Below are 49,474 nucleotides of genomic sequence, written 5' to 3' on the forward strand. Positions count from 1 at the left end.
GCGGCCGTTGCGCGCCACCCGCTCGTCGCCGGTGCCCGGCACCAGGCCGACCTTGGTGGCCAACACCGCCCGCTCCCGGTACGGCCCGGCCAGCGCCTTGCCGACCAACTCCTCGTTGTCGTAGGGCCCGTAGATGTCCGCGGTGTCGATCAGGGTGACCCCGAGGTCGAGCGCGGCGCGGATCACCTCGACCGAGGTGGCGTCGTCCCGCCCGGCGGGGTCGTAGGCCCAGGTCATCCCCATGCAGCCGAGGCCGACCACGCCGGTCGCGGGGCCGTTGCTGCCGAGTGTGGTGGTGCGCATCGCCGGTTCTCCTTCGGACGGTCGGACTGACGCGCCCAGCCTGCCCCTTGGAGTGCACTCCAGGTCAAGCGCGGCCCGGGGACGGGCCGTCCGCGTCGGACCGCCCGGCGCGGGCCACCGCCCGGCCGTGGTCGAGGGCGCGGGTCCTGACCCTGGCGGTGAGCCCGCCGTCCGGGAGCCGCACCAGCCCGTGCCAGATCCCGACCAGGTCCCGCTCGAACAGCGCACGCAGGGTGGACCGGGCACCGCGCGGGCTCCAGCCGTCGGCCCGCAGGCCGTCCATGACCTGGACCGGGCCGCCCGGCGCGGGCGGCCGGTCGAGGGAGAACAGCACCCAGCCCTCGGGGTCCTGCCCGCCGTCGGCGTCGACGATCGCGCGCAGGAACGCCCGCTGGCGGTCGTTCAGCCCGGTCCAGACCGCGGCCGCTTCCCGGTGCCCGTTCGCCGACCCACCCATCCCGCTCCCCTTCCCGGACGACGGGGGAAACCTAACAGCCCGGTCCGACAGGCCCGCGGGCCCGCCCGGGCCGTCGACCTTAAGGCGGCCGTAAGTCCGCCCCCGGATGCTTGACGTGCACACTTGGTCTAGTCCACTTTTACTCAGGACAGCACGACCCGCACCGGCACCGCACACCCCCTCCGGGCCCCACCGCGAGGGCAGTTCAGGCTCACCCCAGCTGCCGCGCCGCCGGCCCGCGTGCCGCCCCACCGGCCCGCGGGCGCCCTGGCACCGTCCACGAAAGGCACCCCCATGCCCCGTGCCGCAGTCCCCCGCCACGCCGCCCGCCGGCGCTCCCGGCTCGTCCCGCTGCTGTGCGCGGCCGCCCTGGCGGGCGGCGGCACCGCCGTCCTGGCGGGCGGCGCCGACGCCGCCGACGCCAACCTGCTCGCCAACCCCGGGCTGGAGACCGGCGCCCTGGGGCCCTGGACCTGTACGGCCGGCACCGGATCGGTCGTCACCTCCCCCGTCCACGGCGGCTCCTACGCGCTGCGCGGCGCGCCCACCAACAGCGACACCGCGCAGTGCAGCCAGAGCGTCGCCGTGAAGCCCAACACCAAGTACGCGCTGAGCGCCTGGGTCCAGGGCCAGTACGTCTACCTCGGCGCGACCGGCAGCGGGGTCACCGACCCCGCCGTCTGGACCCCCGGCGGCAGCAGTTGGCAGCAGCTCTCCACCAGCTTCACCACCGGCGCCGCCACCACCAGCGTCACCGTCTACCTGCACGGCTGGTACGGGCTGGGCGCCTACCTGGCCGACGACGTGGCACTCACCGGCCCCGGCGGGGGCAACCCGAGCCCCAGCCCCACCCCGACGGCCACCCCCACCACCACCCCGACCGCGACGCCCACCGCGACACCGACGGGCACCCCCACCCAGACCACCCCGCCGCCGAACGTCGCACTGCCGGTGGCGCCGTACGTCGACCTCGGGGCCTGGCCGACGCCGGTGCTGCGGGACATGGCGGCCGCCGGCAACCTCAAATCCTTCACCCTCGCCTTCGTCACCTCGGTGGGCTGCAAGGCCAGCTGGTTCAACGCCTACGACCCGAAGGCCGGCTGGGGCAAGGACCAGATCGACGCCGTCCGGGCCGCCGGCGGTGACGTGAAGGTCTCCTTCGGCGGCGCCTCCGGCACCGAACTGGCCCAGGCCTGCACCACGGTGGACGCGCTGTTCAACGAGTACGACGCGGTGGTCAACGCGTACGGCCTGAAGTACGTCGACTTCGACATCGAAGGCGCCGCCGTCGTCGACACCGCCGCCAACGACCGCCGCTCCGCCGCGCTGGCCAGGCTGCAGAAGGCCCACCCCGGCCTGAAGGTCTCGCTCACGCTGCCCGTCCTGCCCGAGGGGCTGACGGCCGACGGCGTGGCCGTGGTGCGCTCCGCGCGGGACGCCGGGGTGGCCCTCGACCTTGTCAACGTGATGGCGATGGACTACAACCGCCCGTCCACCGACTACGGGGACGACGCCGTCCAGGCCGCCCAGAGCACCCACGACCAGCTCAAGGCGCTCTACCCCGCGAAGACCGACGCCCAGCTGTGGGCGATGACCGCCGTCACCCCGATGCTCGGCGAGAACGACGACCACGGGGTCTTCAACCAGGGCGACGCCCAGCAGCTGGTCGCCTTCGCCAAGCAGCACCACCTGGGCATGCTCGGCTTCTGGGAGATGACCCGGGACGCCGCGGCCTGCACCGGCCCGCTCTACAAGTGCACCAACATCAGCCAGTCGCCCTACGAGTTCTCGAAGATCTTCGCCGGCTACACCGGCTGACGCAGCGCCGCCGACGGCCCCCGCCCGGTGGATCCCCCACACTCCACCGGGCGGCCCGGCACCCGGCCGCCCGGGCGGCCGCGGTCAGCCCACGGCCCCGGCGGGCGCGTAGTGCCGCAGGTAGGCCCGCATCTCCGGGGCCAGCCGGGCCGGGGCCCCGCCGTCGGCGAGGTTGAGCAGGTGCCACAGCCGGTTCTCGATCCAGAACCGGTGGGCGAACTGCTCGAACGACGGCGCGCACCAGCTGATCGCGGCCCGCAGCGCGGCCGGGTCCCCGAGACCGTGCCCGGCCGCCTCCGCGTCCTGCCGGGCCTCGTACGCGTCCTGGAAGTCGATGGGCGAGTGCACCACGAAGGTCTCGCCGGACGGCCGGAGGTACAGGTACCAGATCACGCAGTCCTGCTGGTCCCGCAGGAAGCGGACCAGGAAGGCGCCCGGCTCGACCGGGCTGGGCAGCGGCTTCGACAGGTCGCTCCAGCAGCACGTCACCGAGACCTCGTCGAGTGCCCGGTGGCTCCACTCGCCGGTCCCGAACGCCCGGAAGTCCGCGGGCAGTTCCAGCCCGACGGCGGCGAGCTCCGCCGCCAGCGCGCCGAGCTCCGCGACCCGCTCCGGGACGGGGTCCCCCGTCCCGCCGAGCCAGTCGAACCCTCCGGTGAACCGGTCGGGCTCCAGCGGCGGCAGGCTGTCGTAGGGGTAGTACTCGTAGGTCCCGCGGCACGGCCGGTACGCGCCGAGGTCGCAGGCGCACCACCTGGCCTCGAAACCGGCCGTGCCCAGGACCGCGTCCGACTGTTCACCCAGCACCGAGAGCCCCCGTTGATCAGGTCGAGCGGAATCGTCGGCGTCAGCATCGCACCGGCCACCGACACTCCCGCCGCGGGCGCCCGGACGGAGCGGGACAAATCCGGTACCGGCGCCGACGGCCGCGGCGCTAGCATCCGTTCAGCCGTCCGGGAGGAGCGCAGGAGGACACGATCCGGCCCCTGGGCGGCCCTCATGGGCCCGTCGGCCGCCGCTCGCCGGTGCGCCGCCCACGCGGGCGGGCGACCGGTCCGGGTGCGGCGCCGCGGCCCGTCCGACGCTAGGAGGGGCAGTGCAGCAGGACACCGCAGTGGACGACGCCGAGTTCGACGCCTACGCGAGGACGGTGGGCCGGCTCGGCCGGCTGCCCGCCGACCACCCGGTGCGGCTGCGCGCGGAACGGATGGCCCGCACCCTGGTCCGGGACGGCCGCCGCAGCCGGCGCCAGGCCGAGCGGGACGTCCGGCGGCTGGCCGACGCCCGGCTGCTCGCGGCCACCGCGACCGGCGCCGCCGACCGCCGGGAGGACGCCCCGCTGGTGCCGCCGGCCCGCCGCGAGCCGGCCGGCCAGCTGGCCGCGCCGCGCCGCTGCTACGTCTGCAAGGGGCACTACCGCCAGGTCGACGGCTTCTACCACATGCTCTGCCCCGGCTGCGCGGCCGACAACACCGCCCGCCGCGGCCTCTCCACCGACCTGCGGGGCCGGCGGGCGCTGCTCACCGGCGGCCGGGTCAAGATCGGCTTCCAGCTGGCGCTGATGATGCTCCGGGACGGCGCCGAACTGACCGTCACCAGCCGCTTCCCGCACGACACGGTGCGCCGGTTCCGGGCCGCCGAGGGCAGCGAGCAGTGGCTGGAGCGGCTCACCGTCGTCGGCATCGACCTGCGGGACCCGCGCCAGGTGCTCGGCCTGTGCGAGCGGCTGCGCGCCGACGGGCGGCCGCTGGACATTCTGGTCAACAACGCCGCGCAGACCCTGCGCCGCCCGCCCGAGTCGTACGCGCTGCTGGCCGCCGGCGAGCAGGGGGCGCTGCCGCCCGGCGCCGCGGTCGTCCACGCGCCGGGGTTCCGCCCGATGCCCGCGCTGGAGGCCGCCTGGCCGGTGACCGGGCTGACGCCCGCGCTGCCGTCCGGCGAGGTGCTGGAGCTGGCCGACGAGGCCGGGCTGCTGCCCGACACGGCGGCCGGCAACTCGTGGTCGGCGCGGCTCGGCGGGCTGGACCCGGCCGAGGTGCTGGAGACCCAGCTGGTCAACGCGCTCGCCCCGGCGCTGCTGTGCGACCGGTTGCTGCCGCTGCTGCTGGCCTCGCCGCACACCGCCCGCTACATCGTCAACGTGACGGCGGTGGAGGGCCGGTTCGCGGTCCGCAACAAGACGCCCGGGCATCCGCACACCAACATGGCGAAGGCCGCCCTGAACATGCTCACCCGCACCAGCGCGGCCGAACTCGCCGGGCGCGGCGTGCACATGTGCGCCGTCGACACCGGCTGGATCACGGACGAGAACCCGGCGCCGAAGAAGTCCCGGATCGCCGCCGCGGGTTTCCGCACCCCGCTGGACATCGTCGACGGCGCGGCCCGGGTCTACGACCCCATCGTCCGCGGCGAGGCGGGAGCCCCGGTGTCGGGCGTCTTCCTCAAGGACTACCGGGAGGCGGCCTGGTAACGGCGGTTCACCGGAACGGGCGGGCGTCGCGGGGCCCTTTTCCACCGTCGCCCGACCACCGGAGGATTACGATCGGTCAATGACGGACACAACCGACAGAGCAGGGGAACTCGCGGACCTCGCGGCCCGGTTCCCGAACCTGCACGCGCCGCAGCGCTGGGCGTGGGGCGGGATCGACGCCCAGTTCTCCGCGGAGCTGCCACCCGACCGGCTGATCACCAACATCCATCTGGTGGGCTTCGCCGACGGCGGCGTGGTGCTGTGCCGGGACGTCCGGGGCCACTGGTTCCTGCCGGGCGGTACCCGGGAGGCCGCCGAGACCATCGAGTCGTGCCTGGTCCGCGAGTTGCGCGAGGAGGCCGGCGCGCGGCTGACCGGCCCGCCGGTGTGGATCGGCGCGCACCTGGCGGTGACGGACACCCCGGAGCCGTACCGGCCGTGGCAGCCGCACCCGGAGAAGGCCTGGCTGTGGGGCTGGGCCGAGGTCGAGGTGGACTCCGCGCCGACCAATCCGGACGACGGCGAGCAGGTGGTCGAGGTCCGCGCGGTGCCGCCCGCCGAGGCTGCCCGGATGCTGGTGCGCGGCCGGGAGGCCTGGTGGGGCGAGCTGGTCGACCTCGCGGTCGAGTCCCGCAGCCGCCCCCACTGACCCGGCCGGGGCCGCACGGCCCCGGCCCGGGCACCGGCGACCGGCGGTCCGGGGGGCGGTCAGGTCAGGTAGCGGATCAGGCCGGGTAGCGGATCAGGTCGGCGGTGGACAGCGCGAAGGCGAAGGGTTCCGGAATCGGCACCGGGTCGCCGAACACGCCGCTCCACCGCCGGTGGTAGACGCCTGCGGCCGGGTCGGAGAGGAGCGTGACCGTGCCCTCCCTCGGATCGACCAGCAGGTACAGCGGGATGTCCATCAGCGGGTAGTCACGGACCTTGCCGACCAGGTCGTTCTCCGGGTTCGACGGAGAGACGATCTCCACCGCGATCGCCGCCAGCTCCGCCGGGACGTCGTTGCCGCCGCGCTCGACCACCGTGACCGGGATGTACGTCAGATCCGGGTTCCGGAGCTTGCCGACGTTCGGGGACGCCAGATCGGTGTTCTCGCTCGGCATCAGGTCGGCCGGCCGGTGGGCGTCGAACTGTTCCCGGACGATGAGCAGGTTGCGTTGGTGCACGACGGACGGGCCCGCCATCATGATGATCTCGTCGCCGGAGACCTCGACCTTCCAGCCGGACGGCGGGGTCAGGCTCTGTGCATACGCCAGCAACTGGGCGTGACGGTCGGGGATCCGGGGCTCGGCCATGACTCCATCCTTCCATTCGGGAGGCACCGGCGGCGTCCGGGCCGGCATGAACGGCGTTCACTACAATGCGGGCCATGAGTTCACCGTCCACCCCGGCCCGGGGCCGGCCGGCCCGGCTGGACCAGGCCCGTACCGTGGCGACCGCGCTCGAGCTGCTCGACGAGGCCGGTCTCGACGCCCTCACCATGCGCCGGCTGGCCACCGCGCTGGACGTGCAGGCCGGCGCGCTGTACCGGTACTTCGCCACCAAGCAGGACCTGCTGACCGCGATGGCCGAACGGATGCTGGCCGGGGTCGCCGCCGGGCCGGCGGCCGCGCCGGGCGCCGACTGGGGTGAGCAGCTGACCGGGCTGGCCGGGGCGCTGCGCCGGGCGCTGCTCTCGCACCGCGACGGCGCCCGGGTGTTCGCCGGTACCTACGCGACCGGCGCGAGCGTCCTCGGCTTCGCCGACACGGTGGTGGGGGTGCTGCGCGGGGCGGGGTTCGGCGATGAGGAGGCGGCGCGGGCGCTGCTGGCGGTGGCCAACTTCACGGTCGGCCACACGCTGGAGGAGCAGGCCGCCCGGCAGCCCGCGGACGGGCCGGGCGCGCCCGAGCGGTCCGCGGATCCGGAGCGGCTGCGCCGGGCGGTGGCCGAGGGGGAGTTCGAGCAGCTGGCGGCCGTCCTGCCCACCCTGACCGAGGCGGACTTCACCGCGCACTTCGCGTTCGGCCTGCGCCTGCTGGTGGAGGGCCTGCGCGCGGTGCTTGCCGCCGCCGCCGGCCGGTCCGGACGCTGAACCGCGGCGGGCGGGGCACCGTGCCCCGTCCGCCGCGGTCGTGTCCGCTACTTGGTCAGGCCGGCCCGCCGCAGGGCGTCCGCCATCGCGCTGTTGACGGCGGGGGGCTGGCTGCCGCCGGCCCGGCGGTCCTGGCGCGGGGGCCGCGGACCGCGGTCGCCGCCGCGCTCACCGCCCCGCTCGCCGCGCTCGCCCCGGTCCCGCCGGTTGCCGCCGCCCTCGCCGCCGCCCGCGCCGGGCCGGGCGACCTCGTCGTCGAGCCGCAGGGTCAGCCCGATCCGCTTGCGCGGCACGTCGACCGAGGTGACCCGGACCCGGACGATGTCGCCGGGCTTGACCACCTCGCGCGGGTCCTTGACGAAGTTCTTCGACAGCGCCGAGACGTGCACCAGGCCGTCCTGGTGGACGCCGATGTCGACGAAGGCGCCGAACGCGGCGACGTTGGTGACCACGCCCTCCAGCACCATGCCGGTCTCCAGGTCGCCGATCTTGTCGACGCCCTCCTTGAAGGTGGCGGTCCGGAAGGCCGGCCGCGGGTCGCGCCCGGGCTTGTCGAGCTCGCCGAGGATGTCGGTCACGGTCGGCACGCCGAAGGTGTCGTCGGCGAAGTCGGCCGGGCGCAGCGCCCGCAGGGCGGCGCCGTTGCCGATCAGGGCGCGCAGGTCGCCGCCGGTGGCGGTGAGGATCCGGCGGACCACCGGGTACGCCTCGGGGTGGACGGCGGAGGCGTCCAGCGGGTCGTCGCCGTCGGGGATCCGCAGGAAGCCGGCGCACTGCTCGAACGCCTTCGGGCCGAGCCGGGCGACGTCCTTGAGCGCCTTGCGGGTGCGGAACGGCCCGTTGGCGTCGCGGTGCGCGACGATGTTGTCGGCGAGCGTGCCGGTGATGCCGGAGACCCGGGTCAGCAGCGGCGCGGAGGCGGTGTTGACGTCCACGCCGACGGCGTTGACGCAGTCCTCGACCACGGCGTCCAGCGAGCGGGACAGTTTCAGTTCGCTGAGGTCGTGCTGGTACTGGCCGACGCCGATCGACTTGGGGTCGATCTTCACCAGTTCGGCCAGCGGGTCCTGGAGGCGGCGGGCGATGGAGACCGCGCCGCGGATGGAGACGTCCAGGCCGGGGAGTTCCTGGGAGGCGAAGGCGGAGGCCGAGTACACGGACGCGCCCGCCTCGGAGACCATCACCTTGGTGAGCTTCAGCTCGGGGTGGCGCTTGATCAGGTCCTCGGCGAGCTTGTCGGTCTCCCGGGAGGCGGTGCCGTTGCCGATCGCGACCAGGTCCACGGCGTGCTTCTTCGCCAGCGCGGCCAGGGTCGCGATCGAGGCGTCCCACTTGTTGGCCGGCTGGTGCGGGTAGATCGTCTCGTAGGCGACCACCTTGCCGGTGGCGTCGACGATCGCGACCTTGACGCCGGTGCGGAAGCCCGGGTCCAGGCCCATGGTGGCGCGGGTGCCGGCCGGGGCGGCGAGCAGCAGGTCGCGCAGGTTGGCGGCGAACACCCGGACCGCCTCGTCCTCGGCCTCCTGGCGCAGCCGGGTGCGCAGGTCGATGCCGAGCCGGACCAGGATCCGGGTGCGCCAGGCCCAGCGCACCGTGTCGGTCAGCCACTTGTCGGCCGGGCGGCCGCGGTCGGCGACGCCGAAGCGGGCGGCGATCCGCTGCTCGTAGTCGCTCTCGCCGGGCAGGTCGCCGTCCTGGGCGTCGAACGGCGACAGTTCGAGGTCGAGGACCTCCTCCTTCTCGCCGCGCAGCATCGCGAGGATGCGGTGCGAGGGGAGGCGGGTGTAGGGCTCGGCGAAGTCGAAGTAGTCGGCGAACTTGGCGCCGTCCTGCTCCTTGCCCGCGCGGACCGTGGCGACCAGCCGGCCGCGGCTCCACATCCGTTCGCGCAGCGAGCCGACCAGGTCGGCGTCCTCGCCGAAGCGCTCGACCAGGATGGACCGGGCGCCCTCGAGCGCGGCGGCGGCGTCGGCCACCGACTCGTTCAGGTACCCGGCGGCGAGCGCCTGCGGGTCCTGGGCGGGGTCGGCCAGCAGGGTGTCGGCGAGCGGTTCGAGGCCGGCCTCGCGGGCGATCTGGGCCTTGGTGCGCCGCTTGGGCTTGAACGGGAGGTAGATGTCCTCCAGCCGGGCCTTGGAGTCGGCGGCCAGGATCTGCGCGCGCAGGGTGTCGTCGAGCCTGCCCTGGGCCTCGATGGACTCGAGGACGGCGGTGCGGCGCTCCTCCAGCTCGCGCAGGTAGCGCAGCCGCTCCTCGAGGGTGCGCAGCTGGGCGTCGTCCAGTGCCCCGGTCGCCTCCTTGCGGTAGCGGGCGATGAAGGGGACGGTGGAGCCGCCGTCGAGCAGGTCGACGGCCGCCTTCACCTGCCCCTCGCGGACGCCCAGCTCTTCGGCGATCTTGCGTTCGACTGGCATGGTCACGAAGCCGGTCACCTTCTCCTGAGTTCCCTACGCGGGTCGGCGCCGTGTGCTGCGGCGCTCCGTCCGTCCGTCCCTGCGTTCCGTTCCGCCCTGCATTCTGGCAGGTGCCCGCCCTGATCCGGGCCCGGACCGGCCGGGCCGCCGGGTGTGGCGCCCGGGGCTGCGGTGGACCTCCGGGAAAATTCCGGCCGCTTCGGTGCGACCGGACCGGCCGCCGATTCGTGTAGGTGTGCGAAGGCCCGTGAAGATGCGGGACCGCGCGGCACCGTGCGGCGGGACACCAGAGGATCAGCAGTGACAGAGGACTTCCGCGCCATCCTGAACGACGAGCTGGCCGAGCACATCGCTCCGCCGCTGGGCGACCTGGTGGCGGTCGCGGCCCGGCGGGGCCGCCGGGTGCGCCGAATGCGGGCCGTGGGGGCGGTGGCGGCGTCGGTGGTGGCGCTGGCCACCGCGGGCGTGCTGGTGCTCGGTCCGTACGGGGCCGGCCCGCGGCAGGCGGCGCCGGTGGTCTCGGCGGCCGGGCAGGCGCCGTCGCTGCAGGGTCCGGCCGCGACGCCGGGGGAGGTCACCGGGTCGGCCGCGCCCCGGCCGACCGCGCCCGGGTCGCCCACCGCCGGGCCGTCCCCCGCGCCCACCGTCACGCCCGCCGGGGACCGGGTGAGGACCAGCGGGCCGGCGCTGCTGTCCGCCGTGCTCGGCGCGCTGCCGACCGGGCGGACCGACCACTACGCGGCCAGCAAGGACGGCCACGGTGTGCAGACGTACCTGGACACCGGGCACGGCGTCGGGATGGTCCGGGTCTTCGTCGGTGTCGGCAAGGTGCCGACGGCCGGCTGCCTGACGCCGCTCCCCAAGGGCGAGGACCCGGCGACCTGCTGGACCGACCGGCGCGGGCAGCCGGTGTGGGTGTCCACCGCGGACAGCGACAACTGCGTCGAGCAGATCGTGGTGCGGGTCGGCCATCCGGACGGCTCGGTGGTCCAGGTGAGCCTGGGCAGCTGCCTGGCCTGGAACGGCACCGCCAACCCCCGGGGGGTCATGCCGCTGACCGTGTTCCAGGCCGTCGAGCTGGCCGGGGACCCGTCCGTCTCGGCCTGGACGGACAGCGCCCTGCTGAAGCTCGCCGCCGATCGCTTCCCGGACCTGCCCGTCCTCGGCTGACCCACCGCCCTCGGCCGTCCGCGCCCGGCGCGGCGACGGCCCCACCTCTCAGGAACAGCACAGATCGGGGGAGAACCGGTGCGTGATGACGCCGAGTTCACCGCATTCGCCGAAGCAGCCGCCGTCCGCCTGCGTCAGATCGCCTATCTGATGTGCCGGGACTGGCACCTGGCCCAAGACCTCACCCAGACCACGCTCACCAAGCTGTACGTGGCCTGGAACCGGGTCAACCACAAGGACGGCGACCCGTTCCTGTACGCCCGCAGGATCCTGCTCAACTCGCTGCTCGACCACCGCCGTCGGCGCAGCAGCACCGAGCTGGCGGCCGACCGGCTGCCGGACCTGCCGCGGACCGCCGATCCGACGGACGTGCGGCTCACCCTGCTCGGTGCGCTGGCGCTGCTGCCGCGCCGCAGCCGGGCGATCGTGATCCTGCGCTACTGGGAGGACCACAGCGTCGCCGTGACGGCCGAGATCCTCGGCGTCAACGAGTCGGTGGTGAAGTCGCAGAGCATGCGGGCGCTCGCGACGCTGCGTGAACACCTGGGCGAGGACCGGGAGTTGTTCTTCTCCTGAGGCGGTGGCGGCGGGGCTACCAGATCGGCCGCAGCCGCCCGGAGGGCGCCAGCCTCAGCAGGTCGTCGCGCAGGGCCCGCAGCCGCTGTTCGCCGAGCACCTCGGCCCACGGGCGGACGGCCTCGGCCGAGGCCTCCTCGGCCGCCCGGGTGCAGGCCCAGCCGCGTTCGGTGAGCACGACGAGCCGGGCCCGGGCGTCGTCGGGGTGCGGCCTGCGTTCGACGTAGCCCTTGCGGACCAGCTCCTCGACCATCTGGCTGGCGGCCTGCTTGGTCACCCCCAGGTGCTCGGCCAGCTCGCCGACGCCGGCGCCGTCCGGGGCGAGCCGGACGAAGGCGAAGCCGTGCGCGGGGCGGATGTCGTCGAAGCCCTGCGCCCTGACCCGTTCGTCGATGCCGCGCACCAGGTCGGCGGCGAGGGCGAGGAGCAGCGGGGGGAGGCTGAGGGCAACGGTCCGGTCCATGGGTGAAGTCTGCCAGCAGCCTTGACAGGATCGTCAAGCAGCTTGACCATATAGACAAGCTACTTGACCACATCGATCCAGGAGTCCACCGTGCCCGTCATCCGGTCCACCGAACCCCTCACCCACGAGCTGCACGGCGCGCGGTTCCACTCGTACGCCACCGGGTCCACCGGCAGCACCGAACTGCGCGCCTGGCGCCTGGAGTTGCCCGCCGGGGCCGAGGGCGTGGAGCACACCGTCTCCAGGGAGGAGGTCTTCCTGGTGCTCGGCGGCGCCCCCACGCTCTCGCTCGACGGCGAGGCCGCCACCCTCGCCGCGGGCGACGTCGCCGTCGCCCCGGCCGGCAGCCGGCTGCGGATCGCCACCGGCGGCAGCCCGGCCACCGTCTGGGTGACCACCTCCGCCGGCCTCACCGCCACCCTCCCGGACGGCACGGTGATCAGCCCGCCGTGGGCCGCCTGACCCCGCCGCGACCGGCCCCGGGCCGGGGCGCGGGGCGCGGGGATGCGCCTACCGGCTCCGGTACGGGAGGAGCTCCGCGCGCTTGGGCGGACGGCCGTCGCCGGAGGAGCGGCCGGTCAGCCGGCGGCCGATCCACGGGCCGAGGTGCAGCCGCAGCCAGTGCAGGTCGGCGCGCAGCTTCTCGCCGCGCCCGCGCGGGGCGGCCGGCGGCAGCGGGGCCCGCCAGTCGTGGTCCGCGGGCCGGCCGAGCGCCTCCAGTACGGCGGTGGCCACCCGGCGGTGGCCCTCCGGTGAGAGGTGCAGCCGGTCCTCGTCCCAGAGCCGGCGGTCGTCGAAGCAGGGCGCCGAGAACAGGTCGACCACGGCCACCCGGCCCGGGTGCCGGACCGCGAGCCGCTCCACGAACGCCTTCATCCGCAGGATCGCGGGCAGCAGCCGCGCACCGCCGGCCAGTCGGCGGGCCGGATCGGTGCTGGTGAACATCACCACCGTGGCGCCGCCGGCCAGCAGCGCCTCGGCGGCCCCGCCGAGCTGCCGCTCGACCTCGGCGATGTCGCAGCCGGGCCGCAGCACATCGTTCAACCCGCCCGCCAGGGTGACCAGTTCGGCCCCCATCGCGGCGGCCGGACCGACCTGGTCGGCGCAGATCTGACCGATCAGCTTGCCCCGGACGGCCAGATTGGCGTAGCGGAACTCCTGGTCCGGCCGTTCCGCGGCGAGCGCGTCGGCGACCCGGTCGGCCCAGCCCCGGAAGTGTCCGTCGGGGAGCAGCTCGTCGCACATGCCCTCGGTGAAGGAGTCCCCGACGGCGACGTAGCTGCGGTACACGGTGGCGGTGATGTTCTCCATGGCCCGTCGATCGTACGCGCACCCGGCCGACGCCCGGCGGCCGGGCTACCCGGCGGTAGCGGCGGGGTACAGCCTGGCTCCGCCGCCCTCGGCCGCCGAGATCAGCGCTTCGGCCAGCGCGGCCGGGTCCTGGAGCATCGGGTAGTGGCCGGTGGGCAGCTCGAAGAAGCTGGTGTCCGGCTCGGCGAGCTTGGCGAACCGCGGCTCGCCGCTGCCGTGCAGCATCCTGGCCACCTCCAGGCCGAGGCCGTTGGCCAGGCAGAACACCCCGGTGGTGGGGACCTCGCGCCAGGCGCCGGTCAGCTCGACCGGCTGCCGGAAGGTGTCGACCGGGTGCGGGGTCACCAGCGCGAAGTAGCGTTCGGCGGCCGCCTCGGGCAGCCCGGCGAGCGAACCCCAGCCCGGCCGCAGCAGGGCCTCCCGGTCGCCCGTCGGGAGCACGCCGCCCGGCGGGACGCGCCGGATCCGGTCCCGGTGCTCCTGGTCCGGGAAGGTGTCGGCGAGCGACTCGCCGTCCTCCGGGATGCCGGTGTCGACGAAGATCAGCCGCGCCACCGGCCCGGGCGCCCGGTCCACGGCCCCGATCGCCGGGAAGATCCCGTAGCTGTGCGCGACCACCACCACTCCGGGCCCGGCGGCGGCGACCGCCGCGCCGACCGCCGCGGTGTGCCCGGCCAGGTCCGCCCCGGCCGTCTCGGCGGCCCGCTCGGCCAGCCCCGGCAGGGTCAGCGGCACCGCCCGGTGCCCCCGTGCCACCAGCTCGGAGGCGGTCTCCTCCCACACCCACGCCCCCGAGAACGCCCCCGGCACCAGTACGAACGTCGTCATCCTCGGACCACCTCTCACTCAGGACGCCGCAACCCGGCGCGGGCCGACCGTAGGACCTCCCGCAGGGGGAGGTTCCACCGCGCCGGACCGGCCGCGGGGCCGAGTTCGAACCGTCACCGCGACCCCGGGGCACTGCCCGGCTGCTCTCCGGCGACTGCTCCCGGCGCACTGGCAGACCCTCTCGCACCCGGTGCACCAGGGCGTTCGCCCGGTGCGGCGCGAGCGCGCGCCCGGGGGTGCCACCCGGCGGGGGCGGTGGAGCACCGCAGGACAGGCCGGGGTCCGGCGACCGGCCCGGGGCGCGTCCGCCGGTCCCGCCGGGTCCGCGGCGTTCCCCGGCCGGACGCCCGCCGCCGCCTCGTCCGGCCCGGCTTCGCGGACGCGCCCTAGACTGGCCGCGGGGGCGTACGGAGCGACGTACGGAGGGGCGTGCGGAGATGGGCGACGGGACCGGGCGGACGTACGGGATCGGTGAACTGGCCGAGGCGGCCGGGGTCACCGTCAAGACGGTGCGCTTCTACTCCGACTCCGGGCTGCTGCCCGAGAGCGGCCGCACCCCCGGCGGACACCGCCGCTACGGCGAGGCCGCCCTCGACCGGCTGCACACCGTACGGCGGCTGCGCGCGCTGGGGATGGGACTGCCCGCGGTCGCCGAGGTACTCGGCGGACAGCTCGATCCGGGCGAGGCGCTGGCCCGGGAGCAGGCCGAGGTCGAACGCCGGCTGACCGACCTGCGCTGGCGCCGGGCCGCGCTGGCCGCCGTCGCCGAGCAGCCCGGCGCACTCGCCCTGGTCGGTGACGCGCTGCGGACACCGCCCGCCACCGACGCCCTGGCCGCCTTCTGGCGCCGGGTGCTGCCGCTGCGGCTGCCCGCCCGGCTGGTGACCGGCATCATCGACGCGGCCGTCCCCGACCTGCCGGGCGCGCCCACCCCCGCGCAGGCGCTGGCCTACGCCCGGCTGCACGCGCTGGCCACCGACCGCGCCGCCGCGGCCGCCGTCCGGTCGGCCGGCGCCGGCACCTGCGGCCCCCGGGCCCGGCTGTACTACGAGGGGCTGGGCGAGGCGTACGCGCTGGCGGGCCGGCGGGCCCCCGACGCGCTGGAGTGCTTCGTCGCCGCGCACGCCGGCGCGGAGGGGGTCGCCGACTCCCCCGCCTACCGCGGCGCCCTGGCCGGCCGGCTGATGGGGCCCGACCCCTACATGGGCGAGTACTGGAGCAACGCGGCGGTGCTGAGCAGCGATCCCGCGCCCGGCATGGGGGCGCTGCACGCCCGGCTGGTCGGCGAACTGGCCGCCGCGGTACGGGCCCCGGCGGCTCAGGCCGGTCCGGCCGGTCCGGCCGCCTGAAGCTCCGCCGCGTCCACCGCGTCCACCGCGTCCGCGCCGTCCGCCTCGCGGGGCTGCGCGCCCGTGAACCAGTGCTCGCGGACCGCGTCCGTCGGCCGGGGCTCGCCGAGCTCCGGCAGGCCCCAGCCGGCCAGCGCCTCGACGACCTGACGCAGCGCCAGGCCGCGTTCGGTGAGCTGGTAGACCGTCGCGTTGGCGGGCCGCTCCAGCTTGCGCCGCACCGCCAGACCCTCGCCCTCCAGCTGCTTGAGGCGGGCGGCCAGGATGTCGGTGGAGACGCCGGGCAGGTCGGCGTGCAGGTCGGTGTAGCGGCGCGGGCCGCCGAGCAGCTCGCGGACGATCAGGAGGCTCCAGCGCTCGCCCACCGCATCCAGGGCGCGGGCGACGGCGCAGTACTGGTCGTAGCTTCGGCGTGACATGTGGATCAGCATAGCCAATAGGTTGGACTTTCCAAGTGCTTACTTGGTAGAACAAAGCATCCGCCGGTGTGGCGCGGTGACGGTTCGGGAGGCCGCTGATGGAGTTTCGCCAGTCCAGCAAGCTGAAGGACGTGTGCTACGAGATCCGTGGCCCGGTCGTCGACCACGCCAACGCACTCGAGGAGGCCGGGCACACCGTGCTGCGGCTGAACACCGGCAACCCGGCGCCGTTCGGCTTCGAGGCGCCGGAGGAGATCCTCCAGGACATCATCCGCAACCTGCCGAACGCCCACGGCTACAGCGACTCGCGCGGCATCCTGCCGGCCCGCCGCGCCGTGGTGCAGTACTACCAGCAGCGCGGCGTCACCGGGGTGACCGTCGACGACGTGTACCTCGGCAACGGCGCCTCCGAGCTGATCCAGATGGCGGTCCAGGCGCTGGTCGACGACGGCGACGAAGTCCTCGTCCCCGCACCGGACTTCCCGCTGTGGACCGCGGTGGTCCGGCTGGCCGGCGGCAAGGCCGTGCACTACCTGTGCGACGAGGAGGCCGAGTGGTACCCGGACCTCGAGGACATCGCCGCGAAGATCAACCACCGCACCAAGGCCATCGTGGTCATCAACCCCAACAACCCGACCGGCGCGGTCTACCCGAAGGAACTGCTGGAGGGCATCCTCGAGCTCGCCCGCCGGCACGACCTGATGGTGCTGGCCGACGAGATCTACGACAAGATCCTCTACGACGGGGTCGAGCACCACTGCCTGGCCGCGCTCGCCGACGACGTCGTCACCCTGACCTTCAACGGCCTGTCCAAGGCGTACCGGGTGGCCGGCTTCCGCAGCGGCTGGCTGGTGGTGTCCGGTCCCAAGCAGCACGCCCGGGACTACCTGGAGGGCCTCACCATGCTGGCCGGGATGCGGCTGTGCCCCAACGTGCCCGCCCAGTACGCCGTCCAGGCCGCGCTCGGCGGCCACCAGTCCATCCACGACCTCACCCTGCCGACCGGCCGGCTCACCGAGCAGCGCGACGTCACCTGGCGCGCCCTCAACGAGCTGCCCGGCGTCAGCTGCGTCAAGCCCAAGGGCGCCCTGTACGCCTTCGCCAAGCTGGACCCGGCGGTGCACAAGATCGTCGACGACGAGCGGTTCGTGCTGGACCTGCTGCTCCGGGAGAAGATCCACATTGTCCAGGGCACCGGCTTCAACTGGCCCCGCCCCGACCACTTCCGCTTCGTCACCCTGCCGCGCGCGGACGACCTGGAGACCGCCATCAGCCGGATCGGCCGCTTCCTGGCCACCTACCGGCAGTAGCCGGCCACGGCCGGGGCCGATCCGGCACCGGGACGGCGCTCAGCGGCGCTGCCACAGGGCGGGGACGTTCGGCGGCTCCCAGCCGGCCATCGCGGTGTGCCCCTGCAGGCAGCGGTAGGACGCGCCGCCGTGGGTGACCTGGTCGCCCGGACGGTACGCGGTGCCCGCCTGCCAGCTGCCGCCGGCCGGGCCGGTCGGCGAGGAGGTGGGCGACGGCGCGGGCGAGGACGGACCGGTGGGCGTCGGGGACGGCGAGGGCGGCTGGGCGACGTCGAGCACGAAGTCGAAGCTGCCCTCCTTCGCCGGGCCGGCCTGGCGGACGTTCATCAGCAGCGCCGCGTCGAAGATGGTGTCGGTGCTGTTGCGCGGCTCGCCCGGGAAGTACAGCTGCGTGGTGAGCACCGGGCCGCCGGGCGCCTGGGCCTTGACGTGCAGGTGCCGGGTGCGGCCCGGGTAGAGGCCGGGCACCACGGTGGTGAGGGTGAACGCCCCGCGGGCGTCGGTGAACTGGTGGCCGCGGAAGGCGAAGCCGGTGCTGTCGTAGGCGCCGTCGGTGTCCGCCTGCCAGAAGTCCAGCAGGGCGCCGGGGACTGGCCGGCAGGCCCGCCCGAAGACGTAGCCGGTGACGGCGAGCCGGGTGCCGGGGGTGGTCGCGGTCACCAGCGAGGTCCGCAGTGGGGAGCCGGGCTTGAAGTACGGGCCCTCGATCTGCTCGACGGTGGGGTGGTCGCCGTCGTCGCAGGCGGGGGTGAGGGCCGGCGGGCCGTCCCCGCCGTCCCGGGCGAGCGCGGCGCCGCCGCCGATCAGCAGGGGCGTGGCACCCGCCAGCACGGCGGCCCTGAGCAGCGACTTCCGGCTCAACCTGCGCTCGCCCAGGGGCTCGTGGAAGGGGTTCATGGTCGACTCTCCTTGCCGTGATGGCACGGGGACCACCCTGCCGGGTACATGACATGTGGGATGCCACGGTGGGGGCCCGGCAGGGTGGCGCGGTGGGGGGTTGCGGCTACGAAGCTACGGGCCCGGCCGGGCAGCCGTCGATGGACCTGATCCCGGGATCGTGGTGATTTCCTCCGGCCCCGGCCCGGAACTCCCCCGGACTCAGGCCCACTTCACGACGGAAGAAGCGGCAGAAGTACGACGGGTCGGCGAAGCCCGCCTCCGCCGCGACCTGGCGGACGCTCAACTCCGTCGCCACCAGCAGCCGCTTGGCCTCCAGGGTCTGCTGCTGCCGGATCAGCAGGGCCGGGGTGCGCCCGGTGGCCTCCTTGACCAGCTCGTGCAGCCGGCCGGTGGAGACCCCGAGCTCCCGGGCGAACGAGCCGACCGAACGGTCCGCCCGGCCCGGACGGGTGATCAGCCGACCGAACCGGGCGGCCAGCTCAGCCGCCCTCGGCGGCACCGGGCCCGGCGCCCCCGGCGCGGAGGCCCGCATCGCCCGGACCAGCAGCACGTGCAGATAGGCCTGCAGCACGCCCGGATAGCCGGCCGCGCCGGCCTGGTGCTCGCGCAGCATCTCGCCGAGCAGGCCGGTCAGCGCCCGCCCCTCGGCGCGGTCCGGGCGCAGCCAGGGGCGGCCGGCCAGCAGCCGCAGCAGACCGAGGTCCTCGGGGTGCTTGAGCAGGAAGTCCTCGTTGAACAGCAGCACCCAGCCACCCAGCCCGGAGGCCCGCGCCCAGTGGTGCACCTGGCCGGGCAGGACCACGCACAGGTGCGGCGGGTCGAGCGGCCACTCGACCAGGTCGAGCACGTGCGAGCCGCGGCCCTGGGTGACGTAGACGATCTCGTAGAAGGAGTGCCGGTGCGGGAAGGCCGCCCGGGAGAGCGGCCCGATGGTGTCGAAGGAGCCCAGCGCGAAGGGCAGCACCCCGGGCGCCGGCACCTCCAGGTTGTGCAGCGGCACCTGGCTTCTCGGCGGCCGGAGGGCAGGCAGGTCGGTCACGGCAGCAGTGTCGCCGCCCGACCGGGCACTGGTCCAGACCTCCTCCGGTCGCCGGGCCCTCTTCCGCGGGGGCTACGGGCGAGTAGCATCGCGCGGGGACAGCCCCCGACCGCCCACCACGAAGGACGCCAGATGGCCAAGCAGCCCGAGATCGGTTCCGCCGTACCCGAGTTCACCCTGCCCGGGCTGCTGCTCGCCGGGGACACCGCCGAGCGCCGCGACTACCGGCTGAGCGAGGCCAAGGGCGGCCCGCTGGTGCTGGTCTTCTACCCCGGCGACGACACCGCCGTATGCACCAAGCAGCTCTGCTCGTACACCTCCGACCTGGACCGCTTCAAGGGCCTGGGCGCCACCGTGTGGGGCATCAGCCCGCAGGGGCTGGACAGCCACGAGGCCTTCGCCCGCAAGTACCGGCTGGCGTTCCCGCTGCTGGCCGACACCGACCGCGCGGTGGCCACCGCCTTCGGCATCGCCGTGCCCGGGCTCGGGCTGCGCCGGTCGGTCTTCATCCTGGACGGCGACGGCACCCTGCGCTGGAAGCACGTGGCACTGATGGGGCTGACCTTCCAGCACAGCGACACCCTCGCCGACCAGCTGGCCGCGCTCGGCTGAACCGGCGGGCCCGCCCCGGACACACCGGAGCCCGGGCGCCGCACCCCCGTACGGGAGGCGGTGCCCGGGCTCCGGCCGTGGGGTCAGCGGCCCCAGCACTCCCCCGCCTTGCGGGCGATGGTGTAGTGGTCGACCTGCGTGCCGTCCTCGGCCAGCGCGGTGACCTTCATGGTCGCGGTGCGGCCCGGGTGCGCCGGGGCGACGTCGACCTTGATGAACGAGTAGCCGGTGTAGCGGACCCGCGACCACTCGACGGTCTCGGTGACCTTCACGCCGCCCTTGGCGAAGTGGTAGGTGTCGACCGAGTCGACCCGGTGCTCGTGGCCCTCGTAGGTGTCGGGGGCGTCGAAGGAGTACAGGCTGCGGCCTGCCGCGCCCGCCGTCACGTACACCACGCCGTCCTTGGCGGGCTCGACGGTGGCGCCGCTGGGCACCGCCTTGGAGACCTTGTTGCCGAGGATCGCGTCGGTGCGCTCGTAGACGTGGTTGTGGCCGTTGATCACCAGGTCCACCCGGTACTTCTCGAACAGCGGCACCCAGGCCTCGCGCACCCCGCCCTCGGAGGCGTGCTGGTGGGTGGTGGAGAAGGCGCAGTGGTGGAAGAAGACCACGATGAAGTCGACCGTGTCGTCCTGGCGCAGCTCGTGCAGCTTGCGGTCCAGCCAGCTGGTCTGCTTGCCCGCGGTGATGCCGAGGTTGGCGGGGATCTCGTAGGAGACGTCGTTGGCGTCCAGCGAGATGACGCCGACGTTGCCGTACTTGAAGGAGTAGACGCCGGGGGCGATGCGCGGGTCCGGGCCGTTCTCCGGCAGGAAGAAGCGGGAGTTCTCGCCGCCGTAGCCGTTGTGCGAGTACCAGGCCTCCATGTCGTGGTTGCCGTAGGAGACCATCCACGGGACCTTCGAGGAGACCGTCTCGGTCTGGGCCAGGAAGGCGTCCCAGGTGAGGGCGTTGTAGACGGACTTGTCGGAGTCCTGGCCGGAGCCGGCCGGGTCGGCGTAGCAGATGTCGCCGGCGTGCAGGTGGAACGACGGCTTCTGGGCCAGGATGATGTGGTCGTTGCCGGCCGCGTGGGCGCTGACACCCTGGTCGCCGAAGGCGGTGAAGGTGAACGGCGCGAACGGGCGGCCCCAGCGCCAGGAGCGCTCCGGGGCGGTGCGGAAGGTGCTCAGGGTCGAGATCGCCTGGTGCGAGGCCGGGTCGAAGCCCTGGTGGCCGACGCCGTAGTAGTAGGTGGTGTCGGAGTCCAGGTGGTCCAGCTTGACGTGCAGGTAGTACTGGTCGACGGCCTGGCCGGTCGGGGTGAGCGCGGGGGTGTGCAGCGCCCGCACCTCCGCCTCGACCTTGTGGCTGAGGTCCCACGGGTGCTTGCCGTAGCGCAGGAACGGCTTCTTCACCGCGGCCGGCACCTGCCAGGAGATCCGGATCTGGCGGTCCGGCTCGGCACCGAAGGCGAGGTGGCGGCCGACCGGCGCGACCAGCGCACCGTCGATGCCGTCCGTGACACTGCGGCCCGGCGCCGCCGGGTCGGCGTACGCGGTGCCGGAGCCCAGCGCGCCGCCGACGGCCAGCGCACCGACCGTGACCGCGCTGGAGCGCAGCAGCTTGCGGCGGGAGAACGTGCTGCGCAGGTACTCGTGCTGCTCGGCCATGCTCATGCGGTCGGCGAGCTTCTCGGGCACGCCCATGCGAGGGATATCCATGGCTGAGACGTTCCCAGCGCGCGATGGCAGGTACACGGACATTCGGTGAACGAGCGACTACCGGCGGGTCTGACGGACCGCAAGATTTGTCCATGTGTTCGCAAAGCGCGGTCACCCACCGTGACCGGGCGGCATGGTGACGGGCCGTAGCGCCGTGGGGTCCGCCGTCCACTCGATGCCCCCGCCGACCGGCCGCAGGTGGACCAGCCGCCGGGTGACCCGCTCGGTCCAGCGGTCGGTGTGGACCTCCTGGCAGACGATCCTGCCGACCCGTCCGGTACTGGTGTCCCGGGCCAGTTCGCCGTCCCTGGGGTGCCGTTCGAAGGAGACGCGTTCATCGCGCACGCCGCTCACCTCCGACCGGACGGCCGGGGCCCTGCACGCTGCGGAGGTCGGGGTTGCTGTCCACGCCCACGGAGACCCGCGGGCCGCGGCCCGATAACGGAGAACGGCGCACCGGGACCGGACGGCGGGCCTCGGTGTCCGGCGTCAGGCCGTCCCGGCGGCCGCCGTCCCCGGCTCCTGTTCCTGCTCCGCCTGGGAGGCCTCCGGTTCGGCCGGCCGCAGGCGGCGGGCGGCCCAGACCCCGCCGGCCACCATGAACAGTCCGCCCACCGCGAGGATGGTGTCGATGCGTCCGAAGTGCACGCCCGCGACCCGCAGGTCCAGGCCGCGCAGCGCGGTGCTGGCCAGGAAGCCCGCCAGCGCCATGGTGGAGATCGCGGCCAGCTGCTGCACCGGCCCGATCACGGTGACCACCCGGCCCAGCAGGTGCTGCGGGGTGACCCCGAGCAGCAGCGGGCCGACCACCACGTTGACGGCGCCGACCGGCACGCCGATCAGCGCGATCACCACCACCGCGAGCGGCAGCGCGGTGAGCCGCGAGTAGAGCACCACCCCCGCGCCGGTCGCCACCAGGCAGAGCCAGTAGATCCGGTGGTCGCCCATCCGGCCGGCGACCGCACCCGCCAGCAGCCCGCCGAGCAGGGTGCCGACCGCGAACGCCGCACCCAGGGTGCCCAGCCAGGAGGCGGCGGAGTGCAGGTTGTCGGTGACGAAGAAGACGTCCAGCACGTTGAGCGCGCCGACCCCCAGGGTGTAGACGCAGACCGAGCCGAGCAGCGCCATCAGGACGCGGTTGTGCACGAAGAAGCTGACGCCCTCGCGGAAGTCGGCCCGGAAGGTGGACGGGCCCCGGTCGGCCGGGCGTTCGGTCGGCGCCACCATCAGCGACCTGATCAGCAGGAACGACAGCACGAACGACAGCGCGTTGGCCACCAGCGCCCACTGCACCCCGGCCGCGAACAGCAGCGGCGCGGCCAGCGGCGGCCCGACGATCCCGGCCGCGCTGCCGGTGGCCGAGGACAGTCCGAACGCCCGGGTGCGGTCCGCCTTGGGGATGGCCGCGCCGATCACCGCGAGCCGGGCCGGGTTGAAGAACTGCCCGGCGCCCGCGCAGACCGCCACCGCCAGGTAGACCAGCGCGAGGGCGAGCCAGGCCGGGATCCGGTCGCCCGCCAGCGGCACCAGCAGCAGTGCCAGGATCACCACGGCGCGCAGCGCGTCGGTCGCCAGCATCAGGCGGCGGCGGTCCCAGCGGTCCACGAACACCCCGGCGACCGGGCCGACCAGCAGGGTCGGCAGGGCGGCCGCCAGCAGGACGCCGCTGACCGCGGCCGGGGCCCAGCTCTGGCCCTTGGCGATCACCGTGCCGACCCACAGCAGCACGGTGGTGTCGAACACGAAGTCGCCGACCACCGAGACCGCCTGGCCGAGCCAGAGCCGGTGCCAGTTGCGGTTGTGGCGCAGGCCGGCGGCCGGCTGCGGCGGTGCCTCGGCGGGCACGGTGTCGGTCATCTCGTCTCCCGAGGGCGGTGCGGTGCGGGGTCGCTGCGGACGTGGTGCTGCCGGGCCGGGTGCGGTGGTGTCCGGTGGTGCGGGGCCGGGCGGGACGGGCCCGAGTGGGTGAGCGCGCGCAGCAGTGACCCGCCGCCGGTCGGCGCGGTCTCCGTACGCTCCGGGCGGAGCCGGGCCGAGACCTCCTTGGCGTCGGTCCCGGCGAGCTCGGCCGCCAGCCGGCCGGCCAGCGCCGCCGCCCTGGCCGCGAGCAGTTCCTCGAAGCCGCCCGGGTCGAGCCGGTGGAAGCCGTACGGCAGGCACTCGCGCAACTCCTCGGCGGCCAGCGCCCGTTCGACCAGCGGACGGAACACCGCCCCCCAGGTGACGGGGCGCAGCGCCACCGACAGGTGCACCGAGGCCTCCTCGGTGGCGTCGCCGACGTGGACGAACCCGCGCGGGATGTACAGGCACTCGCCCGCGTGCAGCACCACGTCCAGCAGCGGCTCGGGCTCCGGGCCCGGCCGGGTGGGCGACCACTCGCGGACCGGCCAGCGTTCGGTGGGGGCCGACACCCGCCAGCGCTTGGAGCCGTGCACCTGGCGCACCAGCACGCCGGCGGTGTCGTAGTGCGGGGCGACGCCGCGCGCGCCGGCCGGGGTGAGGAAGCCCGCGCAGTAGGTGGCGAAACCGGTCTCGGCGGTCAACTCCCGGCAGAAGGCGGCGACCTGGGGGCAGTACGTCTGCAGCTCCTCCAGCACCAGGGTGGCCCCGGCGGCGACCTCGCGTTCCACCGCGCGGCCGTCCACCAGGGGCTCCCGGCGCCCGGCCGTCCGCTCCCGGCTCCGCCCGACCCGGGCGGCGGGCAGCTCCTCGCCGTCCCGGAACAGCCGTACCGAGGGCAGCGGCAGACCGGTGGTGTGGATCAGCCGCTCCGCCGTCCGCGCGTCGAACACGTCGGAGAACGAGCCGAGCGCGACCGCGACGAACGGGCGGCTCTCCCAGTCGCTCTCCAGCCGGTCGGCCGTACCGACCAGCCGGGCCAGGCTGCCGGCCATCGCGCTCACACCCCCGCCCGGCTGCGGACCGGTGCCAGCGCCAGGTGCAGCTGCCGGGTCACCTCGGGGAGCCGGGCCAGGTCATGGGTGCGGGGCGGGGCCGGTTCGCCGAGCCGCAGCAGCGCCCCGCGCACCAGCGGGGCGTCCCCGCGGGCCTCGGCCAGCGCGGCCCGCAGCAGGATCCGGCCCTGCTGCTCGCGGCCGGCCCGCTGCAGGGTCGCGCCGAGCACCGCCCACCAGCGCGGCACGGTCAGGGGCGACGCCCAGGGGCCGGGCAGTCCGCCGACCGTCTCCACCAGCGGGCCCGTCAGGTCGAGGGCCCGTTCGTGCTGCCCGCGGCCGGCCGCGTGCGCGGCCAGGTGCAGGGTCCGGACCACCGCGAGGCGCCGGGCCATCGGGTCGGGGTCGGCCAGGGCGTCCGGGCCCGGCGCCCCGGCCGCGTCGGCGCCCAGCAGCCAGGGGGCCTCGGCGGCGTGCTGGACGCCCTGGGACGCCAGGGCGGGCCAGCGTGCGGTCAGCCGGGCGGCGGCGCCCGCCAGCAGGTCGGCCCGGCCCCGGCGGTGCAGGATCTTGCAGGTGTCGCTGACCCGGATGTTGCGGGCCAGCGCCCGGACCTGACGGGCCAGCGCCGGGTCGGCGGCCACGTCCTCGGGCCACCAGTCGACGTCCTCGGTGTGCGCCCGCTCGCCGTCGGCGATCCGCTCCAGGGCGGCCAGCCCCGCCAGCGCCCGGTCGAGGTCCCCCGCGTAGCCCTCGATCCGGACCAGGTTGACCTGCGGCTGCAGGGCGAACGCGGCCAGCCTGGCCGGTGTCCCGCCGTCGGTGCGGACCCGGCTGCGGGCGTAGGCGATCTCGGCGCGGCACAGGGCGCGGGCCCGGTCGGGGCGGCCGAGCCGGAAGTGCACCAGGGCCACCAGGTTGGCCGCCACGAACAGCGGCTCGGGGTCGTCGCCGGCCGGGCGGTCCAGCAGGTCCCGGGCGCGCGCCACGGCGGCGGTCTCGTCCTGCGGGACGCGCTCCTCGTCGGCGAGGAAGCCCAGCCAGTTCGGTGCCGGTGCTGTCACGGTACGTCCTCCTTCGCGGGCTCCGACCGGCGCGGCGGATCGCCGGCCGGATGGGGCGGGACGGGCAGGTCGGGTGCGGTGGGCAGGTCGGGCTCGGTAGGACGGTCGGGCTCGGTGGGGCCGTCGGGCTCGGTGGGGCCGTCGGACGCGGTGGGACCGTCGGACGCGGTGGGGCCGTCGGGCTCGGGCGGCGCGGCGGGGGTCCCGGTGGTACGGGCCTCGCGTTCCAGGAGCCGCCGCCACAGCCCGAGGGCGGTGCGCTCGCGGACCCGGTCCAGGCCGAGCCGGTTGGCGTGCAGATGGAGCAGGGAGGCCACCGCGTGGTGGCGGCGGTCCGCCCCGGCGGGCCCCGGCCAGTGCTCCGCGAGCAGGCGCCGGTACTCGGCGGCGGGCGCGGCCCAGTACCCGGCGGCAGGATCCGCCGGACCCTCCGGGTCGGCTCTGAGCCGCCACAACTCCCGCCCGTGGCGCCGGTGTTCCTGGGACCCGGCCCGGGAGTCGGCCGACCGCACGGCCAGCAGCCGCCGCTCGGCCGGGTCGGGGACCAGCAGCGCCGCGTACCGGTCCAGGCTCAGCGCCGCCGCCACGGCGCGGGGCAGCCCGCCCGGCGGCGGACCGGCGAGCAGACCGGCGACGGCCGCCGAGTCCGCGCAGAACAGCCGCTCGGCGGCCCCGATCAGCGCGGGGCCGCCGTAGCGGTCGGCCTCCGGCCGGTAGGCGCGGACCGCCACCTCGTGCACGGGCAGCCGCCCGGCGGACCCCCGGGCCCAGTCCAGCAGCTCCTCCAGCAGGCCGGGCCGGTACCGGACCCTGATCCGCAGGTGTTCGAGCGGATCGGCGTACCGGAGGAAGAACAGCCCGCCGCCGGGCCGCCCGAGCTCGGCCCGACGGGCCGCCAGATCGGCCACCAGGGCGTCCTGCCAGGGACCGCGCAGGTAGAGGTGGAGCGAGAGCCAGCCGGGCGCGGCCTCCCCGGCCCGGGACCCGGCCCCCGGCGCCGGCGCGGCGGCGGCGGCGGCGGTGGGCGGCACGGCCGAGGTCCGGGGGCGCCCGGGCGCGGAGCCGGCGGCCGGGGGCGGTCCGCACGCGGAGTCGGAGCGCGGTGCAGCCCCCGCCCCGGCCGCGGGCCCCGGCGTCGGCGTCGGCGTCGGCGTCGGCGTCGGCATCGGCATCGGCATCGGCATCGGCGAGGGGCCGGGTACGGCCGCTGACGCGGGGTCGGGCGGCGGCCCGGTACGGGTCGCGGTCGCGGGTGGCCGCGCGGGCCGGGGGTCGGGCGAGGGTGCGAGGGTCGTCAGGACGACCGGGATCACCGCCTCGAGGAGGTGCCGTCCGCCGTCCGCCGCCGCGACCGGTCCGTGGGCGGGGTCCGGGGCGGCCTCCTCCAGCAGCAGTCCGGTGTCGTCGGCGCGGTCGAGGGCGTGCCGCAGGTGGGCGAGCGAGACCGCGCTGGCCAGGTCGAGCAGCAGGTGGCGCCCGGCCTGCACCAGGTGGACGTGGCGCGGGACGAGCCAGCGCTCCGCCCAGCCGCGGACCTGCTTCGCCGAGCAGTCGCCGAGATCGTCGCGGCCGGGACGCCAGGCCGCCGGGGCGAGGACGAGTCCGTCGCGCTCCAGCCGGGGCCGGAACGGGCCCTGCCCCGTGGGTCCCCAGTCGAACGGCGCGGGGTGGCGGAACTGGTTGGCGGAGGCGTCCAGCAGGAAGCGGCAGACCGGCGGGGCGAGCCGCAGGTCCAGGGCCGAGGCCTGGGTGAGGTGCAGCAGGCCGCCGGTGGCGGCCTCGTACAGCTCGAACCGGCCGTCCCGGACGCCGACCGACACCTCGGCGAGCGGCAGGCTCTCCCCCTGGGCCGGGACGTCGACGGGCAGGTGGCGCGAGCGCCAGGGTTCGCGGGCGGCCACGTTGGCGGCGGCGCGGCGCTCGGGGCGGTAGCCCAGTTCGACGAACCGGTGGTGCGGGGCGGCGGCCTCCTCGGCGGCGCGGGCGGCCCGCAGCGCGGCGCGGGCCGCCGGGTCCAGCAGGTCGGACACCCGGCCGTAGGCCACCCCCGCCGGTACGGCGCCCGGGCCGCTGAGCGCTGCCCGGATCCGGCCGTCCGGGCCGCGGCCGAGCCGCAGGCAGATGTCGGCCGCCGGCAGGGCCGGGCGCAGCCGGTCGATCGGGTGGTCGGGGGCGAGGCGGGCGAGCAGTGCGTCGTCGAGTTCGCGGACCGGGTCGCGGTCGGCGAGGGCCCGGGCGACCAGGGCGGCGAGCAGCGTGTCGCGGCCGTCGGGGCCGGGGGCCGGGCCGCTGTCCAGGACCCGCAGGTCGGTGAGGGTGTGGACGGCGGCGAGGGCCGGTACCCGGGCGTGCGCGCCGAAGTGGTCGAGGAACGCGGCCGCGGCGCGGGCCAGGTAGCGGGGGTAGCGGCTGCCCCGGCCGACCAGGGCGAGCAGCCCGGCGGCCTGTTCGGCGAACCGGGCCGCCTGCGGGTCGAGGGCGGAGCCGGGGGCCGGGCGGGCCACGCTGTCCAGGTGGAGGGCGGGGCGGGGCCGGGACCGCAGGACGGGCAGCAGCCGGGTGAGCGCCTCGGCGGGGTCGGCGGGGTCGGTGGGGGCGTTCAGCTGCTCGCACAGGCCGAGCAGTGGTGCGGGGGCACCGGGGCCGGGCCCGGCGGGGCGCAGGAAGCCCAGTCTGACCAGGTCGCGGACCAGTCGCCGGGCCGCCGCCACCCCGGCGGGTTCGCTCACCGCGGGGTCGCTCACGCCAGGTTCGCTCACGGCAGGTTCGTCCGCGGCAGAGGCCCCGGCCGGGTCGGAGGCCCCGGCCACCGGGCCCGGGTGGCCGGTGAGTTCGGCGAGCAGCCGGGCGACCGGGACGGGTCGGGCGGCGGCCCGCAGCACGGTGCGGACCGGTTCGCTGCCGCGCAGCCAGTGCGCGGCGCCGCGTCCGGCGGGCTCCCGCCAGGGGTGGCCGTCGAGGAGGTGCACGAGGTCGGAGACGACCACCGTGTCCTGGTCGCCGAGTGCGGGGCGGGACGATGACGCCGCGTCGGGTGCGGTGGCGTCGGGTGCGGCGGCGTCGGGGCGGGCGACCGGGCGGGCCGGGCCGGACAGCCGCAGCAGGTCGCCGCCGCGGTCGGTTCCGGTGGGCCGGCCGGCGCGGGCGACGGGGACCGCGGTGACCGCGGCGGCCAGCCCGTACGGGGTGGGCCGGGTGCTCAGCCGGTTCAGGCAGCGGTCCAGCGCGAGCGCCGTCCTCGGCCCGTCGGGGCCGCCGGCCTCGGCGAGCGCGCGGGCCAGGTCGGGCGCGGAGTGTTCGACGGCGGCGGCGAGCAGCGGGGTGCGCCAGGCTTCGGCGAGCAGGGCGCGGTGGGTGGCGGGCCAGTCGGGGTCGTCCGGCCGACAGGCGGCGAGCAGGCCGGTGTAACCGTCGGCGGGCAGCGCCGGAATGCGCAGCACGGCCACGTCGGCGGCCCGGTACCGGGGAATTCCGGGTCGGCTCCGATCGGTCATTCGGCCCTCCCCGCGCCGCTGGATGGGATCCGGCGCCGAGGGCCGCCGGATGTTCGCCGGGAAATCACGCATGCGGGCCCCGGGACGCCCGTACGGATGGCGGCCCGCACCTTGCCGGCGGCACCTGATCGACCGTCGGCAAGGGGGGTCCGGCTCCGGCCGGGTGTCAGTTGGCCGAGCAGCCGAAGTTGATGTTCGTGAAGCCGGCCTCGTCCTCGACGTCGGCCGCGTGGCCCTCGACGTCGCTCTCGGCCAGCTCCGCCTCGCGGGCGGCGGCGGCCAGCTCCTCGGCCTCGTTCTTCTCGAATTCGTTCGACATGAGCCCTCCCATGGGTTCTTGACGGTGCCTCGGGCGCGCTTGTGCGGCCTTTTCGAATTCTTCTCAACGGGCGGACGGCCGTCAACACTCGCGACAACATTCGAAAAACACCGGAGATACCGGAAAAATGGCAGGCAGAATTGCCGCTCGGAACTTTCGGTGAAACTGCCGAAGGTATTTCGCTCAGGGCGTTCCGGGCGGCTCGGGGCCGGTCAGTTTGGCGGCCCGGGCGGCGGCCAGGGCCTGTCCGGCCCGCTCGGCGAGGTCCGGGCAGCCGGGTGCGGCGCGGGCGATCCGCAGGGCGGCGGTCAGCGGCAGCAGCAGCGCGCCGGCGCCGCGGACGGTGTCCAGCTCCGCCAGCGACCGTTCGATCGGGCCGCGCGCCGCCGGGTCCCCCCGGGCGGCCAGCCGGACGGCCTCCACCTGCTGGTGCAGCACCCGGGCCTCCCAGCCCGCCCCGGGCGGTGGCGGGTCCCCGGCGGGGGCCGGGCCTTGCTGATCGAGCAGCCAGGCGGAGGCCAGGCAGCGCGCGGCCGCCGCTCCGGCGCCGGCCTCGGTGCAGCAGTCGGCGGCGGCCCGCTGCCAGTGCGCGGCCCCGGCCGGGTCGCCGGCCCACTCCTCGACGGCGCTGCGGAACTGGAACAGCCCGGCCAGCGCGGCCCGGTTGCCGATCCCGGTGAACACCTCCCGGGCCTGCTCCAGCAGGTCCCGGGCGGGCTCGGCGGCTCCGCCGAAAGCGTGCAGCAGCGCGGCCGAGCAGCCGACCAGGGCGTGCAGCGCCGGGGCGTCGGCGGTGGCCCGCCGCAGTTCCTCGCAGCGGGCGAGCGCGTCCCGCACCGGGCTGTCCCCGAAGGCCAGGCAGAGCGCCAGGTTGGCGTGGACCTCGGCGGTCCCGAGCCCGGCCCCCGCCGAGCGGATCCCGCCGTACGCGGCGTCGAGCAGCCGCTCGCCCAGCCGGTAGTCGCCGGCGCCGATCGCGGCGAGTCCTTCGAGCAGCAGCAGCCGGGCCCGGGAGGCGTGGTCCCCGGCCTGTTCGGCGAGCCGGCGGGCGGCCCGTACGGCGTCCGGGCCGGCCGGGCGCAGCGCCAGCTCGTTGGCGCGGAGCTGGAAGACGGCGGCCGGGTTGCCGCCGGACGGGCCGGCGGCGGGCTCGCCTGCGGCGGACCGACCTGCGGCGAACGGGCCGGCGCCGAACGGGCCTTCGCCGGACGGCTCGGCGGTGGACAGGCCTTTACCGGACAGGTCCGCACCGAACCGGCCTTCACCGGACAGGCCCGCACCGGACGGGCCTGCGGTGGACGCGAGGTGGTGGGCGGTGCGGTCGATCAGCTCGAGTGCGTCCGCGGTCCGGCCGCAGGCGGCCAGGGCGTAGCTCTCGATCGCCGCCGCCTCCAGTTGCAGGGCCGGGTCGGCCGCCGACTCGCGTGCGCGGGTGGCGAGTTCGACCGCGCGCCGGACGTCGGAGCGGCCGACCGCCCGGCGGGCCGCGGCGACCAGGCAGCCGGCCGCGAGTTCGGCCGCGCGGGCCTGCTGGGGTGAGCCGGGGCGCAGTTCCCGTTCGCACTCCAGGGCCCGTTCGGCGTGCACGGCGGCCTGTTCCAGGGCGCCGGGGGCGGTGGCCGCCTGCCCGCGGAGCAGGCCGGCCACCGCGGTGTGCAGCTCGGCCCGGTCGGCGAGCGCCAGGTGGGCGTACGCCACCTGGGCGGGGCTGCGGCAGTCGAAGCGCAGCCTGCCGTCCTCGCCGGGCCGCCCGGCTGCGAGTTGGCGGTGCTCCAATTCGGCGATGGCTTCGGCGAGTTCGGCGGGTTCCAGGCCGGCCGTGGCGGACAGCTCGCGGGTGCCGACAGCGGTGCCCCAGGCGCCGATGCAGCCCAGGACCCGGCGGGCGGGGTGGCCGAGCCGCTCGATCCGGGCGCCGAGCGCGGCACTGGCCGAAGGGGCGACCAGGTCCTCGATGCCGTCGGCGGACAGTGCGGCGAGCTGTTCGAGGAAGAGCGGATTGCCGCCGCTGCGGGCCACCAGCGCGGCGGAGGCGGCCGTGTAGTGCAGTTCCAGGTCGCCGTCGGCGGGGGTGGCCGGGCGCAGCAGGCCGAGCAGCCGGTGGCCGTGCTCGGCGGACAGCGCCGGTACGCCGAAGACGGTGGGCCGCCACCGCAGCCCGGCGGGCAGGTCACGGCCGGCCAGCACGAGGACCACCGGGCCGTGGCCGTCCGGCACGGCGTGACCGCCTGCGACCTCCCCGGCGTCCGGAACGCCGTCGATCACCTCGAGCAGTTCCGCGGGTGCCCACTGGACGTTGTCGATCAGCAGCAGCAGCGGTCGCCGGGCGCTGAGCCGGGCAAGGCGGCGGCCGATCCGCCAGCCCAGTTCGGCGGTGGACCCGGCGATCCCGTTGCCCGCTGCGGACACTGCGGACACTGCGGACGCTGCGGACGCTGCGGATCCGGCGGGCGTCACGGCGCCGGACATTGCGGCGCCGGACATTGCGGTGCCGGGCGTCGCGGCCGCCAGTGCGGTGTCCAGTTCCAGCAGCCGGGCGCGCCCCTGGGCGTGGTCGTCGCGGGCACAGTCCAGCCGGACCACCAGCGCGCCCGCGGCCGCCGGTCCGTGCGCCAACTGCCGTAGTACGGAGGTCTTTCCGCTGCCGGGTTCGCCGTTCACGGCGAGCAGCGAGCCGCCCGGGCGGCGCAGCGCGGCGGCGAGGGCGGCGGTGAGGTCCGCGAGCAGTGGACGCTGGTTGACGAAGGGCGGCCGGGCGGCGGCGGGCCGGGCGCCGGGTTCGGGGATCCAGGCCTGCAGGGCGGTGTCGAAGCCCTTGGCGGCGACCGGGTCGACCGCCGTGCAGCGCACCTGGTCGCGGATCAGCAGCCAGGTGCGGACGTCGGCCAGGGCGCCCTCGGGCGGGGCGGCCGCCTGGAGGCGGGCGGCGCGGTTCATCACGGCGCCGATGGCGAAGGAGGAGTCCCGGTCGGCCAGGACCACCTGGCCGGAGGCGATGCCGAACCGGACGGAGAGCTCGACCCCGCCGTCCTGGCCGCCGGCGAGCCGCCGCAGCGCCTCGTGGGTGGCGTGCACGGCGCGGACGGCGTCGTCGTCGGCCGGGTGGTCGGCGCCGAAGACCCCGACCACGGCGTCGCCGATGAACTTCTCCACCCGCCCGCCGTGGTCCTCGACGGCGCCGCGCATGGTCGCGAAGTAGCGGCCCAGCACGCGGTGCCAGAGTTCGGGGCTGAGGCTGGTGGCGAGCCGGGTGGAGCCGGAGATGTCGCAGAAGGTCACGGTGACGAACCGCAGGCCGCTCGGTGCGGCGGCGGCCGGCTGGGCGGTCGGGGTGCCGCAGGCCATGCAGAACCGCGCCACCGGCGGGTTGACCGTGCCGCAGCCCGGACAGGCGGTGGGCGGCGGCGCCGGGTCGGGGCTGCTCACCACAGCAGGGCACCGCCCTCGATCCCGTGGCCCTCGACGTCGGCGCCGACCGCGTCCAGCCGCCGCTTGACGTCGAGCAGCAGTTGGATCTCCTCCTCGGTCAGGGTGTCGAGGACGGCCAACTGCTCGTCGCTCGCGTAGTCCAGGTCGAAGCCGAGCTCGGTGAGCCGGTGCTGGTCGGCCATGATTCCTCCGTGGGGTGTCGGCCCGGTCCGGCGGCCGGGAGCAGCGGGGCGAGGACGTCGGCGAGGCCGGCCGCGCTGGTGGCGGCGGCGGTGAGCAGCAGCCGGTGCTGGGCCGGGGTCAGCTGCAGGGAGTCGAGCAGGGCGCGCAGGTCGCCGCCGTGGGCGGTGTCCAGGTCGGCGTGCGCGGTGAGGGTGCGGAAGGCGGCGGCGGGCAGGCCGGTCCGGGCGGCCAGCCGGGCGGCGGCCGCGGCCGGCGGCGGGTACCACTCCAGCAGCGCGATGTGGCCGAGCAGCGCGAGCGGATGGGTGTGCCGGATCCAGTACGCCGGGGCGCCCGCGAACCGGGCGACGGCGGGCGGGGGCTGGGCGGCGGTCAGGTCGGCGGGGTCGGCGCCGGTGGCGGCGTAGTCGGCGAGCAGCCAGTGGTCGTGGCCGTGCTCCTCGGCCAGTTGGACGGCGAAGTACGGCGCCAGCCGGGCACTCAGCGGGTCCGGGCGGCGCAGGCACTCCTGGGCGGCGTCGGCGAGGAGAGGGGTGGTGGCGCGGATCACCTGGTGGGCGGTGCGCAGCCAGGCCCGGTAGCGGTCGGCCCCGCCGGCGCCGTCCCAGGCCGGGCCGTCGGCCCACAGCCCGCCGGCGGCGGCCGCCAGCCCGGGCGCCAGCCGGTCGAGCAGCAGCCGCAGCCGTTCACCCGCCCGGAGCGGCGGTACGGCCGTCGGGGACGGCGGTCCGGCCGCCCCGTGGCCGGGCGTCGCGCCGGGTGTCAGGGGTGGCTTCGGCATCGGGCCGCCTCCTCGCCGTCGGGGGTGCTCGTCGTCGGTGGCGCCGGGGTGAGCAGGGTGAGCAGGGCCGCCGTGCGGGGTTCGGCCGCGGCCGTGCGGTGGGCGGTCCAGCAGGCGTCGCAGACGGTGCGGTGGCCGGTGCGGGTGAGGGCGGTGAAGCCGGGCAGCGGGGCGAGGGCGGCGGGGCCGGTGGCGGCGAGGATCCGCAGCAGCGGGTCGCGGCCGAAGTGGTCGAGGGCGGCGGTGAGCGAGGCGGCGTCGGTGGCGGCCCGGCGCAGTGCGGCGGGACCGCCGCCGGTGATCACGTCCTCGTTGCAGCAGCCGGTGACGGTGCCGTCGTAGCGCACGGTGGGCGCGTTGGCGGGCAGGCAGGGGCCGTACGCCGCGACCGGGCGCGGGGCGGGTGCCGGGAACAGCGCGGCGCCCCGGCCGGTGGCCAGCGGCCGGGTGGGGTGCAGTTCGGCGCGGGCCGGCCAGTCGGGGCCGAGCTCCTCGGCGAGCAGGGTGCGGGCCTCGTCCAGGCGGCCGGGCAGGTCGATCACCTGGAGCACCAGGTGGCTTCCGGCGGCGGCGACGGCGGTGACGGCGCGGCGCAGCCGCTGCGGGCCGAGCCGGGCCAGGTGGTGGGAGTCGGTGCCGAGGACGACGGTGGTGAGCCGGCCGAGCAGGGCGGTGATCCAGGCGGGGGTGCGGGGTCCGGCCCAGTGGCCCGCGGTGTACGCGATCAGGGCCGGGCCGGTGCCGTGCAGGCGGTCCGCGGTGAGGGTGAGGGCGCGGCGCTCGGCGAAGGGTTCGCCGCCGGAGACCGCGACGGCGCGCAGGCCGGGGCGGGCGGCCAGCGCGTCGAGCAGGCGTCCGAGCAGGGCCAGGTCGGTGGGGCCGGGGCTGTCGGGGCGGGCGGAGACCGAGCAGTGGTCGCAGCCGACCGGGCAGCGGTCGGTCAGGTAGAGCAGCACGCTGGCGCCGGGGGTGCGGCGGGCGGCCAGGAGCTGGTCGAGTCTCATCCGGTCCACCCCAGTTCGACCAGGTCGGCGTAGCGGGCGAGGGCGCCGCGGGCGGCGGCGAGCCGGTGCGGTGGGCGGGCGGCGGCGAGGGCGAGCACGGTGTGTTCGACGGCGCGGCCGCCGGGGGTGGCGAGGTGCCGGGCGGTGGTGTCGGCGGTGGCCGGGGCGAGGGCGAGGCAGCTGCCGCAGGGGTCGGGGGCGCCGGGGCGGGCGGCGCAGCCGTCGGCGGCGGGCGGCGGCCCGTACCGCTCGCGGGTGGTGACCGGGCCGAGGGTGCGGACCGAGCGCAGCAGGGGGTCGCCGAGGGAGCGTCCGCTGAGGGTGCGCCAGGTGTCGCGGGCGGCGTGGCCGAGGACCAGGTGGGCGGGGGCCGGGCCGCCGCGCAGCAGGCTCTGCCGGGTGCAGGCGTACACCGTGCCGCCCTGGTCGACCACCGGCCAGTGCGCGAACTCGCAGGGCCCGGTGGCAGCTTGGCCGGCCGGCGGGCGTACGGGCGCGCGGCGGGCGGCCCGTCCGGTCGGCCGGACCGCGCCGACCAGCATCGGCACCCGGGTGCCGAACCGCCGCCGGACGTCGGCGATCACACCGTCCAGGTACGCGTACCCGGCGGCGTCCGGTACCGCGGTCAGGTGCAGGCTGGCGTGCGGGACGTGGTCGAGGGCGGTGCCCAGGGCCCGGAACACCTCGGCGCGGCCGACCTCGCGTTCGTGTTCGGCGTCCAGGCTGGCCGCGAGGTGGGCGAGGCCGGTCACCGCCCGGCGGACGGCCGGCGGCAGGCGGCCGCCGCCGCGGGCGAAGAACATCCCGGTGAGCAGGGCGGCGCCGGTTCCGGCGGTGGCGGCGGAGGCGGTCAGCTCCCGGACCAGGGCGGGCCGCAGCAGGGGTTCGCCGCCGGACATCAGGATCAGCTCGGGCCGGCAGTCCGGCGTGAACGAGGAGACCAGGGCGCGGAACGGGCCGCCGGGCGACTGCGCGGAGGCCATCGTGGAGTCGGTGGAGCAGTGGGCGCAGGCCAGCGGGCAGCGGTCGGTGAGGGAGAGCAGCAGTCCGGCGGCCGGGCGGGCGCCGAGGGTGAGGAGGTCCGCCAGGTGCACCGCCGTCACCCCCCGGTCACCGGTCGGTCCGCAGGAGGTCGGCGACGGCCGCCAGCAGGGCCTGGACGGCTTCGCCGCGGCTGCCGTCGGCCTGCCGGGCCGCGGCGGCGATCCGGGTGAGCGGGTCGCCGCCGGGCGGGACGGCGGGACGGCGGCGTTCGGCGAGGCTGAGGGCGAGCACCGCGGCGCTCTGGTTGGCGAGTTCGGTGAGCAGGTCCATGGCGTCCAGGTCGCCGACGCCGTCGACCTCGGGGTCGAGGACCTCCAGCACGCCGAGGATCTCGCCGCGGTGCTCCATCGGAACGGCCATGATCACGTCGGGGACCAGGCCGGTGCTCTCGGCGAAGCCCTTGTCGAAGCGGGCGTCGTCGGCGACGCCGCGGACCACCATCGGTTCGCCGGTGTTGGCGACCCACCCGGCGATGCCGTGGTCGCCGGGGATGGCGATGCCGACCAGCCGGTCCTCGCCGACGCCGGAGGAGGCCTCGAAGACCAGGGTGCCGTGCTCCTCGTCGCGGACGAACACCGAGGCGGCGGCGGCCGCGAAGGAGAGCCGGGCCAGCCGGACGGTGGAGCGCAGGATCTCGTCGAGCTGGTCGGACGTCACTCCGGTCTCCTCGGGGCGATGTTGTCGGCGGTGGCCGCCAGCACGTGCCGCAACTGCGGGGTGCCGAAGCCCGGGTGGCGCTGCAGGATGCGCGCGCACAGTCCGGTGATGTGCGGGGCGGCGAAGCTGTTGCCGGACACCCGGCGGGTGGCGCCGCCGAGCCAGGGCGCGGGGACGTCCACGCCGAGCGCGAAGAAGTCGACCGGCGGCCGCGGGTTGGACTCCACCCGCTCGGGGTCGGCGACCGCGTGCGCGCCGACCGAGATCACCGAAGGGAACCGCCACGGGTAGCTGTCCACCGGACTGTTGTGGGCGGCGGAGATCAGGGTGACGCCCGCGTACCAGGCCTCGTCGGCGAGGTCGTGCAGCCGTTCCTTGAAGTGCTCGCGGCGGGTCGAGAGGCTGACGTTGACCAGCGGGAACCGTTCGGCGACCGCCCACTCCAGGGCGGTCAGCAGGGCGTCGCCGTTGCCCTGCAGGTTGCCGCCGAGCACCCGGACGCTGGTCAGTTCGCAGTCCGGGGCGAGCGAACGGACGATCCCGGCGCAGGCGGTGCCGTGGCCGGCCACGTCGCCGCCGGTGTCCTCGGCGACGGTCCACGGGCGGGTGCCGTCGGCCGCCGGGTCCGGCGCGCGGGTGGCGGCCAGCTGCCGGACCCCCTCGCCGATCTGCGGGTGCCCGGCGGTGACACCGCTGTCGACGATGCAGACCCGCACCCCGCGGCCGGTCGCGCCGCCCCAGGCCCAGGCGCGGCTGACGGGTGCGGGGGCGGCGAGCGCGGCCGGGTCGAACGGCTCACCGGCGGAGGTGTGCGCGAAGCGGATGGTCCGGCGGGCCGCCGGTGCGGCGCCGCTCACCGGCCGGCCGCCGGGTCCAGCGGGGTGTACCCGCGCCGGCGGACCGCCAGGTCCATGCGCTGCGCCCAGTTGAACTTGACGCTGGGGCAGGGCAGGTGGCCCTCCCGCCAGAGCTTGGGACAGGACCCGCCGCAGACCGGCAGGATCGGGCAGCGCGAGCACTGCGCGCCGCCGTCGCCCACCTGGTCGTACCAGTCGTCGAAGGCACCGGCCGGGCGCCGGGCCGAGCCGGCCAGCTCGGCCACCTCGGCGACCACCCCGGTGTCCCGGGCGCCGGGCACCAGCGGGTGCTCGGAGCAGGAGTAGACCCGGCCGCCGGTGTCGATGATCTCGCCGGAGCGGGTGGTGGCGGTGCAGGTGGTGCGGACGGTCGCGGCGGGCAGCGGCCCGAAGTGCAGGCCGAGCGCCTCGGCGGTGCGCAGCCAGTCGGCCTCCCGGGCGGCGTAGGCGCGGGCGGCGAGCTCCACCTCGGAGACGTCGTTGCCCCAGGAGTGCACGGCGATCAGGTGCAGGGTGACCTGCGGGTGGGCCAGGCCCAGGCAGGCGAGGTCGTGGAGCAGGCCGGTCACCGAGTCCTCGTTGTCCCGGTCGATGTTGACCCGGATGCCGATCCGCAGGCCCGGGGCGAGGCCCTCGTCCAGGGTGCGGGCCAGCACGGCGACGGTCCGCCGGAAGCTGCCGCGGCCGTTGCGGGTGAGCCGGCGCCGGTCGTGCACCTCCTCGGGGCCGTCGATGGTCAGTTCCATCTCGGTGAGCGCGCAGTCGTCGTGCAGTCCGGCGAGGGTCCGGGCGGTGAGCAGGCTGCCGTTGGTGGCCATCCGGGCGGTGTAGGTCTTGCCGTGCCGGGCGGCGGCCGCGGTGAAGCGGGCGCTCAGCTCCCGGATCACCCGCAGGGCGAGCAGCGGCTCGCCGCCGAACCAGGTGACCGTGACGGCGTCCACCGCGGGGTCGGCGAGCATCGCCTCGACCCGGCGGGCGGTGCGGTCGGAGCGCTGCCGGTCGTGGGCGGCCTTGACGTGCTCCTGGCCGCAGTAGCTGCACGCCATGTTGCAGTAGGCGGTCGGCATGATGGTCACCGAGCGGGTGGCGCCGCGCGCCGAACCCTCGCGCAACCCGCCGGTCACGGCGGCGAGTTCGTCCTCCGCCGGGTCGACCAGGGCGTGCAGGCGGGCCAGCCGCCGGCGCTCCTCGGGGCCGAGGCCGGCCAGCGCCGCCGGGTCGCCGGAGCGCAGCGCGTGGGCGCCGGCCCGGTCGAGCCGGATCAGGGTGGCCGAGCGGGTGGCGTACCCGAACCAGGCCTCGCTCCCGTCGCTGTCGCGGTAGGCCCGGTCGCCGACCAGCAGGTAGCGGCTGGGGACCAGGGCCGGGGGCGGCTGGACCATCGGTGCGCTCACGGTGTCTCCCGGTGCTCGGGTTCCGGTGTCCAGGACGCGGCCGCGCCCAGGGAGATGCGCAGCCCCGCCGAGGCCGTCGAGTACGGGCGGTCCGGGTCGACCACCAGCCGCAGGGTGACCTGCGGCCGGCCGGCGGTCGGACGGCACCGGACGGCGGCCAGCCGGTCCAGCCGGTGCACCGACACCGCCCGTTCCAGCAGGCCGAGCAGGACCGGGTCGGCGCAGCTCAGTGCCGTCACCCGGCCCGCCGCCAGCCGGACCGACACCGGCCGCCCGTGCAGCGAACCGCCCAGCCTGGTCGGCCGGTTGATCGCGATCAGCCCGTCCGCGACGAATTCGCCGTCGGCCTGCGCGGCCGGCCAGTGCAGGTGCCCGGCGGGCAGTTGCCGGACCCGCCCGGCCTCGGCGGGCCCGTCCTCCACCCGGGGCGGCCGGCCGTCGGCGGGACGCAGCCGCAGTTCGGCGCCGCCGCCGGTGGCGACCAGCACGGCCGGCGCGGCGGCGGTCAGCTGCCGCAGCTGCGCCAGCCGGCCGGCCCGCAGCGCGGGGTCCTCCCAGTCCGACACCGGGAGCTGGACCGCGACCAGGGTGGCCGGCAGCCGCAGCACGGCGTGGTCCAGCGGTTCGGCGCACAGGAAGAACACCGCCTCCCGGGCCGGCGGCCCGTCCCCGCGCAGCTCCGCCAGCGCGCCCAGGACCCGCCGCCCGGTCCGTACCGGGCTCCGGGCGTCCCCCGCCAGCAGCCGGACCGCGATCCCGCCGGCCCTGGCGGTGGCCGCCAGCCAGGCCGCCTCGGCCGCCCGGCCGCGGTCGAGAACGACGACCAGCCGGTCTCCGGCCGCGAGCCGCAGCCGGTCGAAGAGCGCGGACCGGACGGCGAGCCGCTCGGCGGGGTCGGGTGCCAGGATCTGGGCAGAGGGCATACGGGCGGCCTTCACGGGGTCGGGTGCCGTCCGCTGGTGGCGGATCGGCAGGGTGGGCGGGCCGGGCGGTCGGCCGCGGCCGTACGGGATCGAGGGCGCGGACCGGGCCGGGGTGACCGGCCGACCGGCCGGTCGGGTGTCCGGAAAACTGCGGTCGCCGCACCGGCCCTCTGGCCGGGCGCTGCCCCCTGTGGCATGTTGGCGCAGGCCCGCTCCCCCCACGAGCCGGGCCGGTCCGACGAGCTACCCTGACGAGCTGTCAGAACTGTTGAAGATCAGAGCATTTGACAGTTTCGCGGCCATCCGGCCGGAGCGTCCAGCGCGCGGATCTGGCAGCAACCTGCATGTCCCCAACGTGCAGCGAACCATGACCGGGGGTACCTCCTTGCCGGACACCACGGCTCCCGATCCCGTACCGCGGCTCGACACCGCCGCCGTCCGGCTCTTCGACCTGGCGCTGGCCAACGGCCGGCTCGACCGCTCCCGCCCCGGCCAGGAGGCCCCGGACCTCGACCGCGAGCAGTTCGACCGGGCCTGCGAGGTGCTGCTGCGGCTGCGGCTGCTCCGCCCGGCGCCGCAACTGCCCGACCAGCTGGTGCCGATGAGCCCCGAACTGGCCGCCGCCGGGGTGATCGCACCGCTCGAACGGGAGATCGCCGGCACCGCCGAACGGGTCCGGGCGATCCGCGAGGAGTTCGGCGCCCTGATGCCCCGCTACCGCTCCGCGCGGCACGGCACCGCCCGGCACGATCCGGTCGAACTGCTCACCGACCCGGAGGTCGCCGCGGCCGTCCTCGCCGAGGAGAGCGCCCGCTGCCGGCAGGAACTGTTCACCGTCGCACCCGGCGGCCTGCCCGCCGCCGCCGACGGCGACGCCGGGTTCGCCGCCCTCGGCCGCGGCGCCCGGGTGCGCACCCTGTGCCGGTCCGCGCCCGCCGCACCCGGCCCGCAGCGCGAGCGGATCGACCGGCTGATCGCCGCCGGCGCCGCCTACCGCGCCCTGCCCGAACTGCCCGCGCCCGCCACGGTGATCGACCGCAGCACCGCCTTCCTGGCCCACCGCGGGCCCGACGGCGCCACCGGCACCGTCCTGCTGCGCGACCCCGGCGCGGTCGCCCACCTCTGCCAGGCCCTGGACCTGCTCTGGGCCGTCGCCGTCCCCTGCCACGGCCGCCGGCCCGCCGCCACCGGAGGCCCGCTCGCCAACGGCGTCCACCGGGCCGTGGTCCGGATGCTCGCCGAGGGCGCCAAGGACGAGGTGATCGCCCGCCGGCTCGGCGTCTCGCTGCGGACCTGCCGGCGGCACATCGCCGAGATCCTGGAGACCCTCCAGGCCGACAGCCGGTTCCAGGCCGGCGTGCTCGCCGAACGCGCCGGGCTCACCACCGCCGGACCCCAGCCGTAGTACCGGGCCCGGCCGGCGCGCCCGCGCGTACGGGCCGGGCCGCGCGCAGGCGCCGGGGCGTACGGGCGGCTCGGGCGCGGCGGCGTACGGGCGGCGCGGGGCCGGGGGTGCGGCGGCCGGGTCACCACCGGTCCGTTCCGGTCGTCCGGCGACGATTGCGGACTGCGCCCGCCTCGGCACCCCGCCCGCCGGTAGCATCCGGTCAGCCGACAGGAGGAGTGCCAGTGACGGTGATCGCGGTGACCGGCCATCTCCACCTCACCGACCCGACCGTCCCCCTGGTCCGCGCGGCCCTCGACCGCCTGCTGGCCCGCCACCCCGCCGTCGCCCTCACCGGCGTCTCCTGCCTGGCCCCGGGCGCCGACGCCCTGTTCGCCGACGCCGTGCTGGCCGCCGGCGGAGCGCTGGTCGCGGTGATCCCCTCCCCCGCCTACCGGGACAGCGTCGACGCCGGCTACGCCCCCGAGTTCGACCGGCTCCGGCACGCCGCCGCCGAGGTGCTCGTCCTGCCCTTCGGCACCCCGGACGCCGACGCCTACGAAGCGGCCAACACCGAACTGCTGCGCCGGGCCGACCTGCTGGTCGCGGTCTGGGACGGCCTGCCCGGCAACGGCCGCGGCGGCACCGCCCACATGGTCGCCGCCGCCCGCCGGGCCGGCATCCCGGTCGAGGTGGTCTGGCCGGACGGCGCCGGCCGCCGCCCCGCGCCGCCGGGCTGAGACCCGCCTACCGCTTGGTGCCGTCCACGATCAGCGGCGCGCTGCCGCCCGCCCCCGAACCGCACGGGCTGGCGTACACCGGGTTCTTCTCGGCCGCGGCCTTGAACGCGTCGATGCACTGGCTCATCAGGATCCGGTCGGTCAGCGAGTTGGCGATCACCGTGTTGGCCTGGGCCTGGCTCTCCGCCTCGATCCGGCGCTTCTCCGCCTCCGCCTTGGCGGTCAGCACCGCGGCCGCGGCCTGCTCGGTCGCCTGGTCCTGCTGGATCTTCTGGTCGATCGCCTTCTGCAGGACGTCACTGGGCTTGACGTTGCGCAGGTTCACGCCGTTCACGATGATCCCGCGCGGCGCCAGCCGGCCCGTGATGAGCTGCTCCATCTCGGAGTTGATGACCTCCCGCTGCGAGGCGTACCCCTCCACGCTGGTGTGCTTGGCGAAGACGTTGCGGACGATCTCCCGGGTGTCCGGGTAGACCAGCCGCTGCTGAACGCCGTCCGAACTGCCGGACAGCTTGTAGAGCGCCAGCGCGTGCTGCGGGTCGATCGACCACTTCACGGTCAGGTCGACGTAGAGCACCCCGCCCTCGGACGAGCGGACCTCGACCGTGTCGTTGCCGGTCAGGTTGAGGTCCGAGGGCCGGGTCGAGAACGTGGTGACCTCGGTCAGCGGCGTCCTCAGGTGCAGCCCGGGCTGCCAGGTCGAGCCCACCGAACCGAGCGAGGTCGGCACCCCGACCTGGTACGGCTCCACCACGTACACGAACGTGCTCAGCCCCAGCAGCAGCCCGACCGCGCCCACCAGCACCCCGGTGAGCGTCGCGAACCGGAACTCGACCACGGAACGGCGCCTGAGCACCACCAGCACGACGCCGGCGGCAAGAAGCAGGATCGAGAAGTAGAACATCGTCGCATCCCCCCTGGTCACACATCAGGACACCAGCAGCGTAGGGACACCGGACCGTTCTCATCAGCCGAACCGACATGATGACCATCAGCCAGGATGGATCCAGCCGGTCAGCGCGCCTGCTCCGGCAGCCCCTCGCGGACCCGGCGGGACACCGCGAACGCCTGGAGGTCCAAGGTCCCCGGGGCATCGGCCACCCCCGGACCGCCCGCCCGCACCCAGTCGGTGATGTCGTCCAGCATGTCGTCCTGGAACACCCAGCCCAACCACACCGGCCGCCCACCGGCCCGCCGGCCCTCCGCCGAGGGGCTGACCACCACCACGTTGGCGTGGTCGCAGACGTCCAGGCAGTCGACCACCCGGACCTTGCCGGCCGTGCCCACGTCCGCCTTCAACTTCGCCACCTGGCCGGGGTGGTCGACCCCCGGGTACTTGGCGGCGACGCCGCAGCAGCACCCCCGGCAGACCGTCACCGTCACCGGCGCGGCCGGGGCGACGGGTTCCTTGCGGGGCATACGGGCCATCGGTCTCCTCCCACCGGGGCCCACCACCCGGACCGGTGGCGGACCACTCGATCCTCCGCCGATTCTCCCCCACCACCCCACCCCCGAACGCGAGGGGGCACCCCAGGGGGCACCGCCAGGGGCGCTGGGGGCACCCCCAAGGGGCGCGAGGAACTGCGCGCAGCGGAAGGCCCCAACCTCAAACCCGGCAACGCACGGCCACCCCCACCCACCATCGCCGCCCGCAGCCCTGCACCCTCCCGCCCCGCGCAGTTCCGCCCCCAGCCTTCGGCCGGGGGGACCCCCAGCGCCCCCTGACGAGCAACCCGCTCAGGGACGCCGGGGACCCCTCAGGCCGTTGCCTCGGCCGCCGCCCGCCCCGCCGCGCGGCCGGAGAAGATGCACCCGCCGAGGAAGGTCCCCTCCAGCGAGCGGTAGCCGTGGACGCCGCCGCCCCCGAACCCGGCCGCCTCGCCGGCCGCGTAGAGGCCGTCCAGCACGGACCCGTCCGCCCGCAGCACCCGCGAGGACAGGTCGGTCTGGAGTCCGCCGAGCGACTTGCGGGTGAGGATGTTGAGCCGGACGGCGATCAGCGGGCCGGCCTTCGGGTCGAGCAGGCGGTGCGGGGTGGCGGTGCGGATGAGCTTGTCGCCGAGGTAGCGGCGGGCGCCGTGGATGGCGGTCACCTGGAGGTCCTTGCTGAAGGGGTTGGCCATCTCCCGGTCGCGGGCCTCGATCTCGCGCCGCAGCGCGGCCTCGTCGATCGGCGCCTCGGGGGTCCTGGCGTTCATGCCCCGGACCAGCTCGGTGAGGGTGTCGGCGACCACGAAGTCCGCGCCGTGCTTCTTGAACGCCTCGACCGGCCCGGTGGCGCCCGGCAGTGCCCGCCCGAGCACGCCCTTGACGGACTTCCCGGTGAGGTCGGGGTTCTGCTCGGAGCCGGAGAGCGCGAACTCCTTCTCGATGATCTTCTGGGTGAGCACGAACCAGGTGTGGTCGTGCCCGGTGGTCATGATGTGTTCGAGGGTGCCGAGGGTGTCGAAGCCGGGGAACAGCGGGACGGGCAGCCGGTTGCCGCGGGCGTCGAGCCAGAGCGAGGACGGCCCGGGCAGGATCCGGATGCCGTGGCGGGCCCAGATCGGGTCCCAGTTCTCGATGCCCTCGGTGTAGTGCCACATCCGGTCGCCGTTGATCAGGTGGCCGCCGGCCGCGCCGGCGATGCCCAGCATCAGTCCGTCGACGTGCGCGGGTACGCCGGACAGCAGCCGCTCGGGCGGGGTGCCGAGCCGGGCGGGCCAGGCCTTGCGGACGAGTTCGTGGTTGCCGCCGATGCCGCCGGAGGAGACGATCACGGCCTGGGCCCGGAGTTCGAAGGCCCCCGCGACCTCGCGGGAGCTGGCCTCGCCGCGTCGGACGTCGCTCGGCACCAGCACCTCGCCGCTGACGGTGTCGACGGCGCCCGCCGTGGCGGACAGACCGGTGACCCGGTGCCGGAACCGCAGTTCCACCCGGCCGGCGGCGACCGCCGCCCGTACCCGCCGGGCGAACGGCTCGACCAGGCCCGGCCCGGTGCCCCAGGTGATGTGGAAGCGCGGGACCGAGTTGCCGGGGCCGCTGGCGAGCAGTCCGCCGCGTTCGGCCCAGCCGACCACGGGGAAGAACCGGACGCCCTGGCGGTGCAGCCAGGAGCGCTTCTCCCCGGCCGCGAAGTCCACGTAGGCCTCGGCCCACCGGCGGGGCCACTCGTCCTCGGGGCGGTCGAAGCCGGCCGTGCCGAGCCAGTCCTGCCAGGCGAGTTCGTGCGAGTCGCGGATCCGCATCCGGCGCTGTTCGGGCGAGTCCACCAGGAACAGTCCGCCGAAGGACCAGTGGGCCTGGCCGCCGAGGTTGGCCTCCGGTTCCTGGTCGAGGAGGATCACCTTGCGTCCCGCGTCGGCGAGTTCGGCGGTGGCGACCAGGCCCGCGAGGCCGGCTCCGATCACGATGACGTCGGCGTCCAGTGCCATGCGAACGGTCCTCCAGGGCTCGGTGGGTGCCCCGATACTGCGGCCTGCGGGCGCCGGGGTCAACCGGCGGGTAACAAACCGTCCGGCGGAATTGCGCTCCACCCCGTAGCCGAATTGCCGTCCCCCCGCCGGTGGAAATGCCGCCGGATTTCGGCGCCGCGCGCGGCGGACGGCCGAAACTCGTCCCTCCCCGCCCCCGCCAAGGGCGGATCGCCCACGATGCACCGCGGCCGGACACCGTGGCCGGACACCGTCCGCCACGGCCGGACACCGCAGCCCGACACCGTGCACCACGGCCGGACCCCGTCCACCGCCGCCGGGCTCGGACGCCGCCGCCGGGCTCCTACGCCGGCGGCGGGGGACGGCGCACCGCAACGCGGGCGGCCCGGGACACCGGGGTCCTCCGGTGTCCCGGGCCGGGGCCGGGCGGGTGCGCGGGTGGCAGGGTCAGCGTGCCGCGCGGCGCCGCCGCAGCAGGGCGGCGGAGACCACCACCGCCGCGACGGCAGCCAGGACCGCGGCCACCGCGATGACCCAGTTGGGGCCCGCGTCGGCGGAGTCCGCCGTGTCGGCCACGGCCGCCGGGGTACCGGTCGGCGCCGCGGACGACGGGGGCACGGCCGGGCCGGCCGTACCGCCCTCACCGGCCGTGGTGCCCGGCACCGCGGTCACCGTGAGGTCGGCCTGGCCGCGGCCGAGCGCCGGGAACCCGGACTCGACGGTCACCGCCCAGTGGCCGGGCGGCAGGGCCAGCGCGGTGGTGAAGGTCCCCGGGGTGTCGGCCACCGCCTCCAGTTTCCAGGGGCCGACCGTCCGGCCGTCGTCGGCGGTCGCACTGAGGGTCGCGGCGACCTTGTCGGTGACCGGGTCGTTGTCGTTCGCCCAGGTGGCGGCGGCCCGGGTGTGGCCGTCCCCCAGCGCGGAGATCTTGAAGACGATGGTGTCGCCGTGGGCGCCGGCCTGGCCGGCCGCGCCCAGGACGGCGAGGCCGGCCATCACGGCGGCTGCGGCGAACGTGCGGATGCGCATCTGCGGTGGCTCCTCGGACGGTCGTGCGGGGTGCGGGAGTTCGGTGGTGCGGTGGTGCGGTGGTGCGGTCGAGCGGGGGTGCGGCACGCGCCGCGGGGCGGAACGTGCCGTGGTACGCCGCACCGCCGGGCGCCTGGGCGCCACGGCGGATTCGCGTACCGGGGGTGGGGCGGGAGGGGTTGGTCCCGCCCCACCGGTGCGGGCGGTCTAGGAGACCGGCTGGATGGTCCAGTTCTGGTAGGACTGCTCGTTCGGCTTCTGCAGTTCCAGCAGCCAGCCGCCGTAGTACCAGCGCTTGCTGGCGCCGAGCACCAGCGAGGAGCCCTTGGCGGTCAGCGTGTAGCCGCTGCCGCTGGCGTTGACGGTCCACTGCTGGGTGTCGGCGCTGCTGCACGGCTGCTGCATGACGTACTGGCCGGCCACGGCGTTGCCGCCGATCTGCAGGCACTTGTCGGAACGCACCGAGCGGATCCGCAGGTTGCCGCCGCCCTGGTCCTCGAACGTCCACTGCTGGTTGGCGTAACCGGTGCGCTGGTAGCCGATCAGCACGGCGCCGTCGTTGGTCGAGCCGCCCCACATGTCGGCGGCCTGGCCGGTCAGGCTGTTGGTCATCGTGTACTTGGTGCCGGGCTTGGTCGGGCCGGGGCCCGCGGCCTTGGGGGTGCGGAAGGAGGCCTCACGACCGGCCTTGCCGACCTTGCCGGACTGGTCGCGCACCGCGACCGCGATCTTGTACGCGGTGTCGGGGCGCAGGTTGACCAGGCGGACCGCGGTGGAGCGGACGGTGCCGAGGGTGCGGCCGTCCAGCACGATGTCGTAGCCGCCGGCGCCGGTCACCTGGGACCAGCTCAGCACCACGGAGTTCTGGGTGAGCTGACCGATCGCCACGTCGGGCGCGACCGGACCACCGGTCGGGGAGGGGCTGGCGGTCGGGCTCGGGGTACCGGTCGGCGACTTGGTCGGGCTCGGGCTCGGGCTCGGGTTGGGTGACGGGCTGCCGGTCTTGGTCGCCGTGGCGGTCGGGGTGGGCGTCGGGTTGGGGCCGGTGCCGCCGCCGGAGATCAGGAACTGGTTGTTGGCCACGTTCCAGTGGGTGGTGAGGTAGCTGCCCGCGGCCGGGTTGGTGTTGTAGTAGTCGTCGTGGTTGCAGTCCAGCCGGTCGTCATTGGCGCGGTTGGGGCACTTGGTGACCATCTGCGGGTAGTACGGCGCGTCGGAGTAGCACATGATGTCCCACTCGTCGACACAGTGGCCGGCCTTGCTGCTGTTCGGCGCGCTGTTGTTGACCGCGCCGAGGTTGTGGCCGAGCTCGTGGGCGGCGGTGGAGCCGCCCCAGCAGCCGCCGTCGGTACGGCCGTAGGACGGGCCGAAGTTGCTCAGGTTGTCCTTGCCGGGGCGCTCGTCACCGGCGAAGGTGCCGATGCCGCAGTAGACCTGGGCATCCGCGAAGATCATGTACTTGCGGTCCTTGCGGTTGAACCCCTGCTGGGCCAGCGCGTTGTTGGTGGCACCGAACTCCTGCAGCGCGGAGGCCGAGAGCTCGACGTTCAGCACCGCGGCCGAGCAGTCGGACTCGGTGACGAAGCGGATGTGCCGGGTGCCGCCGGTCTCCTCGGCGCTGGCGTTGTAGATGACGTCGGCGTCGGCCGCCCACTTCTTGAAGGAGGGCAGGTACTGGCCGAAACGGTCCTTGCCGGGAGCGTGCACGTACAGCACCTGGACCCGGTTGCCGGTGCTGCCGTCGCCGTCGCAGACCACGGCGGTGCCGGCGGCGGCCGCGGCGGCGGAGGCGGGGGTACCGCCGGCCGCCGGGGCCTCGGAGGCCAGCGCGCTGCCGGACTGGACGTCGAAGACGGTCTGTCCGCCGAGCAGGTCGGCGGCGGACGGCGCGGCGTCGGAGGCGACGGTGAGCGCGGCCGGCTCGGCGGCGGCGGCCGCAACGGGCTTGGTGTCCTGGTGGATGTCGACGCCCTTGGGCGCCTCGTCGGGGCCGTGGGTGCACAGGCCCGCGTCGGACACCTTGTACACACCGGCGCACTTGTCGCCACCTGCGGCGGGAACCAGGCCGGTGTACACCATGCCCTTCCCGGTGTCGCTGGCCGGCACCGCGGTGACCGGGGCGGGGGCCTCGTTGTGCAGCGGTCCGGCCGCCGGGCCTATCTCCTGGGTGACGGCGGCGTCGGCGGAGACGACGACCGGCCGGTCGCCCTCCAGCGCGGTGCCGATCGTGACGGCTCCCGCGATGAGGCCTGCTGTCACGGTGGCTGCCACCAGCAGCCGGCCACGTCGGTTTCGGCGGCGGTGCGTGACCGCTCCCCTGCGTCCCATGCGTGTCTCTCCCTCATCGGCAGGTGTCGGGCGTGGGTGCCGACACCTAGGAGACGGGTGGGACGGGAGGGGATAACGGAAAATCGCACAGATTTTTTTCGGACAGGTTGGCGAGGCGCTCGGGCCACCCGTGGAAGCCATGCCATCGCTCCACCATGGAGCGTAATTCCCAAGGAAGTTGACCAGGATTCAGCAGCAATTCGCTGGGGCGGATACCTGGACACCCCGTTAACGTGCCAGTAACTTACCAATCAGTAAGACGCTGTGGCCCAGCTCACGTACCCCACCACCCACCCTCGTTTCTCTCCCCCAGGAGGAACCGTGCTCGGCCCTGCCCTGAAGCGAAAGTCCGTCCTGGCCGGCGGCGTGCTGCTCTCCGCCGCACTCACCGCGCTCACCGCGCTCGGTGCCCCCGCCCAGGCCGCCGGCGGCACCGGCAAGTACGTGGCGCTCGGCGACTCCTACGCCGCCGGCGCGGGCGTGCCCGGCCAGTCGGCCGGCCTGTGCCTGCGCTCCGACCACAACTACGGCCACCTGGTCGCCGCCGCCCTCAAGAGCAGCGCGTACACCGACACCACCTGCTCGGCCGCCAAGATCAAGGCCATCACCTCGGCCCAGTACGACGCCTTCATCCGGGTGAACGACCCTCAGATCGACTCGGTCACCGCCGACACCGAACTGATCACCGTCGGCATCGGCGGCAACGACCTGGGCACCTCCGACCTCGGCATCGCCGACGTGATCGCCACCTGCATCGGCGGCGCGGTGGTCAACCCGCTCGGCACCCCCTGCAAGGACCACTACGCCGACGGCCACTGGGACTGGAGCAGCTGGAGCTGGCAGTGGGGCACCGACACCCTGCGGCAGCGGATCGCCGCGGCCCGCCCGCAGCTCGCCGACGCCCTGCAGCGGATCCACGCCAAGGCGCCGAAGGCCAAGGTGCTGCTGGTCGGCTACCCGTCCGTGCTGCCCGACGACGAGTGGAACTGCGTCGGCCGCCAGCCCGTCACCGTCGGCGACGTGGCCTACCTGCGCGGTGTGCTCGGCGACCTCAACTCGATGCTGTCCGCCACCGCGGCCGCGAACGGCGCCACCTACGTGGACACCGCGACCCCGACCAAGGGGCACGACATCTGCTCGGACGACCGCTGGATCGAGGGCACCATCCCGCACTCGCTCGCCGTCCCGTTCCACCCGAACGCGACCGGCGAGGCGGTGATGTCCCGGGCCGTGCTGAAGACGCTCGGCCGCTGACGGGCCGCCGTTCCTACGGGGCGGTGGGGGGGGGAGGGGGGAGGAGGGGGGGGGTGATAGGAGAGTG

General features: G+C 75.6%; 44 protein-coding genes and 1 pseudogene (1 of these 45 only partly in view). 13 read left to right on the top strand and 32 right to left on the bottom strand.

Annotated elements, in window-relative coordinates; genetic code table 11:
• Together AC2TEW_RS09425 and AC2TEW_RS09430 are read right to left on the bottom strand one after the other, a co-directional pair.
• Positions 1 to 303, bottom strand: the 5' end (the start) of a protein-coding gene (locus AC2TEW_RS09425; RefSeq protein ID WP_484622895.1) for an aldo/keto reductase. It extends 654 nt beyond the left edge of the window; only the first 303 of its 957 coding nucleotides appear in the window; its start codon is at positions 301 to 303; its stop codon lies off the left edge, out of view.
• A gap of 64 nt (positions 304 to 367) precedes the next feature.
• Positions 368 to 760, bottom strand: coding sequence for a hypothetical protein (locus AC2TEW_RS09430; RefSeq protein ID WP_484622896.1), 393 nt, complete (start codon positions 758 to 760; stop codon positions 368 to 370).
• A 294-nt stretch (positions 761 to 1,054) separates the two neighbouring features.
• Between AC2TEW_RS09430 and AC2TEW_RS09435 the strand changes: the two genes are divergently transcribed.
• The gene (locus tag AC2TEW_RS09435) at positions 1,055 to 2,578 is read left to right on the top strand and encodes a carbohydrate binding domain-containing protein (RefSeq protein ID WP_484622897.1); all 1,524 of its coding nucleotides are present in this window, start codon (positions 1,055 to 1,057) and stop codon (positions 2,576 to 2,578) included.
• Between the two features lie 84 nt (positions 2,579 to 2,662).
• Here the strand turns inward: AC2TEW_RS09435 and AC2TEW_RS09440 are convergent, their stop codons facing one another.
• Positions 2,663 to 3,385, bottom strand: a complete 723-nt coding sequence (locus AC2TEW_RS09440) for a hypothetical protein (RefSeq protein WP_484622898.1) — start codon at positions 3,383 to 3,385, stop codon at positions 2,663 to 2,665.
• Between the two features lie 289 nt (positions 3,386 to 3,674).
• Between AC2TEW_RS09440 and AC2TEW_RS09445 the strand changes: the two genes are divergently transcribed.
• Both AC2TEW_RS09445 and AC2TEW_RS09450 read left to right on the top strand, forming a co-directional pair.
• Complete coding sequence (locus AC2TEW_RS09445) at positions 3,675 to 5,048, top strand: SDR family oxidoreductase (protein WP_484622899.1); 1,374 nt, start codon at positions 3,675 to 3,677, stop codon at positions 5,046 to 5,048.
• Between the two features lie 79 nt (positions 5,049 to 5,127).
• Entirely contained in the window at positions 5,128 to 5,697 is a 570-nt protein-coding gene (locus AC2TEW_RS09450; protein WP_484622900.1) for an NUDIX hydrolase, read from the top strand.
• A 76-nt stretch (positions 5,698 to 5,773) separates the two neighbouring features.
• Here AC2TEW_RS09450 and AC2TEW_RS09455 read toward each other — a convergent pair whose 3' ends face one another.
• Positions 5,774 to 6,343, bottom strand: a complete 570-nt coding sequence (locus AC2TEW_RS09455) for a Uma2 family endonuclease (RefSeq protein WP_484622901.1) — start codon at positions 6,341 to 6,343, stop codon at positions 5,774 to 5,776.
• A gap of 74 nt (positions 6,344 to 6,417) precedes the next feature.
• On the opposite strand from AC2TEW_RS09455, the gene AC2TEW_RS09460 reads away from it, so the two are divergent.
• Positions 6,418 to 7,122: a TetR/AcrR family transcriptional regulator C-terminal domain-containing protein gene (locus tag AC2TEW_RS09460; protein WP_484622902.1), complete on the top strand. Its 705-nt coding sequence runs from the start codon at positions 6,418 to 6,420 to the stop codon at positions 7,120 to 7,122.
• A gap of 47 nt (positions 7,123 to 7,169) precedes the next feature.
• Here the strand turns inward: AC2TEW_RS09460 and AC2TEW_RS09465 are convergent, their stop codons facing one another.
• Positions 7,170 to 9,536, bottom strand: a complete 2,367-nt coding sequence (locus AC2TEW_RS09465; RefSeq protein WP_484623013.1) for a Tex family protein — start codon at positions 9,534 to 9,536, stop codon at positions 7,170 to 7,172.
• A gap of 300 nt (positions 9,537 to 9,836) precedes the next feature.
• On the opposite strand from AC2TEW_RS09465, the gene AC2TEW_RS09470 reads away from it, so the two are divergent.
• A complete protein-coding gene (locus AC2TEW_RS09470) occupies positions 9,837 to 10,706 on the top strand; it encodes a hypothetical protein (RefSeq protein WP_484622903.1) in 870 nt (289 codons plus the stop codon).
• Positions 10,707 to 10,784: 78 nt separating this feature from the next.
• Positions 10,785 to 11,282 (top strand): sigma-70 family RNA polymerase sigma factor, encoded by a 498-nt coding sequence (locus tag AC2TEW_RS09475; RefSeq protein WP_484622904.1) that lies wholly within the window; start codon positions 10,785 to 10,787, stop codon positions 11,280 to 11,282.
• Between the two features lie 16 nt (positions 11,283 to 11,298).
• Here AC2TEW_RS09475 and AC2TEW_RS09480 read toward each other — a convergent pair whose 3' ends face one another.
• A complete protein-coding gene (locus AC2TEW_RS09480; protein ID WP_484622905.1) occupies positions 11,299 to 11,745 on the bottom strand; it encodes a MarR family winged helix-turn-helix transcriptional regulator in 447 nt (148 codons plus the stop codon).
• A gap of 63 nt (positions 11,746 to 11,808) precedes the next feature.
• On the opposite strand from AC2TEW_RS09480, the gene AC2TEW_RS09485 reads away from it, so the two are divergent.
• Positions 11,809 to 12,207 (top strand): cupin domain-containing protein, encoded by a 399-nt coding sequence (locus AC2TEW_RS09485; protein WP_484622906.1) that lies wholly within the window; start codon positions 11,809 to 11,811, stop codon positions 12,205 to 12,207.
• Between the two features lie 48 nt (positions 12,208 to 12,255).
• On the opposite strand, the gene AC2TEW_RS09490 is transcribed toward AC2TEW_RS09485, so the two are convergent.
• Both AC2TEW_RS09490 and AC2TEW_RS09495 read right to left on the bottom strand, forming a co-directional pair.
• Positions 12,256 to 13,056, bottom strand: a complete 801-nt coding sequence (locus AC2TEW_RS09490) for an SGNH/GDSL hydrolase family protein (RefSeq protein ID WP_484622907.1) — start codon at positions 13,054 to 13,056, stop codon at positions 12,256 to 12,258.
• A gap of 45 nt (positions 13,057 to 13,101) precedes the next feature.
• Entirely contained in the window at positions 13,102 to 13,884 is a 783-nt protein-coding gene (locus tag AC2TEW_RS09495; protein ID WP_484622908.1) for an alpha/beta fold hydrolase, read from the bottom strand.
• 437 nt (positions 13,885 to 14,321) lie between these two features.
• On the opposite strand from AC2TEW_RS09495, the gene AC2TEW_RS09500 reads away from it, so the two are divergent.
• Positions 14,322 to 15,233, top strand: coding sequence for a helix-turn-helix domain-containing protein (locus AC2TEW_RS09500; protein WP_484622909.1), 912 nt, complete (start codon positions 14,322 to 14,324; stop codon positions 15,231 to 15,233).
• A gap of 65 nt (positions 15,234 to 15,298) precedes the next feature.
• On the opposite strand, the pseudogene AC2TEW_RS09505 reads toward AC2TEW_RS09500, so the two are convergent.
• Positions 15,299 to 15,652: pseudogene (locus AC2TEW_RS09505) on the bottom strand (winged helix-turn-helix transcriptional regulator); the annotation flags it as partial.
• 98 nt (positions 15,653 to 15,750) lie between these two features.
• Here AC2TEW_RS09505 and AC2TEW_RS09510 point away from each other — a divergent pair.
• A complete protein-coding gene (locus AC2TEW_RS09510; protein WP_484622910.1) occupies positions 15,751 to 16,962 on the top strand; it encodes a pyridoxal phosphate-dependent aminotransferase in 1,212 nt (403 codons plus the stop codon).
• A gap of 39 nt (positions 16,963 to 17,001) precedes the next feature.
• Here the strand turns inward: AC2TEW_RS09510 and AC2TEW_RS09515 are convergent, their stop codons facing one another.
• Positions 17,002 to 17,859, bottom strand: a complete 858-nt coding sequence (locus AC2TEW_RS09515) for a dioxygenase family protein (protein ID WP_484622911.1) — start codon at positions 17,857 to 17,859, stop codon at positions 17,002 to 17,004.
• Between the two features lie 106 nt (positions 17,860 to 17,965).
• Positions 17,966 to 18,892 carry a helix-turn-helix transcriptional regulator gene (locus AC2TEW_RS09520; RefSeq protein WP_484623014.1) on the bottom strand — a complete coding sequence of 309 codons (927 nt, stop codon included), beginning with the start codon at positions 18,890 to 18,892 and terminating at the stop codon, positions 17,966 to 17,968.
• 141 nt (positions 18,893 to 19,033) lie between these two features.
• Between AC2TEW_RS09520 and AC2TEW_RS09525 the strand changes: the two genes are divergently transcribed.
• Positions 19,034 to 19,513, top strand: a complete 480-nt coding sequence (locus AC2TEW_RS09525; protein ID WP_484622912.1) for a peroxiredoxin — start codon at positions 19,034 to 19,036, stop codon at positions 19,511 to 19,513.
• A gap of 83 nt (positions 19,514 to 19,596) precedes the next feature.
• On the opposite strand, the gene AC2TEW_RS09530 is transcribed toward AC2TEW_RS09525, so the two are convergent.
• The 16 genes from AC2TEW_RS09530 to AC2TEW_RS09605 all read right to left on the bottom strand — a co-directional run bounded on the left by AC2TEW_RS09530 (position 19,597) and on the right by AC2TEW_RS09605 (position 39,259).
• Entirely contained in the window at positions 19,597 to 21,216 is a 1,620-nt protein-coding gene (locus AC2TEW_RS09530) for a purple acid phosphatase family protein (protein ID WP_484622913.1), read from the bottom strand.
• A 111-nt stretch (positions 21,217 to 21,327) separates the two neighbouring features.
• Positions 21,328 to 21,561, bottom strand: a complete 234-nt coding sequence (locus tag AC2TEW_RS09535) for a hypothetical protein (protein WP_484622914.1) — start codon at positions 21,559 to 21,561, stop codon at positions 21,328 to 21,330.
• A gap of 144 nt (positions 21,562 to 21,705) precedes the next feature.
• Complete coding sequence (locus AC2TEW_RS09540; protein ID WP_484622915.1) at positions 21,706 to 23,073, bottom strand: MFS transporter; 1,368 nt, start codon at positions 23,071 to 23,073, stop codon at positions 21,706 to 21,708.
• Positions 23,070 to 24,110 carry a JmjC domain-containing protein gene (locus AC2TEW_RS09545; protein ID WP_484622916.1) on the bottom strand — a complete coding sequence of 347 codons (1,041 nt, stop codon included), beginning with the start codon at positions 24,108 to 24,110 and terminating at the stop codon, positions 23,070 to 23,072. The genes AC2TEW_RS09540 and AC2TEW_RS09545 overlap by 4 nt, the downstream gene beginning before the upstream one ends.
• A 5-nt stretch (positions 24,111 to 24,115) precedes the next feature.
• On the bottom strand, positions 24,116 to 25,174 hold the full coding sequence (locus AC2TEW_RS09550) for a hypothetical protein (RefSeq protein WP_484622917.1): 1,059 nt from the start codon (positions 25,172 to 25,174) through the stop codon (positions 24,116 to 24,118).
• Entirely contained in the window at positions 25,171 to 28,668 is a 3,498-nt protein-coding gene (locus AC2TEW_RS09555; RefSeq protein WP_484622918.1) for a lantibiotic dehydratase, read from the bottom strand. The genes AC2TEW_RS09550 and AC2TEW_RS09555 overlap by 4 nt, the downstream gene beginning before the upstream one ends.
• A 166-nt stretch (positions 28,669 to 28,834) precedes the next feature.
• A complete protein-coding gene (locus AC2TEW_RS09560; RefSeq protein ID WP_158515557.1) occupies positions 28,835 to 28,987 on the bottom strand; it encodes a hypothetical protein in 153 nt (50 codons plus the stop codon).
• A 183-nt stretch (positions 28,988 to 29,170) separates the two neighbouring features.
• Entirely contained in the window at positions 29,171 to 32,413 is a 3,243-nt protein-coding gene (locus AC2TEW_RS09565; RefSeq protein WP_484622919.1) for an adenylate/guanylate cyclase domain-containing protein, read from the bottom strand.
• Complete coding sequence (locus tag AC2TEW_RS09570; RefSeq protein WP_484622920.1) at positions 32,410 to 32,598, bottom strand: aroma-sacti cluster domain-containing protein; 189 nt, start codon at positions 32,596 to 32,598, stop codon at positions 32,410 to 32,412. Before AC2TEW_RS09570 ends, AC2TEW_RS09565 begins: the two co-directional genes overlap by 4 nt.
• Positions 32,514 to 33,380: an iron-containing redox enzyme family protein gene (locus AC2TEW_RS09575; RefSeq protein ID WP_484622921.1), complete on the bottom strand. Its 867-nt coding sequence runs from the start codon at positions 33,378 to 33,380 to the stop codon at positions 32,514 to 32,516. The genes AC2TEW_RS09570 and AC2TEW_RS09575 overlap by 85 nt, the downstream gene beginning before the upstream one ends.
• Positions 33,362 to 34,384 (bottom strand): hypothetical protein, encoded by a 1,023-nt coding sequence (locus AC2TEW_RS09580; RefSeq protein WP_484622922.1) that lies wholly within the window; start codon positions 34,382 to 34,384, stop codon positions 33,362 to 33,364. Before AC2TEW_RS09580 ends, AC2TEW_RS09575 begins: the two co-directional genes overlap by 19 nt.
• On the bottom strand, positions 34,381 to 35,487 hold the full coding sequence (locus tag AC2TEW_RS09585) for a radical SAM protein (protein WP_484622923.1): 1,107 nt from the start codon (positions 35,485 to 35,487) through the stop codon (positions 34,381 to 34,383). The genes AC2TEW_RS09580 and AC2TEW_RS09585 overlap by 4 nt, the downstream gene beginning before the upstream one ends.
• A gap of 7 nt (positions 35,488 to 35,494) precedes the next feature.
• The gene (locus tag AC2TEW_RS09590) at positions 35,495 to 36,085 is read right to left on the bottom strand and encodes a GAF domain-containing protein (protein ID WP_484622924.1); all 591 of its coding nucleotides are present in this window, start codon (positions 36,083 to 36,085) and stop codon (positions 35,495 to 35,497) included.
• Positions 36,082 to 36,942: a S8 family serine peptidase gene (locus AC2TEW_RS09595; RefSeq protein ID WP_484622925.1), complete on the bottom strand. Its 861-nt coding sequence runs from the start codon at positions 36,940 to 36,942 to the stop codon at positions 36,082 to 36,084. Before AC2TEW_RS09595 ends, AC2TEW_RS09590 begins: the two co-directional genes overlap by 4 nt.
• On the bottom strand, positions 36,939 to 38,336 hold the full coding sequence (locus tag AC2TEW_RS09600) for a radical SAM protein (protein WP_484622926.1): 1,398 nt from the start codon (positions 38,334 to 38,336) through the stop codon (positions 36,939 to 36,941). Before AC2TEW_RS09600 ends, AC2TEW_RS09595 begins: the two co-directional genes overlap by 4 nt.
• A complete protein-coding gene (locus AC2TEW_RS09605; protein ID WP_484622927.1) occupies positions 38,333 to 39,259 on the bottom strand; it encodes a serine/threonine-protein kinase in 927 nt (308 codons plus the stop codon). Before AC2TEW_RS09605 ends, AC2TEW_RS09600 begins: the two co-directional genes overlap by 4 nt.
• Before the next feature lie 367 nt (positions 39,260 to 39,626).
• Here AC2TEW_RS09605 and AC2TEW_RS09610 point away from each other — a divergent pair, with 367 nt between their 5' ends.
• A complete protein-coding gene (locus tag AC2TEW_RS09610) occupies positions 39,627 to 40,664 on the top strand; it encodes a helix-turn-helix transcriptional regulator (RefSeq protein WP_484622928.1) in 1,038 nt (345 codons plus the stop codon).
• Between the two features lie 224 nt (positions 40,665 to 40,888).
• Positions 40,889 to 41,383 carry a hypothetical protein gene (locus AC2TEW_RS09615; protein WP_484622929.1) on the top strand — a complete coding sequence of 165 codons (495 nt, stop codon included), beginning with the start codon at positions 40,889 to 40,891 and terminating at the stop codon, positions 41,381 to 41,383.
• Between the two features lie 7 nt (positions 41,384 to 41,390).
• Here AC2TEW_RS09615 and AC2TEW_RS09620 read toward each other — a convergent pair whose 3' ends face one another.
• The 5 genes from AC2TEW_RS09620 to AC2TEW_RS09640 all read right to left on the bottom strand — a co-directional run bounded on the left by AC2TEW_RS09620 (position 41,391) and on the right by AC2TEW_RS09640 (position 48,084).
• On the bottom strand, positions 41,391 to 42,308 hold the full coding sequence (locus AC2TEW_RS09620; protein WP_484622930.1) for a prohibitin family protein: 918 nt from the start codon (positions 42,306 to 42,308) through the stop codon (positions 41,391 to 41,393).
• 89 nt (positions 42,309 to 42,397) lie between these two features.
• Positions 42,398 to 42,811, bottom strand: coding sequence for a (2Fe-2S) ferredoxin domain-containing protein (locus AC2TEW_RS09625; protein WP_359889285.1), 414 nt, complete (start codon positions 42,809 to 42,811; stop codon positions 42,398 to 42,400).
• A gap of 329 nt (positions 42,812 to 43,140) precedes the next feature.
• Positions 43,141 to 44,796 carry an FAD-binding dehydrogenase gene (locus AC2TEW_RS09630; protein ID WP_484622931.1) on the bottom strand — a complete coding sequence of 552 codons (1,656 nt, stop codon included), beginning with the start codon at positions 44,794 to 44,796 and terminating at the stop codon, positions 43,141 to 43,143.
• Positions 44,797 to 45,243: 447 nt separating this feature from the next.
• Positions 45,244 to 45,825, bottom strand: a complete 582-nt coding sequence (locus tag AC2TEW_RS09635) for a hypothetical protein (protein ID WP_484622932.1) — start codon at positions 45,823 to 45,825, stop codon at positions 45,244 to 45,246.
• Positions 45,826 to 46,032: 207 nt separating this feature from the next.
• Positions 46,033 to 48,084, bottom strand: a complete 2,052-nt coding sequence (locus tag AC2TEW_RS09640) for an RICIN domain-containing protein (protein WP_484622933.1) — start codon at positions 48,082 to 48,084, stop codon at positions 46,033 to 46,035.
• A gap of 390 nt (positions 48,085 to 48,474) precedes the next feature.
• Here AC2TEW_RS09640 and AC2TEW_RS09645 point away from each other — a divergent pair, with 390 nt between their 5' ends.
• Positions 48,475 to 49,407: an SGNH/GDSL hydrolase family protein gene (locus AC2TEW_RS09645; RefSeq protein ID WP_484622934.1), complete on the top strand. Its 933-nt coding sequence runs from the start codon at positions 48,475 to 48,477 to the stop codon at positions 49,405 to 49,407.
• Positions 49,408 to 49,474: the final 67 nt, after the last annotated feature.

This window comes from Kitasatospora sp. NEAU-CNBT7 (assembly GCF_057220535.1).

Excerpts from the sequence above, each read along its gene's own strand:
- AC2TEW_RS09430 (WP_484622896.1), bottom strand. The coding sequence starts at position 760 with ATGGGTGGGTCGGCGAACGGGCACCGGGAAGCGGCCGCGGTCTGGACC.
- AC2TEW_RS09435 (WP_484622897.1), top strand. The coding sequence starts at position 1,055 with ATGCCCCGTGCCGCAGTCCCCCGCCACGCCGCCCGCCGGCGCTCCCGG.
- AC2TEW_RS09450 (WP_484622900.1), top strand. The coding sequence starts at position 5,128 with ATGACGGACACAACCGACAGAGCAGGGGAACTCGCGGACCTCGCGGCC.
- AC2TEW_RS09455 (WP_484622901.1), bottom strand. The coding sequence starts at position 6,343 with ATGGCCGAGCCCCGGATCCCCGACCGTCACGCCCAGTTGCTGGCGTAT.
- AC2TEW_RS09460 (WP_484622902.1), top strand. The coding sequence starts at position 6,418 with ATGAGTTCACCGTCCACCCCGGCCCGGGGCCGGCCGGCCCGGCTGGAC.
- AC2TEW_RS09465 (WP_484623013.1), bottom strand. The coding sequence starts at position 9,536 with ATGCCAGTCGAACGCAAGATCGCCGAAGAGCTGGGCGTCCGCGAGGGG.
- AC2TEW_RS09480 (WP_484622905.1), bottom strand. The coding sequence starts at position 11,745 with ATGGACCGGACCGTTGCCCTCAGCCTCCCCCCGCTGCTCCTCGCCCTC.
- AC2TEW_RS09490 (WP_484622907.1), bottom strand. The coding sequence starts at position 13,056 with ATGGAGAACATCACCGCCACCGTGTACCGCAGCTACGTCGCCGTCGGG.
- AC2TEW_RS09495 (WP_484622908.1), bottom strand. The coding sequence starts at position 13,884 with ATGACGACGTTCGTACTGGTGCCGGGGGCGTTCTCGGGGGCGTGGGTG.
- AC2TEW_RS09500 (WP_484622909.1), top strand. The coding sequence starts at position 14,322 with ATGGGCGACGGGACCGGGCGGACGTACGGGATCGGTGAACTGGCCGAG.
- AC2TEW_RS09510 (WP_484622910.1), top strand. The coding sequence starts at position 15,751 with ATGGAGTTTCGCCAGTCCAGCAAGCTGAAGGACGTGTGCTACGAGATC.
- AC2TEW_RS09515 (WP_484622911.1), bottom strand. The coding sequence starts at position 17,859 with ATGAACCCCTTCCACGAGCCCCTGGGCGAGCGCAGGTTGAGCCGGAAG.
- AC2TEW_RS09525 (WP_484622912.1), top strand. The coding sequence starts at position 19,034 with ATGGCCAAGCAGCCCGAGATCGGTTCCGCCGTACCCGAGTTCACCCTG.
- AC2TEW_RS09530 (WP_484622913.1), bottom strand. The coding sequence starts at position 21,216 with ATGGATATCCCTCGCATGGGCGTGCCCGAGAAGCTCGCCGACCGCATG.
- AC2TEW_RS09540 (WP_484622915.1), bottom strand. The coding sequence starts at position 23,073 with ATGACCGACACCGTGCCCGCCGAGGCACCGCCGCAGCCGGCCGCCGGC.
- AC2TEW_RS09545 (WP_484622916.1), bottom strand. The coding sequence starts at position 24,110 with ATGGCCGGCAGCCTGGCCCGGCTGGTCGGTACGGCCGACCGGCTGGAG.
- AC2TEW_RS09555 (WP_484622918.1), bottom strand. The coding sequence starts at position 28,668 with ATGACCGATCGGAGCCGACCCGGAATTCCCCGGTACCGGGCCGCCGAC.
- AC2TEW_RS09560 (WP_158515557.1), bottom strand. The coding sequence starts at position 28,987 with ATGTCGAACGAATTCGAGAAGAACGAGGCCGAGGAGCTGGCCGCCGCC.
- AC2TEW_RS09570 (WP_484622920.1), bottom strand. The coding sequence starts at position 32,598 with ATGGCCGACCAGCACCGGCTCACCGAGCTCGGCTTCGACCTGGACTAC.
- AC2TEW_RS09575 (WP_484622921.1), bottom strand. The coding sequence starts at position 33,380 with ATGCCGAAGCCACCCCTGACACCCGGCGCGACGCCCGGCCACGGGGCG.
- AC2TEW_RS09580 (WP_484622922.1), bottom strand. The coding sequence starts at position 34,384 with ATGAGACTCGACCAGCTCCTGGCCGCCCGCCGCACCCCCGGCGCCAGC.
- AC2TEW_RS09605 (WP_484622927.1), bottom strand. The coding sequence starts at position 39,259 with ATGCCCTCTGCCCAGATCCTGGCACCCGACCCCGCCGAGCGGCTCGCC.
- AC2TEW_RS09610 (WP_484622928.1), top strand. The coding sequence starts at position 39,627 with ATGACCGGGGGTACCTCCTTGCCGGACACCACGGCTCCCGATCCCGTA.
- AC2TEW_RS09625 (WP_359889285.1), bottom strand. The coding sequence starts at position 42,811 with ATGGCCCGTATGCCCCGCAAGGAACCCGTCGCCCCGGCCGCGCCGGTG.
- AC2TEW_RS09630 (WP_484622931.1), bottom strand. The coding sequence starts at position 44,796 with ATGGCACTGGACGCCGACGTCATCGTGATCGGAGCCGGCCTCGCGGGC.
- AC2TEW_RS09635 (WP_484622932.1), bottom strand. The coding sequence starts at position 45,825 with ATGCGCATCCGCACGTTCGCCGCAGCCGCCGTGATGGCCGGCCTCGCC.